Annotated in this window: 49 protein-coding genes (1 of these 49 running past the window's edge); 15 read left to right on the top strand and 34 right to left on the bottom strand. The window is 54.5% G+C overall.

Going from position 1 to position 57,671, the window contains the following annotated elements:
• On the bottom strand, positions 1–609 hold the 5' portion of the coding sequence (locus F3H12_RS02215; protein WP_149677718.1) for a nucleoside recognition domain-containing protein. The gene continues 30 nt to the left of window position 1, outside the view; the window shows 609 of its 639 coding nt (coding positions 1–609); the start codon lies at positions 607–609; the stop codon falls past the left edge of the window.
• A 233-nt stretch (positions 610–842) separates the two neighbouring features.
• Here F3H12_RS02215 and F3H12_RS02210 point away from each other — a divergent pair, with 233 nt between their 5' ends.
• Positions 843–1,085, top strand: coding sequence for an AbrB/MazE/SpoVT family DNA-binding domain-containing protein (locus tag F3H12_RS02210; RefSeq protein ID WP_149677717.1), 243 nt, complete (start codon positions 843–845; stop codon positions 1,083–1,085).
• A gap of 188 nt (positions 1,086–1,273) precedes the next feature.
• Here the strand turns inward: F3H12_RS02210 and F3H12_RS02205 are convergent, their stop codons facing one another.
• On the bottom strand, positions 1,274–2,446 hold the full coding sequence (locus F3H12_RS02205; protein ID WP_149677716.1) for an aminotransferase class I/II-fold pyridoxal phosphate-dependent enzyme: 1,173 nt from the start codon (positions 2,444–2,446) through the stop codon (positions 1,274–1,276).
• Between the two features lie 272 nt (positions 2,447–2,718).
• Between F3H12_RS02205 and F3H12_RS02200 the strand changes: the two genes are divergently transcribed.
• The 4 genes from F3H12_RS02200 (at position 2,719) to F3H12_RS02185 (ending at position 6,070) form a co-directional block, all read left to right on the top strand.
• Complete coding sequence (locus F3H12_RS02200; protein ID WP_207706784.1) at positions 2,719–3,570, top strand: SDR family oxidoreductase; 852 nt, start codon at positions 2,719–2,721, stop codon at positions 3,568–3,570.
• Between the two features lie 2 nt (positions 3,571–3,572).
• Positions 3,573–4,094, top strand: coding sequence for a hypothetical protein (locus F3H12_RS02195; RefSeq protein ID WP_149677715.1), 522 nt, complete (start codon positions 3,573–3,575; stop codon positions 4,092–4,094).
• Between the two features lie 81 nt (positions 4,095–4,175).
• Entirely contained in the window at positions 4,176–4,982 is an 807-nt protein-coding gene (locus tag F3H12_RS02190; protein WP_243133162.1) for a GNAT family N-acetyltransferase, read from the top strand.
• On the top strand, positions 4,979–6,070 hold the full coding sequence (locus F3H12_RS02185; protein WP_149677714.1) for an N-acetylmuramoyl-L-alanine amidase family protein: 1,092 nt from the start codon (positions 4,979–4,981) through the stop codon (positions 6,068–6,070). The genes F3H12_RS02190 and F3H12_RS02185 overlap by 4 nt, the downstream gene beginning before the upstream one ends.
• A gap of 116 nt (positions 6,071–6,186) precedes the next feature.
• On the opposite strand, the gene F3H12_RS02180 is transcribed toward F3H12_RS02185, so the two are convergent.
• The 3 genes from F3H12_RS02180 to F3H12_RS02170 all read right to left on the bottom strand — a co-directional run bounded on the left by F3H12_RS02180 (position 6,187) and on the right by F3H12_RS02170 (position 10,306).
• On the bottom strand, positions 6,187–7,719 hold the full coding sequence (locus F3H12_RS02180) for a D-alanyl-D-alanine carboxypeptidase family protein (protein ID WP_149677713.1): 1,533 nt from the start codon (positions 7,717–7,719) through the stop codon (positions 6,187–6,189).
• Positions 7,720–7,793: 74 nt separating this feature from the next.
• Entirely contained in the window at positions 7,794–9,095 is a 1,302-nt protein-coding gene (locus tag F3H12_RS02175) for a pyrimidine-nucleoside phosphorylase (RefSeq protein WP_149677769.1), read from the bottom strand.
• Between the two features lie 32 nt (positions 9,096–9,127).
• Complete coding sequence (locus F3H12_RS02170) at positions 9,128–10,306, bottom strand: phosphopentomutase (RefSeq protein ID WP_149677712.1); 1,179 nt, start codon at positions 10,304–10,306, stop codon at positions 9,128–9,130.
• A 171-nt stretch (positions 10,307–10,477) separates the two neighbouring features.
• Between F3H12_RS02170 and F3H12_RS02165 the strand changes: the two genes are divergently transcribed.
• Entirely contained in the window at positions 10,478–11,269 is a 792-nt protein-coding gene (locus F3H12_RS02165) for a metallophosphoesterase (protein WP_149677711.1), read from the top strand.
• 125 nt (positions 11,270–11,394) lie between these two features.
• Here F3H12_RS02165 and F3H12_RS02160 read toward each other — a convergent pair whose 3' ends face one another.
• Both F3H12_RS02160 and F3H12_RS02155 read right to left on the bottom strand, forming a co-directional pair.
• Positions 11,395–12,540 carry an aminotransferase class V-fold PLP-dependent enzyme gene (locus F3H12_RS02160; protein WP_149677710.1) on the bottom strand — a complete coding sequence of 382 codons (1,146 nt, stop codon included), beginning with the start codon at positions 12,538–12,540 and terminating at the stop codon, positions 11,395–11,397.
• Positions 12,541–12,617: 77 nt separating this feature from the next.
• The gene (locus F3H12_RS02155; protein ID WP_149677709.1) at positions 12,618–13,184 is read right to left on the bottom strand and encodes a uracil-DNA glycosylase; all 567 of its coding nucleotides are present in this window, start codon (positions 13,182–13,184) and stop codon (positions 12,618–12,620) included.
• A 162-nt stretch (positions 13,185–13,346) separates the two neighbouring features.
• Here F3H12_RS02155 and F3H12_RS02150 point away from each other — a divergent pair, with 162 nt between their 5' ends.
• Complete coding sequence (locus F3H12_RS02150) at positions 13,347–14,396, top strand: hypothetical protein (RefSeq protein WP_149677708.1); 1,050 nt, start codon at positions 13,347–13,349, stop codon at positions 14,394–14,396.
• Positions 14,397–14,574: 178 nt separating this feature from the next.
• On the opposite strand, the gene F3H12_RS02145 is transcribed toward F3H12_RS02150, so the two are convergent.
• Entirely contained in the window at positions 14,575–15,336 is a 762-nt protein-coding gene (locus tag F3H12_RS02145) for an alpha/beta hydrolase family protein (protein ID WP_149677707.1), read from the bottom strand.
• A 70-nt stretch (positions 15,337–15,406) separates the two neighbouring features.
• Here F3H12_RS02145 and F3H12_RS02140 point away from each other — a divergent pair, with 70 nt between their 5' ends.
• A complete protein-coding gene (locus F3H12_RS02140) occupies positions 15,407–15,736 on the top strand; it encodes a hypothetical protein (RefSeq protein WP_149677706.1) in 330 nt (109 codons plus the stop codon).
• A gap of 240 nt (positions 15,737–15,976) precedes the next feature.
• Here the strand turns inward: F3H12_RS02140 and glgP are convergent, their stop codons facing one another.
• From glgP to ispF, 11 genes are all read right to left on the bottom strand, one after another.
• Positions 15,977–17,626 carry an alpha-glucan family phosphorylase gene (glgP, locus tag F3H12_RS02135; RefSeq protein WP_149677705.1) on the bottom strand — a complete coding sequence of 550 codons (1,650 nt, stop codon included), beginning with the start codon at positions 17,624–17,626 and terminating at the stop codon, positions 15,977–15,979.
• Positions 17,627–17,881: 255 nt separating this feature from the next.
• Positions 17,882–19,156, bottom strand: coding sequence for an adenylosuccinate synthase (locus F3H12_RS02130; RefSeq protein ID WP_149677704.1), 1,275 nt, complete (start codon positions 19,154–19,156; stop codon positions 17,882–17,884).
• 146 nt (positions 19,157–19,302) lie between these two features.
• Positions 19,303–19,986, bottom strand: a complete 684-nt coding sequence (gene deoC, locus F3H12_RS02125; protein ID WP_243133161.1) for a deoxyribose-phosphate aldolase — start codon at positions 19,984–19,986, stop codon at positions 19,303–19,305.
• 199 nt (positions 19,987–20,185) lie between these two features.
• Positions 20,186–21,160: a hypothetical protein gene (locus F3H12_RS02120; protein WP_149677703.1), complete on the bottom strand. Its 975-nt coding sequence runs from the start codon at positions 21,158–21,160 to the stop codon at positions 20,186–20,188.
• A 171-nt stretch (positions 21,161–21,331) separates the two neighbouring features.
• Positions 21,332–21,475: a hypothetical protein gene (locus F3H12_RS13200; protein WP_188118324.1), complete on the bottom strand. Its 144-nt coding sequence runs from the start codon at positions 21,473–21,475 to the stop codon at positions 21,332–21,334.
• Positions 21,476–21,560: 85 nt separating this feature from the next.
• Positions 21,561–22,409, bottom strand: coding sequence for a 16S rRNA (adenine(1518)-N(6)/adenine(1519)-N(6))-dimethyltransferase RsmA (gene rsmA / locus F3H12_RS02115; protein WP_149677702.1), 849 nt, complete (start codon positions 22,407–22,409; stop codon positions 21,561–21,563).
• A 341-nt stretch (positions 22,410–22,750) separates the two neighbouring features.
• A complete protein-coding gene (locus F3H12_RS02110; protein WP_149677701.1) occupies positions 22,751–23,854 on the bottom strand; it encodes a 3D domain-containing protein in 1,104 nt (367 codons plus the stop codon).
• A 208-nt stretch (positions 23,855–24,062) separates the two neighbouring features.
• Positions 24,063–24,812, bottom strand: coding sequence for a hypothetical protein (locus F3H12_RS02105; RefSeq protein WP_149677700.1), 750 nt, complete (start codon positions 24,810–24,812; stop codon positions 24,063–24,065).
• 107 nt (positions 24,813–24,919) lie between these two features.
• Positions 24,920–25,702 carry a TatD family hydrolase gene (locus F3H12_RS02100; protein WP_149677699.1) on the bottom strand — a complete coding sequence of 261 codons (783 nt, stop codon included), beginning with the start codon at positions 25,700–25,702 and terminating at the stop codon, positions 24,920–24,922.
• A 5-nt stretch (positions 25,703–25,707) separates the two neighbouring features.
• Entirely contained in the window at positions 25,708–27,690 is a 1,983-nt protein-coding gene (gene metG / locus F3H12_RS02095) for a methionine--tRNA ligase (protein ID WP_149677698.1), read from the bottom strand.
• Positions 27,691–27,880: 190 nt separating this feature from the next.
• Positions 27,881–28,366, bottom strand: a complete 486-nt coding sequence (gene ispF / locus F3H12_RS02090; RefSeq protein ID WP_479694062.1) for a 2-C-methyl-D-erythritol 2,4-cyclodiphosphate synthase — start codon at positions 28,364–28,366, stop codon at positions 27,881–27,883.
• Positions 28,367–28,583: 217 nt separating this feature from the next.
• Here ispF and F3H12_RS02085 point away from each other — a divergent pair, with 217 nt between their 5' ends.
• Together F3H12_RS02085 and F3H12_RS02080 are read left to right on the top strand one after the other, a co-directional pair.
• Positions 28,584–29,909, top strand: coding sequence for an MATE family efflux transporter (locus F3H12_RS02085; RefSeq protein WP_149677697.1), 1,326 nt, complete (start codon positions 28,584–28,586; stop codon positions 29,907–29,909).
• Positions 29,910–30,286: 377 nt separating this feature from the next.
• On the top strand, positions 30,287–32,086 hold the full coding sequence (locus F3H12_RS02080; RefSeq protein ID WP_149677696.1) for a phosphoenolpyruvate carboxykinase (GTP): 1,800 nt from the start codon (positions 30,287–30,289) through the stop codon (positions 32,084–32,086).
• A gap of 177 nt (positions 32,087–32,263) precedes the next feature.
• Here F3H12_RS02080 and F3H12_RS02075 read toward each other — a convergent pair whose 3' ends face one another.
• From F3H12_RS02075 to hisZ, 10 genes are all read right to left on the bottom strand, one after another.
• On the bottom strand, positions 32,264–32,899 hold the full coding sequence (locus tag F3H12_RS02075) for a redox-sensing transcriptional repressor Rex (RefSeq protein ID WP_149677695.1): 636 nt from the start codon (positions 32,897–32,899) through the stop codon (positions 32,264–32,266).
• A 136-nt stretch (positions 32,900–33,035) separates the two neighbouring features.
• A complete protein-coding gene (gene hisF, locus F3H12_RS02070) occupies positions 33,036–33,797 on the bottom strand; it encodes an imidazole glycerol phosphate synthase subunit HisF (RefSeq protein WP_149677694.1) in 762 nt (253 codons plus the stop codon).
• 95 nt (positions 33,798–33,892) lie between these two features.
• A complete protein-coding gene (gene hisA / locus F3H12_RS02065) occupies positions 33,893–34,603 on the bottom strand; it encodes a 1-(5-phosphoribosyl)-5-[(5-phosphoribosylamino)methylideneamino]imidazole-4-carboxamide isomerase (RefSeq protein WP_149677693.1) in 711 nt (236 codons plus the stop codon).
• A complete protein-coding gene (gene hisH / locus F3H12_RS02060) occupies positions 34,600–35,229 on the bottom strand; it encodes an imidazole glycerol phosphate synthase subunit HisH (RefSeq protein ID WP_149677692.1) in 630 nt (209 codons plus the stop codon). The genes hisA and hisH overlap by 4 nt, the downstream gene beginning before the upstream one ends.
• Positions 35,226–36,116 carry a phosphoribosylaminoimidazolesuccinocarboxamide synthase gene (locus F3H12_RS02055; protein WP_149677691.1) on the bottom strand — a complete coding sequence of 297 codons (891 nt, stop codon included), beginning with the start codon at positions 36,114–36,116 and terminating at the stop codon, positions 35,226–35,228. The genes hisH and F3H12_RS02055 overlap by 4 nt, the downstream gene beginning before the upstream one ends.
• Positions 36,117–36,184: 68 nt before the next feature.
• Positions 36,185–36,769 carry an imidazoleglycerol-phosphate dehydratase HisB gene (gene hisB, locus F3H12_RS02050; protein WP_149677690.1) on the bottom strand — a complete coding sequence of 195 codons (585 nt, stop codon included), beginning with the start codon at positions 36,767–36,769 and terminating at the stop codon, positions 36,185–36,187.
• Between the two features lie 51 nt (positions 36,770–36,820).
• Positions 36,821–37,885: a histidinol-phosphate transaminase gene (hisC, locus tag F3H12_RS02045; RefSeq protein ID WP_149677689.1), complete on the bottom strand. Its 1,065-nt coding sequence runs from the start codon at positions 37,883–37,885 to the stop codon at positions 36,821–36,823.
• A 76-nt stretch (positions 37,886–37,961) separates the two neighbouring features.
• Positions 37,962–39,251 carry a histidinol dehydrogenase gene (gene hisD / locus F3H12_RS02040; RefSeq protein ID WP_149677688.1) on the bottom strand — a complete coding sequence of 430 codons (1,290 nt, stop codon included), beginning with the start codon at positions 39,249–39,251 and terminating at the stop codon, positions 37,962–37,964.
• Between the two features lie 189 nt (positions 39,252–39,440).
• Positions 39,441–40,079 (bottom strand): ATP phosphoribosyltransferase, encoded by a 639-nt coding sequence (hisG, locus tag F3H12_RS02035; RefSeq protein ID WP_149677687.1) that lies wholly within the window; start codon positions 40,077–40,079, stop codon positions 39,441–39,443.
• The gene (hisZ, locus tag F3H12_RS02030; protein WP_149677686.1) at positions 40,076–41,296 is read right to left on the bottom strand and encodes an ATP phosphoribosyltransferase regulatory subunit; all 1,221 of its coding nucleotides are present in this window, start codon (positions 41,294–41,296) and stop codon (positions 40,076–40,078) included. Before hisZ ends, hisG begins: the two co-directional genes overlap by 4 nt.
• 245 nt (positions 41,297–41,541) lie before the next feature.
• Here hisZ and pulA point away from each other — a divergent pair, with 245 nt between their 5' ends.
• The 3 genes from pulA to F3H12_RS02015 all read left to right on the top strand — a co-directional run bounded on the left by pulA (position 41,542) and on the right by F3H12_RS02015 (position 46,804).
• Positions 41,542–44,079: a type I pullulanase gene (gene pulA, locus F3H12_RS02025; RefSeq protein ID WP_188118323.1), complete on the top strand. Its 2,538-nt coding sequence runs from the start codon at positions 41,542–41,544 to the stop codon at positions 44,077–44,079.
• Positions 44,080–44,218: 139 nt separating this feature from the next.
• Entirely contained in the window at positions 44,219–45,829 is a 1,611-nt protein-coding gene (locus F3H12_RS02020) for a spermidine synthase (RefSeq protein ID WP_149677684.1), read from the top strand.
• A gap of 24 nt (positions 45,830–45,853) precedes the next feature.
• On the top strand, positions 45,854–46,804 hold the full coding sequence (locus F3H12_RS02015) for an aldo/keto reductase (RefSeq protein WP_149677683.1): 951 nt from the start codon (positions 45,854–45,856) through the stop codon (positions 46,802–46,804).
• A 9-nt stretch (positions 46,805–46,813) separates the two neighbouring features.
• Here the strand turns inward: F3H12_RS02015 and F3H12_RS02010 are convergent, their stop codons facing one another.
• Both F3H12_RS02010 and F3H12_RS02005 read right to left on the bottom strand, forming a co-directional pair.
• Entirely contained in the window at positions 46,814–46,993 is a 180-nt protein-coding gene (locus F3H12_RS02010; RefSeq protein WP_149677682.1) for a hypothetical protein, read from the bottom strand.
• A gap of 209 nt (positions 46,994–47,202) precedes the next feature.
• The gene (locus F3H12_RS02005; protein WP_149677681.1) at positions 47,203–51,633 is read right to left on the bottom strand and encodes a phosphodiester glycosidase family protein; all 4,431 of its coding nucleotides are present in this window, start codon (positions 51,631–51,633) and stop codon (positions 47,203–47,205) included.
• Between the two features lie 362 nt (positions 51,634–51,995).
• Here F3H12_RS02005 and F3H12_RS02000 point away from each other — a divergent pair, with 362 nt between their 5' ends.
• The gene (locus F3H12_RS02000) at positions 51,996–53,846 is read left to right on the top strand and encodes a zinc ribbon domain-containing protein (RefSeq protein ID WP_188118322.1); all 1,851 of its coding nucleotides are present in this window, start codon (positions 51,996–51,998) and stop codon (positions 53,844–53,846) included.
• Between the two features lie 91 nt (positions 53,847–53,937).
• Here the strand turns inward: F3H12_RS02000 and F3H12_RS01995 are convergent, their stop codons facing one another.
• From F3H12_RS01995 to F3H12_RS01985, 3 genes are read right to left on the bottom strand one after another with little or no spacing between them, the layout of a single operon-like run.
• Positions 53,938–55,149, bottom strand: coding sequence for an ABC transporter permease (locus F3H12_RS01995; RefSeq protein WP_149677679.1), 1,212 nt, complete (start codon positions 55,147–55,149; stop codon positions 53,938–53,940).
• Complete coding sequence (locus F3H12_RS01990; RefSeq protein ID WP_149677678.1) at positions 55,146–56,357, bottom strand: ABC transporter permease; 1,212 nt, start codon at positions 56,355–56,357, stop codon at positions 55,146–55,148. Before F3H12_RS01990 ends, F3H12_RS01995 begins: the two co-directional genes overlap by 4 nt.
• Positions 56,354–57,088 (bottom strand): ABC transporter ATP-binding protein, encoded by a 735-nt coding sequence (locus tag F3H12_RS01985; protein WP_149677677.1) that lies wholly within the window; start codon positions 57,086–57,088, stop codon positions 56,354–56,356. The genes F3H12_RS01990 and F3H12_RS01985 overlap by 4 nt, the downstream gene beginning before the upstream one ends.
• 296 nt (positions 57,089–57,384) lie before the next feature.
• Between F3H12_RS01985 and F3H12_RS01980 the strand changes: the two genes are divergently transcribed.
• Positions 57,385–57,671 (top strand): transposase family protein (locus F3H12_RS01980; RefSeq protein WP_149677676.1); only part of this gene is annotated, 287 nt, incomplete at its 3' end.

Below are 57,671 nucleotides of genomic sequence, written 5' to 3'. Positions count from 1 at the left end.
CTTCCCATTCCCGGCGCCGTATTTCGGCGGAATCCTGCCGACGCGTGCAAGCGCCTTTGCCACAATAATCCCCGTAACGGTTGAGACGAATGATGCCACCCATACACAGGGGATAATGCCGCTGGGATCAGTTGAACCCGCCTGTTGGCGGATGATCAGAATGGTGGCCGGGATGAGCTGGATGCATGCCGCGTTGATAACGCCGAACATCACCATGTCATTGCTGGCGATGGGCGAGTTGCCGTTGATATTGGAGAGTTCCTTCATGGCGAGAATCCCCAAAGGTGTTGCCGCATTACCCAGACCAAGCAGATCGGCGCTGAAGCTCATGGCAATAGCCCCGTTGGCCGGATGCCCCTTGGGAACTCCGGGGAACAGGAACCGGAAAACCCCCTTCAGGAGCCTTGCCAGCGCATCCACGATACCCGCCTTTTCCGCAACCCGCATGAGTCCCGACCAGAGGCACATGGCCCCAACCATGACCAGGGCCAGTTCTACCGCCTGGCTGCAGCTTGACAGGAAGGCGTCGGATACTTCCTTCTCCCTTCCCGTGACAAGGCCAAGCACAATTCCTGAAAACAGCATGACGACCCAGATGACATTCAGCATGGATCTGCTCCGGCATTACTCGTCCCATATATCTTATTTGAAGGGTCATCATTTATTCTTGATTTTTATTGGACGAAGGATTAAAATGTCTCTTGTTATCAATCGCCGATCAATTCCATTATATAGCAGTTATATGAATTTTTAGGGCAGAAATATATTGACCATAAATGTAATTAATGGTATGATATGATTGGTACAGATTAAAATTTAATATAGACGGGGGGGAAATTTCTGTGAAATCAACCGGCATTGTCAGAAAAGTGGATGAGCTCGGAAGGGTTGTACTACCGATCGAGCTCAGGCGAACGCTTGATATCGCGGAAAAGGATGCGTTGGAGATCTATGTCGACGGCGCAACCATCATTCTGAAAAAGTATGAACCGGCATGTATCTTCTGCGATAATGCGAAAGATATCAAGGTTTATAAGGGAAAGAATATATGTTCAGAATGCCTTGAAAGCTTAAAGAGCGAGTAAACCGGGATATTCACTGGGCTGCTGTCTGCGAAGGCAACAGCCCTTTTTCATGCCTGCAAGATTCCCGGAAAACCGCAGCATGTCCGGCAGCATCGTATACGAGCATAAAACACAGGGCTTCCCGTAGCCATTTTCGGCCAGGAAGCCCTTATTTATTGACATGGATATCCGATGGCTGAACAGCCGGCTTAGAAGTTTGAAAAGACCTTGACGAATTTCTCGGCAGCCTCTTCCATCTGTTCCTTGGTATGGGTTGCCGTGTAGCTGGTCCGGATCATGCTCTGACCCTGCGGCACGGCAGGTGAAATGACCGGGTTGACGTAAACGCCCTCTTTCAGAAGTTCCCTGCATATGACGAATGTCCGGATATCCTCATAGGTCATAATGGGGATGATGGGCGTCTCCGTTTCCTTCAGCGGGATGTTGTTTTCCCGCAGCAGCTTTCTCATGTAATCGGAAATCTCATGGAGCTTCTTCACCCTTTCGGGCTCTTCCTTCAATATGTTCAGGGCGCAAAGCGCGGCAGCTGCGTTGGCCGGCGGAATGGACGCGCTGAAAATGAAGGGCCTCGAGGTATGCTTAACATATGTAACAACTTCTTCAGAGGCAGCCATATAGCCGCCCAGGCTGGCCAGGGATTTACTGAAGGTACCCATGATGATATCCACTTCGTCCTCCAGACCGAAATACTCGGCCGTACCTCTTCCCTTCTCGCCCAGAACTCCCAGGGCATGGGCGTCATCCACCATGACCCGTGCGCCGTATTTCTTGGCCAGCTCAACGATCCTGGGCAGATTGCAGATCTCGCCGCCCATACTGAATACGCCGTCGGTTACGATGAGCTTGCCCTTGTTGTCCGGAACCTCACTGAGCACCCGCTCCAGATCGGCCATGTCGTTATGCTTGTAGCGGACCATGGTGGCATAGCTGAGGCGGCAGGCATCATAAATGCTGGCATGGTTTTCCTTATCGCAGATGATATAGTCATTGCGCCCGGCAATGGCTGAAATGATTCCCAGGTTGGTCTGGAAGCCCGTGCTGAACGTCATGCAGGCTTCTTTATGCAGAAACTCGGCAAGTTGATTTTCCAATTCCAGATGCAAATCCAGCGTGCCATTAAGGAACCTTGAGCCCGAACAACCCGATCCGTATTTTTCAAGCGCCTTCCTTGCCGCCTCAATCACCCTGGGATCCGATGTGAGTCCCAGGTAGTTATTGGAGCCAATCATGATGGTCCGACGCCCTTCCATGACCACTTCGGTATCCTGACCGGTCTCCAGGGCATGGAAGTAAGGATAGATGCCGGCAGCTTTGGCTTCCTTTACCGCCGTGTAGTCAAAGCATTTTTGAAACAAGTCCATCGTAACATCTCCTTGTCGATGATTCTGTGCAATATATGACCAAGTACTATTACCAGATAGATATGCCAATCCCATTGTATCATAAAACCGTAAAATATCCACTAGATTTTTCAAGCCGACACCTTGCAAGAAATACAGCGCCTTGTGAAAGCACCGGCTAAGGTTATGGATATTGCCGGGCCAATTCCCCTTCGGGACAGATGGCACGTGTTATTGTATAATATTCTTCAACGGATAATCAACAGAAAAAGCCCTATGGCAGGAAGAAAGGAATGGGAATTATGCGGGAAAGCAGCAACCAGGTAATCCTTTTGACAGGCGCTTCCTCCGGAATTGGCAAAGCCACAGCCCAATGGCTTATGAAAAGAGGTTTCCGCGTTTACGGCACATCCAGGAAGGTCTCCGGCGTCAATGGCGGTCAGCCCGAGCAGACAGACGCCTCGGGCGGTTTCATCGCCATGATACCGCTTGACGTCACCTCGGATGAATCGGCCGAAAGCGCCGTTAAGGCGGTACTGGAAAAGGAAGGGCGGATTGATGTCCTCATCTGCAACGCCGGCATGGGCATCGCGGGATCCATCGAGGACACTGCCATGGAAGAGGCGGAAAAACAGTTTGACACCAATTTCTTCGGCGCCCTGCGCATGATAAGGCTGGTATTGCCCGTCATGCGGAAGCAGGGAAACGGAAGGATCATCGTCGTCAGCTCGGTGGCCGGTATCATCTCCATTCCCTACCAGTCCATGTACAGCGCCAGCAAATTTGCACTGGAAGCCCTGGTGGAAGCCCTCCGGCATGAGGTGGCCCCCTTCGGGATCAAGGCTTGCCTGGTGGAACCGGGGGATACCCGGACCGGGTTTACTTCCAGCCGTATCATTGCTGAGGCCGCCGGAGAGGATTCCCCCTACAGCAGCCGGTTCAGAAAGTCCCTGGCCAGGATGGAGCATGACGAGCAGAACGGCGCATCGCCCGAAGCCGTAGCCAGGGTCATCCACCGCATGATCCTCCGAAAGAATCCGCCCATCCGGAGCGCCGTGGGTTTTGGATATAAAGCCATACTCCTGTTGAAGAGAATTTTGCCTTCCCGGCTGGTTGAGAAGCTGGTGGGCATGCTTTACGCATAGCCATGAAAACAATGTTTATCTATAAGAAAGCATGGAAACATCTTGAGAGCATCACGCCCCTCAGGACTGACTGCGGGACGCTTTGCGACCGTGCCTGCTGCAAGGGTTCCGACCAGGACGGGATGCTTCTCTTCCCGGGCGAAGAGGCCATGTACCAGGCGGTTGAAAAGGATTTCAGCATCAGGGACAGCCACATCCGTTTGTCCGACGGAACCCCCGTTAAGCTTCTGGTCTGTAGGGGCAGCTGTGACAGGAAAAAACGTCCCCTGTCCTGCCGGATATTTCCCGTTATTCCCCAAATTGACGGGCAGGGGTGCCTTGCCTTTGCGCCCGACCTGCGGGCTGCTGCGGTATGCCCGCTCCTGTATCGGGCGGACCGGCATGTCATCTCCCCGGTCTTCATCGATGCGCTTTACTCGGCCTTTGAAGTTTTGGTGGAAGATGCGCGCGTGGTAGAATTCATTGAAATACTGACAAGGCAGAACCAGGATATCGCGGCCGACCTGGAGCGGTTTTACGAGTGACGCCCCGTATCCGGACGGGCGCCAGGGATAACTGCCGGTCCCAGCAAAACAGGCGGCCGCCTGCAAGGAGGCAGCTCAGAAATGATCATCGAGATGCACAGGGATAAACGTGCCGTACTGGCGCCGGTATTCTCCAAAATGGAGCATGCCATGATCCAGGCCTGCCTGCAGGGGCACATGGGACATGCCTGGGCGGATGACGCCCAAAATCCCACCTGCGGTAAAATCATGGTGGGCGATATCGCCTTCCTGGCCGGCCGTCCCATCAATCCGGCGGCCCGGGAACTGGTTCTGGTTGTGCCTTCCCGGTACCGGTCCGGGGAGATGTATCTTGTCCCCGAAACACCGGAATGGGACCACCTGATAGAAAACCTTTTCAAGGGGCGCTGCTACAGATTCCAGCGCTATGCCTTTCACCATGAAGCGGACGGTTTTGACAGGGAGAAACTGGCAGGCCTTATGGCCTCCCTTCCCGAAGGGTATGCCATTGAGCCCATTGATGCGCGATGGTATGGGGAGATCATCAAGCATGCCTGGTCCAGGGATCTCTGTTCCCAGTTTGCATCGTCCGAAGATTACGCAAAGAGAGGCTTAGGCTTCTGTGTCATCCATAACGGCCAGGTGGTGGCAGGTGCCTCCTCCTATGCCCTGTACGACGACGGTATCGAGATCCAGATCGACACCCGGGAGGACCATCAGCGCAAGGGCCTTGCGGCAGCCTGCGCCGCAGCCCTCATCCTGGAATGCCTTAAAAGGGGCCTTTTCCCGCATTGGGACGCAGCCAACATGGCATCGGTCAAACTGGCCGAAAAACTGGGCTACCGCCTGAAAGGCCCTTATGACACCTGGGGTATCCGGATGGAACCTTCAGAAGGAGCAGCGCCATGAGGTTAAATACCATAAAAAAACTGATCCTGTGTATCTGCGCCATTGTATTGCTGTTAAGCGCCTGCGGTTTCCGGGGAACCGGCACGGGCTCAGGCACCTCCCCTGAAGAAACCGCCGAAAGCCAGGCTCCCGGTCCGTCCCCTGTCCTGACGCCGGCCCATGAAGGCAAATGGGATGAATCGGTTTCCCCGGAACCCAATGGTGACGAACCCACGGGGCAGCCGGACGGCAGCGCTACCCCGGAACCCGGCCGGGATGACGGTGAAAACCATTCGGATAAGGCCGACAAGGTCTTGAAACCTTTGCCGCCCGACGGGCCGGAAAATGCAGGAGGCAACCAGCAGAAAGAGCCCGCAGGTGAGAACGGCGCCGAGCAGGCTTCCGGCGAAGAAAGCCGTCCGGATACCGGTGCGGCCGATCCGTTTTCAGACCCGGAGAGCGCATTGAAAGGCAAAATCATATGCATCGATCCCGGGCACGGCAAACCTGGCGTTTCCATCCCCTATGAAAAAATCGCGCCCGGCAGCAACGAGACCAAGCCCGGTTACGCCTACGGAACCACCGGAGTATCCACCAAAATCCCTGAGTACATGCTCAATATGGAGGTTGCATCAAGGCTCAGGACAGCCCTGGAAGCCCGGGGATGCATCGTGGTGATGACCAGGGAAAGCAACGAGGAAAACCTGGGCAACATCGAGCGGGCCCGGATAGGCAACGAGGCCGGTTCGGACCTGGTCATACGCATCCATGCCGACGGCTCCGACAATCCCAACGTGCACGGCGTATCGGTCCTCTATCCCGGAAGCCGCTATATCAGCGACGAGACGCTTCTTGCAAAAAGCAAATCCGCCGCTCAATACATCCATGACGCCGTGGTTCAGGCCACCGGCGCAAAGCCCAGGGGCATCGTCAGGCGGGATGACCTGACCGGCTTCAACTGGACCACCAGACCCGTCATCCTCATCGAGATGGGATTCATGACAAACCCTGAAGAAGACAGGCTGCTCAACAGCCCCGAATACCAGGACAGGATGGTATCGGGCATTGTCCAGGGGCTTATCGACTACTTTTCGGCTTCCCGGCAATAGGCGCATTTCCGGCAGCCCGGCCATACAGGTAAAACGAAACAACCCGGGGATATGGGTGTTGAATCCCCGGGTTGCTGATTTGTGAAAACAGGTTCGGTTTCCATCCATCCGCCATTTTATTCCAGCGGATCCTCGGCCAGGCCGGAGCTTTCCTCCAAAAGCGGGCTTTCCTCTATAACCGGCTCCTCGAATATGGAGCTCTCCCCGGCCTCAAACCCATCCTGGCCCACCACGCCTTCACCGTAGCCGTGGTCATCTTCCAGAGAGGAGATGTCTTCAGGTGTCCCGTGTTCCTCAAAAACATCCTCATCCCCGGTCATGGATTTCTTTCCGGGAGCAGAGGTGTTGTCCGGAGGCGATGTGTTCTCGGGAGCCGGCGGATTGGCGGACGGCTGGACGTTTTCAGGGATGATGGCCTCTTCCGGACAGGAGCAGAACAAGCCCGCCCAACGTTTTGCCAGCATGCTGATCATCAGGCCGAAGCTGCAGCGCCTTGAGTCCCCGGCCGCCACGATGGGGATGGATGCCATCCGGTTCCCGTCCAGTTCCACGTTGAGAACCCCCACCACCTGGCCGCGGGTTACGGGAGCGGTGATATGCTCCGGTATCACGGCATTTTCAACCAGTTGGGACTTCTTCCCCTTTTTCACCAGGATCACCGCGTTGTCTCCGTATTCAAGCGGAACCTGCGAGATCTCTCCTTTTTTGACCGGGATGCTTCCGGCAGGCAGGCCCTTCTTCTCTATTTTAGCCGCTTCCCAGTTGGCAAAGCCAAAGTCCAGGAGTTTTGCCGATTCCGAAAACCGCATCTCGTTGCTCTCGGAACCCAGCACCACCGAGATGAACTGGGTGCCGTCCCTTTCCGCCGAGGCTGCCAGGCAGAATCCGGCCTTGCTGGTAAAGCCCGTCTTCAGGCCGGTGATACCGCTGTAGCGTTTCACCAGCTTGTTGGTGTTGTCCAGGTCAAACTTGCCGTCCCGGAAGGTGTCGTGCCAGATGGTCGTATAATTGATGATCTTCGGATGCTTTGTCAAAAGCTCCCTGGACATGATGGCCACGTCATAGGCGGTGCTGTAATGCCCTTCGTCGGTCAGGCCCGTAGCGTCCAGGAAATTGGTATTGTTCATCTTCAGTTCCTTGGCTTTTTCGTTCATCAGGTGGACAAAGGCTTCCTCGCTTCCCGATACCTTTTCGGCAAGAGCCACCGAGGCATCGTTGGCCGAATGCACTGCAACAGCCTTTAAAAGTTCCTCCACCGTAAATACCTCGCCTTCCTCCAGGTAGACCTGTGATCCGCCCATCCTGCAGGCATTGGCCGAGATGGTCACCATATCTTTCAGGCTCAGTTTGCCGCTGTCCACTGCCTCCATCACCAGAAGCATGGTCATGATCTTGGTAATGCTGGCAATGGGAAGTTTTTCATGCTCATTCATGGCAAATACCGTTTGCCCCGTCTGAGCCTCGATGAGTATGGCTGATTTGGCATTGACCTGGAATTGAGGCTTGGGATTCGGGTTGACATCGGCTGCCGAGGTTTCTTCCATTTCCGTCCCAGTGGCTTCAGCAGTGTTGCTGTCTGCCGCCGTCACAGTGGTCAGCATACAGAATATCAACAGCAGAGCAACAAAAAACCTGCATTTAGCTTTCATGGAACCATCACTCCATAGACTTTTCCATAAAAACTATATGCAGGCTTATTCGCGTTATTCGAAGAAAGCTGGGCTTACGGAACAAAATCGATGACGAGCGGGGCGGGCTCGGGCACGTTATCGCCGATGGCAACCGCAATGTCCAGCTCGGCAAGGGCGGATTCAAAGAGGGTCTCGTCATTGGCATGCAGTTCCATGAGCGCATCTCCCTCCTTGACGCTGTCCCCGGGCTTTTTCAGGAGGACGATCCCCGCGGCCGGATCGATGGTGCTCTCCTTGGTAGCCCGTCCGGCTCCCAGCATCATGGCGGCGATTCCCAGGCGTTCGGACTGGATGCCGGTGATATAACCACCGCGTTTGGCCCGGTATGCCTTCACATGAGCCGCCTTGGGCAGAAGGGCAGGATCCCTGACCACATCCGCCAGCCCGCCCTGGGCCCTTATCATCTGTTCCAGTTTGCGAAGGGCCGCGCCACTTGCGATGGCCTGGGCCGCCAGTTCCCTGCAATGCCCGAAGCTCCCCTTCCCGGCCAGTTCCAGCATCTTGGCAGCCAGCGTCAGACAAACCTCCCGCACATCTTCCGGGCCTTTGCCCTTCAGGACGTCAATGGCCTCCCTGACCTCCAGGGCATTGCCAACCGCATAGCCGAGGGGGCGATCCATGTCGGTGATGACGGCCGCCACCTTTTTTCCGGCCCGGGTACCAATGCTCACCATGGCCTCCGCCAGTTCCCGCGCTTCTTCAACAGTCTTCATGAAGGCGCCGCTTCCGGTTTTCACATCCAGCACGATGACATCCGAACCGGCGGCCAGCTTCTTACTCATGATGCTGGAGGATATGAGGGCAAGGCTCCTGACGGTGCCGGTCACATCCCGGAGGGCATACAGCTTTTTATCGGCCGGCACAAGATTTCCGGTCTGTCCGGCAACCGCGATCCCGGTCTCCTTCACCGCCCGGATAAACTCTTCTCGGGTCAGCTGCGTATTGAAACCCGGTATGGATTCCAGCTTGTCTATGGTGCCTCCCGTATGGCCCAGTCCGCGGCCGCTCATCTTGGCCACCTTGACGCCGCAGGCAGCCACAATGGGGCCCAAGACCAGCGTCGTTTTATCCCCCACACCGCCTGTGCTGTGTTTGTCCACCTTGATCCCTTCGATGGCGGAAAGATCGATTTGATCGCCCGATGCTACCATGGCCATGGTGAGGTGGGTAGCCTCCTCCATGTCCATGCCTTTCAGGCAGATGGCCATCAGCAGGGCCGAGGCCTGATAATCGGGGATGCTGCCTTCGGTATAGCCCTTGATGAAGAACTCGATTTCCTCCCTGGAAAGCTTTCCGCCATCCCGCTTTTTGGCAATGATATCCACCATTCTCATCATAACGACCCTCGATTCCTTTTATCTTGCCATTATTTCAGGATCTCTCCCAGAAAGCTCTCTCCGGCAATGTCCGTGGAAAGGCCCAGGTAATCGGCAATGGTCGCCGCGATATTTGAAAAACCTTTACGGGTACCCAGGTTGACCCCTGCCCTGACCTTCCTGCCGTACACAAGAACGGGCGTGTATTCCCTGGAGTGGTCGGTACTTTCGGTTTCCGGATCGCAGCCGTGGTCTGCCGTGATAAACAGGATATCGTCGTCTTTCATGGCGTTGATTATCTCAGGAAGCCTTGCGTCAAACTCCACCAGGGCCCTGCCATAGCCTTCCACATTGTTCCGGTGGCCGTACAGCATGTCGAAGTCCACCAGGTTCGTAAACAGGATCCCTTCAAAGTCTTCCTTCAGCCATTCAAGGGTACGGTCTACGCCGTCCATGTTGCTGTGGGTGTGGACCGCATGGGTGATGCCCCGGCCGTTGAAGATGTCCTCAATCTTGCCCACGGCCCGAACCTGGTAACCCTTTTCCGCCGCATAGTCCAGAACGGTTTTCCGGATGGGATCCAGCGAGAAATCCTTGCGGTTTGCGGTACGCCTGAAGGTTCCCGGCTCTCCCACGAAGGGCCTTGCGATAACCCGGCCTACCGCGTGATCCCCTGTCAGGATCCGCCTGGCTTTCTCACACATCTCGTAGAGCAGTTCCAACGGGATGACCTCTTCATGGGCCGCTATCTGGAAGACGCTGTCCGCCGAGGTGTAGACGATGGGATACCCGGTCCTCATGTGCTCTTCGCCCAGCTCATCAATGATTTGGGTGCCCGATGCAGGGTAATTGCCCAGCGTCTTGCGTCCGATGGCCTCTTCAAAGGCCTGAATGATCTCGGGCGGAAACCCGTTGGGGTACACCGGAAAGGCCTTGTCCATGACGATGCCGGCAATCTCCCAATGCCCCGTGGTGGTATCCTTGCCCTTGGACAGTTCCAGAAGTCTGCCAAAGGCGCCTATGGGTTCCCGGGTTTTGTCCAGGTAATCCACCCCGTCAATATGTCCCAGTCCCAGCCGTTCCATGTTGGCCAGACTGAACCAGGGCTGGTCTTTCAGCTGCAGGCAGATATGCCCCAGGGTATTGCTTCCTTCATCCCCGTACAGTCCGGCGTCCGGCTGTTCGCCTATGCCAACACTGTCCAATACAATAATAATCGCGCGTTTCATCTTAACCTCCAATTCATCTCCGAAACGGAGCAAAACATCGGGCGCCGGCATAGAACCGCAGCCGCCCGGTTATCCGACATATCATATATTGTATATGCTACTCATTTATTATATACCCAACTTGTTGGGCGGGCCTAACTGTGTTAAGCTTGTTAGCATAGGGTGAATGCGATGCTGGTTTATGTTTTTGCTGTTTTGCTCTTTTTTTTGCTGATGTTCATCGAAGCGGGCCGGCTGAAACCGGAATACCTGAAAATTGACGATTCCCGATTGGGGCTGCGCGTTGCGCTGCTGTCCGATATTCATATCCGCCTATTACGGGTCTCCCCGAAGCGTTTGAAAAGCGTTATCCGAAGCGCCCATCCTGACCTGCTGATCATTGCCGGAGACCTGATGGACAAGCCTTCTCACCTGGACAGGTTCCTGGAATGGCTGAAGAGCCTGGAACTGGACATCCCTGTGTATCTGATCCTGGGCAACCACGATTATAAATGCTTTTTCAAGGACCCCACGGCAAGGGAGCGCCTCCTGTTCAATCTCAGGAACCTGGGCGTCCATGTGCTGATCAACCAGTGCGCGGTCTTTGAAAAGGACGGCATCTCGGTTGCCATATCGGGACTGGACGATTTCAGACATGGTTCAAGGGATTATGACGCGGCCTTCAGTTGCCGGGAAACGGCAGACTTCCGGTTGACAGTATCCCACAACCCGGAGGCAGCTCTCTACATATCGGAGGAAAAAACCGATCTGATGCTTTGCGGCCATTTCCATGGCGGCCAGATATGGATGCCCTTCCACCTGGAATACCGCATTCTCAGAAAAGAAACCACCTGCCGGATGGGCCACCGGAAAGGGTTTTGCACCATAAACAACATAAGGGTTTATATCAGCAGAGGGCTGGGCAACGTGCTCATTCCGTTCCGCCTGGGTTCCAGGCCCGAGATCACGTTCATCGACATCTGAAATCCCCGCCTGCGGATATGCCGACCGAAGCACCCGTACCGCAAAGAGATTCTGGCATACAGGATGTCCGACGAGGCCGCTCCGCATGAAACGGAACGGCCTCATCAGCGTAGCGGCTATGCCTGTTACCCCCTGGCGATGGCGCGTATGGCCCTGGCAGCATACTCCATTTCCTCGACGGTGTTGAAAAACCCCGGGCTGATGCGCACCAGACCGGTCTTCATGGTACCAAGGGCTTCATGGGCCAGGGGCGCGCAGTGGAACCCTGACCGGACGGCTATTCCGTATTTGGTATCCAGCTGCTTGCCGATGTCGGAGGAATCCATCCCTTCGATGATGAAGGAAACGATCCCGCTGTTCATGGCCGCGTCCCTTTCGGAATAGATTCTGACGGAGGGCACCCGGCCGATGGCGTCAAAGAAAGCTTCCAGCAGGAGCTTTTTCTTTTTTCGGATATTCTCCGGGCCGACCTTTGAAAGCCACTGGAGTCCGGCGCCCAGGCCGGCGATTCCCGGGGCGTTTACCGTGCCTGCCTCCAGCATATCGGGCATGAAATCGGGATGTATGGTTTCAAAGGATCGGCTTCCTGTGCCGCCAAAGAGGATGGGGCGAATTTCCACGCCGGGAGCCACATACAGGCCGCCCGTCCCCTGCGGTCCCATCAGCCCCTTATGGCCGGGGAACGCCAAAAGCGAGATATGCATGGCCTGAACGTCAAAATCCAGAACACCCGCACCCTGGGCCGCGTCAACCAGGAACAGGATGCCTTTTTCACTGGCGAACCGCCCCACCTCTTCATAAGGCAGGATGGTGCCGGTCACGTTGGAGGCCGAGGACATGACGATCAGCCTGGTATTGGATCGGATGGCATCCGCAATGGCGCTCGGGCTGATATGCCCGCAGCTGTCATAGGGCATGACGACGGTATAATCGATGAGGCCGCTCCGCTTGAGGTGGCAGAGGGGCCTGAGCACCGAGTTATGCTCCATGGCTGTGGTAACCACATGGTCCCCTTCCCGCAGGACCCCCTGAATCGCCATATTGAGCGCCTGAGTGGCGTTGCCTGTGAAGGCGATATCCAGCGGGTTCTGGATATTGAACAGGGCAGCCAGGGCTTCGCGGGTTTTCATGACGGTGCTTGAAGACACGCGCGCCATTTTATGGGCTGAGCGCCCGGGATTGGCACAGCTGCTTTGCATGAACCGGTAGACGGCGCTATAGACCGATTCCGGCTTAGGCCAGGTTGTTGCGGCATTGTCCAGATATACCACGGAGGACCACCCCTCAATTGTCCATATCCTAGCATATGCCGCAGCATCAGAAGGGTTGATTGTCTGCGTCGGAAGGCTTACCAGATACCGTTGTCCTGCATGCGGGACCGGACCTGCCTTAAGTCCATGAAGAAATCCATCTTCTTTCCCGGATCCCGGAGAACGGCCGATGGATGATAGGTTGGAAGGATGGAGAAAAATCCTGGCTTTTCGATCCAGATTCCCCTCTCCTGCGTGATCCTGAAATTCCTGTCGATGATGTATTTTGCGGCGGTGGAACCGAGGCATACGATGATGGACGGCCTGATGTATTTCACCTGGAAACGCAGCCAGGGCAGGCAGGCCTGGGCTTCGTCCTCCGTCGGGATGCGGTTGCCGGGCGGTCTGCATTTGACAATATTGGCTATGTAATACTGGTCGGGCCTGAACATCAGGGCCTCCAGGGCCAGATCCAGCAGCTTTCCCGCGCGCCCTACAAAGGCGCTTCCCTCAATATCCTCCTGTTCGCCGGGACCTTCCCCGATGAACATAAGGGGCGCCTTCAGATTGGTTCCCCTGCCGATCACCACATTCTTCCGGGTTTCGCACAGGGGGCATTTTCTGCATTGCAGGCACGCTGCCACAAAATTCTCCCAGGCATCCATACCATCACCTCATCCTTTATCCATTTTACATGAAGCCGGCTCCAATGTGAAACCCGTCTTTTTGAAGCAGATCAGGCCATGCCTAATGCCTGAGAGCGGCCGTGCCGATAGGATCTGTATAACCCATCACGGATGATTTTCTTATGCAGGGAGGCATGTACCATGAAAATCACAGACGCCAATGTCCAAATGGCATCCCAAAGCACTTACAGCCGGAGGGTTTCCGAGACTGAAAGTTTAAGGATTTGGGATAACCGCCGCCAATCCCCGGTTCCTACTGAAGAAAACATCCGCGTGGATATCTCGGACAGGGGCAGGGCCTTGTTGGCCAATGCGGCCGCCTGTCAACCCGAAAGCACTGAAGAGAATGCCCTGGAACTACCCGATATCGAGAAGGAAAAGATCAGGCTCATCGAGGACTTCATCTATGTCCTGACCGGCAAACGGATTAAACTTATCGTTCCCAGGTTACTTACAGATGAGCAGTTGAAGAAGCTCAAGCAGCTGCAAGGCCAGGCGGCTGTACCCGCATCGCCCCAACCGTTGGGCTGGGGGCTGGACTATACCTGGCAAAGGCAGGAGGCCGAGCATGAAAGGATGTCTTTTGCCTCCTCAGGTTCAGTGACCACCGCAGACGGCCGGGTCATCAGTTTCAGCCTGAGCTTTACGGTCAGCCGCGATTTTTTCAGTACCACACAGGTGCGCATCCGGGCCGGGGACGCCCTGCTTGATCCCCTGGTGATCAATTTCCGCAACAGCTCGGCTCAGCTTGGCGATCGCAACTACGCCTTTGACATCGATATGGACGGCAGCCCGGAGAACATTGCCTTTACGGCCGAGGGCAGCGGGTTCCTTGTTTGGGACAGGAATGAAAACGGCCTTGTCGATGACGGTAGCGAGCTTTTCGGTCCAAGAACGGGAAACAGTTTTGAAGAGCTGGCCGAACTTGATCTGGACGGCAACGGCTGGATCGATGAGAATGACCCCATCTATGAGAAGCTGCGCATCTGGACCGTGGATGAAAACGGAAGCAAACAGCTCATCACGCTGGGTCAGGCCGGTGTGGGTGCCATTTATCTGGGCCATATCACCTCGCCCTTCTCTCTGAAGGATACGGGCAACAACACCCTTGGCCAGATCTCCCGGACGGGCATATTCCTCCGGGAGGACGGCTCCGCAGGCACCATCCAGCATGTAGACCTGGCCATTTAGGCAGGATATCTTCGATCATTCCTGAAGCACAACAGAAGAAGCCTGAACACATGCCCGTCGGTTAAAACCGGCATGCTGTTCAGGCTTATTGATTGCCGCTGTGTCTCACCGCTTACGGCTATCCGGGCAGATTCTTTCTATACGGGCCCTTAAGCCATCCCCTTGCCTGTTCGGCCCTTTATTCATCTCCGAATGCTGTGGTATGCGCCTTGATCTTCACAATTCTATCGCCATTATTGGCCTGGAAGAAAGTCAGAATATCCTTGAATATATTGTCCGCATACCCATGTCCCACGCCCTTGTACACGTTGAACTGGATGGACTTGTCATAACCGAGCTGCCTGACAAAATTCCACTTCCGTTCCCACTTGGGGACCCCGTAGTCGTATCCGAACAGGTCATTGACAGCCCTGGTTTCTTCCTCGCTGATCCCGTAGTCCACATTGTAGGGCTTGTCGTTCTGATCCTCATCCCCAATGTAGCAGAATTTGGCTATTTTATCATATTCGGCCTTGTTGAACTCCTTGCCGGTATAATTCCTGATATCCGCAATGCCCCAGGGATAATTGAGCGTTACACCGTTGAGCTTTGCCGTCGGATACATGGTGAAGTTGCCGACAGCAATGGCTTTGACCATTTCAGGATGCAGGGTTGCAAAACGGTTGACAAACTGACCCGATGCGGAGAATCCGGTCATGAAGACCTTGCTTTCAAGTTTATAGCCCATTCCGGCCAGCAACTCCTGCGCATCCTTGATCATGGCGATCAATTGCAGGTCAAGCCTTTTTGCATCCCCTTCAAGCATCATGGCCCCCTTGTCCAGCGCGTGGGTGTAGGACTGCCACCAGTTGGTCAGAAAACGGGGAAAGACGGGAACCAGGAACGGATATTTCATATGGTAAGCGGCATAATGCCCGGGGTTGCCGTTGGCAGAAACCAAAAATTGAGCCCATTCATCGTTTGGTTATACGAAACGGGAAATTGAAGTTACACAGGTATATAAGGGTGATGTGAACATAGGCGACAAGCTGGTTTTAGCTGAAGGGTATTATATATGGACATACCCGGATGGGCAGAAGCAACTGGTCTGCTCTACTTTGGTTAAGCCGGCCGTTAAAGGTGAGGAATACCTCTTATTCCTGAGGTATCAAAAAGATCTGGGAGCCTATTATGCGGTTGGCGACTACCAAGGAGTATTTGACATACCTGAGAACAATATTAACGCAAAAGGGAAAATAGCTTCAGTAGGACAACCCAATATGGATCGTTATTATGATGGTGAACCCCTTCATTTCCTGAATGAAATTTACAATGAAGTCGTGGAGAAGTATTTCAAGTAAGACAGCAATACGGAGCCATCTTTATTACCTGCTTGAAGAGCGCAGTATTCTTTCAATTGTTTTGAGCACGGCTGAGTTTCCTCGCCGTGCTCACTTTGTCGTTAATGATGCAAAATAAAGCAAATACATACATGACGGATTAGGCAAGTGCAAAATTGCTCAAAAACAAAGGGATACCCTTTGTTTTGAGCACGGATCACCATTGTCATAAGCTGAAAATCAGGGTGCTCGGCAGTAGAATTATCCTTCGCTTACAGCATTGTACATCCTCTTATAGTACTCATCCATCACGCGCTTCATGCTAAAGGCTTCCCTGGTGGTTTTTATGGAAGCCGCCATCATTTCCACCCATTTGCTCCGTTTCTCGTAGTAGGTGGGGAGCACCTCTTCAAGCAGGCAGGTCTTGAGCGCCTTCAGATCGTGCCTGTCGGCTTTGGCGGGATTGTCTGACTGGAAGCCGTCACCAAACTGCCAGCCGTTGACGCCATGGATGCAGGCTTCCGGCCACCACCCGTCCAGCACAGACACATTGAGCACACCGTTCATGGCCGCCTTCATACCCGATGTTCCCGACGCCTCCTGGGGCCGCCTGGGGTTGTTGAGCCAGATGTCGGCACCTCTGGTCAGCATGCGGCCGATCTCCATGTCGTAATTCTCCAAAAAGACTATGCTGTCCGGGTACTCACGGGCCTTGGCTGTAATTTCGGTGATAATGCGCTTGCCCGTATCATCCAGGGGATGGGCCTTGCCGGAAAAGACGATCTGCAGCTTCCGCTCATCAAGCAAAGGCTCCAGGAATTCCATATCCGACAGTAGCAGTCCGGAACGCTTGTAGGGCGCGGCACGGCGCGCAAATCCCACCAGCAGCACATCCCTGTCCAGTTTGACGCCGGTCCGTTCCCGGATAAACGCGATAAGGGCATCCTTGTTATGCATATGCCTGTTCCAAAGCTCTTCCCCGGATGCCTTGGATCCGTTGTACGCCTCCGCAAGCTCCAGCATCTTCCGGTCCACCCAGGTGGGGATATGGATACCGTTGGTGATGCCGATGATCTCGCTTCTGCCCTTTACCTTCTTCCACATCTTCTGGGCGGTTATCCGGTGCAGATCGGAAACGGCGTTTGAAATGCGGGACAGGCGCAGGGCAGCGGCCGTCATGTTGAAGGGTTCGCCGCCTATGGCTTTTAGCTGCCTTTTGGTCAGGTTCAGGTTGGCGCCCATGTAGAGCAGCCTGTCGATGGGATGGGTTTCGTTGCCCTCCGGAACAGGCGTGTGGGTGGTAAAGACCACCTCTTTCCGGGTTTCCTCCCAGGCCTCGCGGAAACGCATACCGCGGTCCATCTTCTCGCGGATGAGCTCCAGCCCGGCAAACAGCGCATGCCCTTCATTGAAATGGTAGACCGCAGGATTGAGCCCCAAAGCCCTGATAGCCCGCACGCCTCCGATGCCGAGGACCATTTCCTGCGCCACCCTTTCTTCGCCAAACCATCCGTAAAGCTGTCCCGTGATCCACCGGGCCTCGCCGTCGTTGCCGTCCACGTCGGTATCCAGAAGATACAGGTTGTGTACGCCGTGAGCCTTGTATTGCCACACCTTTATTTTGACATCCCGCCTTCTGATGGGCACCGTAACGGTCACCCCCGTATCCTCCAGGAAGGGATAAACTCTGTTCTTGTATGCATCATAGGGCTCTCCGGTTTTTGGATCTATCAGCTGTTCGCCATAACCCTGTTTCCACAGGATGCCGATACCGATTACGGGATAGTCCTGATCGCATGCTTCCTTCATATAATCGCCCGCAAGGATGCCAAGCCCGCCGGCATAAAGCCTGACGTCGCTCTCAATGCCGTATTCCATGCAGAAATAGGCCACGCTCTTGAGATTTTCCATATTCCGCGCTCCTCTCAATCATGGTATCGCCGTGAAAAGCGTCCATGATGGTATTGTACGCAGATGGCCGGCATCTATAACACAAACTGCCGGCCAATCCCACCAATATTAATTTACCCCATAACGGCAGCCCGAAAAACGCGTCTCCGGCTCGTAAGAACATGTTTATATCATAACACGTTGTCGTCATGGGGATATCCTGTAAATATATCTAATTTTTGTCCATTTTGTCTGCCGCTCCGGTGTTCGAACCGGTTACAGGGCGATGGTCTGCTCCCTGTCGGGACCAACCCCGATATATTTGAAGGGAACGCCCACCAGTTCCTCAATGCGCCGGACATAGCGTCTGGCCGGTTCGGGCAGGGCATTGAAGCTGCGAACACCCGAAATATCAACCGAAGGCCACCCGCTGAACTCCTCATAAACCGGCTCGCACTCGGAAAGTTCCCGCAGGCTGGACGGATAATAGTCTATGAGGGTTCCGTTCAGGCGGTAACCGGTGCAAAGCCTGATATAATCCAGTTTCCCGATGGTATCCAGGTGGTTCATGCACAGGCCGGTAAACCCGTTGATGCGGACCGCATGCCTGATCATGAACGCGTCCAGCCACCCGCAGCGGCGGGGACGCCCGGTCGTGGTGCCGTATTCATGCCCGTATTCCCGTATCCTGTCACCGATTTCATTTTTTTGCTCAGTTACGAAAGGACCTGCGCCCACCCGGGTGGTATAGGCCTTCATCACGCCCAGGACCTCCGTGATCATCCTCGGCCCGACACCGGCGCCGGTGCACACACCGCCCGCTATGGGGTTGGAGGACGTCACAAAGGGATAGGTTCCGAAATCCAGGTCCAGGAAGGTGGCCTGGGCGCCTTCAAACAGCACATGCTTCCCCTGCTCCAGCGCCTGGTGGATTAATGAATTGACATCCCGGACATAGGGCTTTAAGCGCTTGCCATACTCCAGGTATTCCTCGATGATGGCATCGGCGTCAAGGGGCTTTCCGCCGTAGACCTTCTCAATGATGGCATTCTTGATGGGCAGGTTTCTGCGCACCAGTTCGGCGAACCGATCAGGCTCCATCAGATCCCCAATCCGGATACCGCTCCTTTCGGCCTTGTCGCTGTAGGCCGGTCCGATCCCGCGCTTGGTGGTTCCCAGGCCGTGTTCTCCGCGGGAGGCTTCCTGGAGCGCGTCCAGTTCCCTGTGCCAGGGCATGATCAGATGGGCCCTCGGACAGATATAAAGGGTGGCTAGCCTGGCATTGCGCCTCATCAGGCCGTCCAGTTCCCCAAGAATAACCTTTGGATCGATCACCACGCCGTTGGCTATGAGGCAGGTCTTGTTCTCCCGGAGTATCCCTGAAGGAATCAAATGCAGGGCATACTTCTCTCCCTGATGCACAATGGTGTGCCCGGCGTTGTTGCCGCCGGAAAACCTCACGATCAAATCGGCGTCATTGGCCAAAATGTCAATATATTTACCTTTTCCTTCATCGCCCCACTGGGCGCCGATTACCACTGTTGCCGGCATACCGTATTACCTCCTGAATTCAAACAATAACCATTATATAATCCGCAGGGGCAGGCTGTAAACTTTTTTTATTCGTAAAACCATAAAGTGTAAAACCCCTGCTTCCGGCCATGAAAAAAGGCGGGATGCTTCCCGCCCATATCCAATCAATAGTTTTCCGAGGACCGGCCCTCTCCCTTAAGCAGGACAGGGGTCGTGCTGTAGCCCACGCCCAGGCGCTCACAGCCCATCTCAATGAACCGGCGCGCGGTTTCAATGTCCCTGATACCCCCGGAAGCCTTCACCTTGATACGGCCCTTGGCCGCTTCTACCATGGCTTTGACGGCTTCCTCTGTAGCACCTGCGGAATGGAATCCTGTGGAAGTCTTGACAAAATCAGCGCCCGCATTGGCAGCGATTTCGGTTGCCCGGATGATTTCCTCCCTTGAAAGGGTGCAGGTTTCAAGGATGACCTTCAGGAGGACGCCGGCCTTGCGCGTTTTATCCGACACGGCGCGGATATCCCTTTCAACCTCTTCCCACATCCCTGAGCGGATGAACCCGTAATTGACAACCATATCGATCTCCTTTACGCCGAGATCGATATAGGTGGACGCTTCAAAGGCCTTGACCTCCGGCAGCACGCATCCATGGGGAAAACCCAGCACAACACAGGGATCGGTTTCGGTACCCCTGCAGAGTTCCACCGCCAGTTCCACATCACAGGGTCTGACGCATACGGTTCTGACCTTATGCTCTATGCCGTATTTGATGGCCTCAATGGCCTCGATCCGGGTCATTTCAGGCTTGAGGATCGCGTGATCCAGGTATCTTGCAATGCTGTTCTCCAAAGCTTATTCCCTCCTGTTTCCATGGAATGGTTCGTCCATGGTGTTTTGCCCTGTTTCAGGGTCCATTACTATAGTATCTGTTAAAAAAACGCTCGTCAAACATGGACATAAAAAGAGGCAGCAAAAAGCCGGCTTCTTTGCCGGCGTTGCCATTTTACGCAATCATAGGGACAGTTGGCGCCCAGGTCTATTTGCTATTCTAGACCACGATCTCGCCGGAGCGCATGCTCACATAAACCAGCCAGTATCCGCCCAAATCGCGGAAGTCGCTGCCGGTGACGGGCACCCACCTGCAGGCGGTTTCAAAAGGCCGGTTATCATTCTCATCCCTGGCAGGAATCCCGATGACAAAGTAATTGGACCGGTTTTCCCCCTTATACAGGCCGGCGAGGATATGCTTATACCGGAAAAGCCCCACCAGGATCTTGGGATTGGCAAACACGGGCACATTGATACCCGACATGTACATGATGTTGCTCAGCTTAGCCAGGTCATTGACCAGGTACCAGGTATAGTCCGGATTGCCCCGCTTAAAGGGTTGGGTAGCCTCAAAATTGTTTTTGAGCAGGGTTTCCAGCTTGCTGATATCACATTTGGCCAGACCAACTCCATCCGAAAGCAAGTCCTTTTGCTCAGCCTTTTGCTCGGGCTGACTGCGGACTTGTTCAGCCGGTTTCGGTTCAGGTTTAGGTTCCGGTTTCGCTTCCTCTTTCTTTTCCGGTTCGGCCTCTTCTTCCGCCTGTTCCTTTTTGGCTTCGGACACCTTTTCAGCCTGCTGAGCAGGCGCTTTTCTGTAAAGGACCTGTCGCAGGCTCTCATCCCATTTCAGGTTCTTTTCAAAGCTTGAGAACAGCGGAATCCACATCTTGTCCCTGCTCTCGGCGGTAATAGCCGCATATTTGACCCACTCAGGCTTGACCCCATGCGCCTCGAGCGTATTCGCTCCGATTTCCAGGCTTGCCTGCATGCCGGGGAAGGAAGTGCCGATGCTTCCCGCAGGTATGGCGACCAGCTTGTCACCCTGTGAAAAAATAAGATAGAGCATATACCTGAAAGGCCCCTGTTTCAGGCCTTTTACGTGGACCGAAGCCACAATGCGCCCATCCCAGGAATCCAGCCTGACAAACGCCTCCGGAGAGCTGCCGATGCCAAAGCCTCCGTCAAGTTCTTCCATGATCGCATATTTCCTTGCAAAGCCGGTCAACGTCTGCATATAATCACCACGAATACCATTTTGGTATGATTATACGCATGCCTTACGGCGGATAGTACATGAACCTGCGCGGACGGGCATAATAAAAGGAGGTATTGTCCTTCCCGTCTGGGCAATACCTCCCGGCAGATTCTACCGGAGATTGTTTTTTACCGCTTTTTCAGCCTTTTCTCCGGCCGGACGGAATGCTTCATACTGATTCTCGCCCAATTGATCGTTGTCAACCGATACGTCCTTGTTCTTCAGCCTACCGGCTCTTTTATTGTCGTGTGCCATCTTGCTCACCTTTTCCTTGCAGCATCGTACCGGTACGTGGGATAATTTCGTCGACGCACTTATTATCCGCCGATTTGCGCGTTTTTTATGTTGGCGTTTTTTTGCATAATTGGCGCGCAAGATGGACAAATTGCTCTACCGACAAGGCCTCCGCCCGGATGTCCCCGGAAAGCCCCATTTCTTGCAGAACCTCCCTGAGCCGTTCCTTTCCTCCATCCAGCCAGGGCTGATTCCCCAGCGCGTTCAGCAAGGTTTTCCGACGCTGGCCGAAGGAGGCACGGACTACCCGAAACAGGAACTCCCTGTCCACATCTTCAGCCAGGTCCTGGCTGCGTTTCTTGAGCTTTACCACCGCCGAATCCACTTCGGGCTTGGGGATGAAACAGTTCCTGGATACATGGAAAGCCAGCCTGGGCTCGGAATAATAGCGGACGGCCACCGAGAGGGCGCTGTAGTCCTTGGTGCCCGGCATGGCCACCATCCTGGCAACCACCTCTTTCTGAACCATGAACACCAGGAGCTCCCAGGGAATGTCCGACTCCAGCAGGTTCATGATGATGGGCGTGGTAATATAGTATGGCAGATTGGAAACCACCTTCAATGGGCCGTCCCACCCCGCCGTAAGCGCTGTGAGATCGGTCTCCATGATATCGGCGTTTATCACCTGCACATTCCCGAATCCGCCGAGGGTTTCCGCCAGGGGCTCCATCAGATGCCTGTCGATCTCAACCGCCACCACTTTGCCCGCCTTTTCGGCCAGCCGGGCGGTGAGGGCACCTATCCCCGGACCGATTTCCAGGACGAAATCGTTCTCATTGACTTCCGCTGTTTCCACTATCTTTCTGATGATGTTGGCATCGGTCAGGAAATTCTGACCCAGGGTCTTGGTCAGCCGAAGGCCGTATTTTTTCAGGATTTCGTTCGTGTTGATCATGGTTCAGCTTCCTTTTATTAGAGATTGCCACGCACCGCTTATGCGGTGCTCGCAATGACACTACAGGCATGCCTTTCGTGATTAGTAAATGGCCGCTTTTCGGAAAGGGAGTCCGTAAAGGTCAAGGCCGCATTGCGATAAGGCGCCAAAACAGCCTGTGAGAATGGGAAAAGGCAGCCGTGCAGCACAGCGGCCGGGCTTTACGGGCTCCCGGGAGATTGCCGCGCTCCACTTCGTTCCGCTCGCAATGACACCTATACAGGGAGGGAGCTCCTCCCATACATAGACAAACAGGGTTTACAGATTGTAAACCCTGAGTCCTTTCCTTGTACCCTTTCACCCTACTTGCAGGGGTTATAGTTCTGCTTCCAGCGGTCGTCATCCTGTTCATTCAGGATATAGACCACCACGTTCCGCACACCCCAGCGCCTGACCTCTTCGGTGGTGTTGAAGAAGAGGTCTATCTTGTTTCCCTTAATGGCGCTTCCTATGTCGGCGGCAATGGCAAACCCATAATCCGGCGCCGAACCGGGCACCTCGATGTAGAGCTTCGAACCCAGAGGTATCACCTTCGGATCGACAGCTACGACACCGGTGCGGGCCGTCATCCCCGTGTAGGTGATGCCATAACCCGGATCCCCGGGATTCTTGCCCGTATCCTCAAAGGAATTGGTATAGGCTGTGGCTTTCATCTTCAGAACCTTCGAATAGCGAACCCTCTCCCCTCGCGAGGTCACAAAGTTGGGTACGGTGCCGTACTCAACAATCCTGCTCACAGGCTCCTTGACTACGGTTTCACCGATAAATTCCCGGTTGACAGGTTTTCCGTCCTCATAGGTAATTTTATATTGCTTTTCTCTTATGCCGTTTTCTCCTTCGTTAACAGTCCTGGTTTCACCTTCGTTCATGGTTTTGTTGGGTCGCTCCAGAACGTGATAGGGGATTTGCTCCTCCTCGGTCACAATCTTTTCTTCGACCCGGATCACCCGTATCTCCATGCCTTCGGTCAACGGGTCGGTGGGCGACACGCCCGCGTACCTGTCCAACGGCCCCATGATAATGCCATTGTCCCTGAGCAATTCCTCCACCGTGTCCCGATAGGACATCACCGTGGTGGTTTGTCCGTCAACTGTCAGATTCACCGGAACAGCCCGCTTGATGGTCACTTCGTTGGGAGCGTCCAGTCTTAATGGCGTATCCATGGCAACACTGATATAATCATGCTGCTCTACCGTTATCCCCACCTGGTCAAGGGCCTGACCCACATCAGCGCCCATGGTCCTGACAGATATCTTACGGCCATTATCAATGATTGTGACTTCCTTGCTTAAACTGCTATATAAAACAATGCCTGCAGCCACAGCCACTGCCGCTGCAAGTAGCAGCAAGGCTATCTGCTTGAGGGGAAGGGTACGCCTGACGTATTGCAGATATAAACCGCTCATTCATCGCATCCTTTCCTATTTCTTATTAACCGCTTTGCAGCAGGACAACCCTCTTCCAAACCCTCTTCTTGTGTATTTTTCCGTATTTCCGGTAAATTTATGCCAATGGCTTATTGCAACTGCAAAGCCCAATCATTGTATAACGCCATATTTTTTTTGTCAAGGTCTGCCAGTCTTATACGGGCTTAACCAGCAGCCGTAAAGCGTTTTAGTTGCTTGCTTTCAGAACCCCCGATATTGCCCATTTCTGGGCGCTCGGGTCAAACCGGAAATTCATCTGCAGCCGGTTGGTTCCCTGGACCCAATCGGCCATGTCCCCGGCCTGTTTCAGATCGACGACCACCTCGGCCTGCACCACTGCGATGACCTCGTAATCGGCACCATACTCCTTCAGGATTTCAAAGGCATAGCCTCCGTCGTTCTGTCCGCCCGCTTTCTCTCCGGCATCAGCCGCACGGACAAGGGCAATGCTATGTATTGCTCCGAGATACCGGAAGAAATCATCCCGGGTATAGCGGCTGCCAAAAGCCATAAAATTGGCATCCATAAGCGCCCACGCAGCTTCATAGTCCCGCTTGCTGATGGATTCAAACCAGTCCATTGCCAGCCCGCATAGTTCATCCTGCATCAGCCGCTTGTAATTGCCAATCACCTGATCCTTGCCTGCGATTTGATTTCTGTATCCCTCCGCCTGGGAATTGGCCAGTCTGAGGGCCTGCTCCAGGTTGCTGATCCTGTTCAGCAAATCGTCTTTTTCCTTTTCCAGAGCTTTGATGGTTTGCTCCTGCTCGTTGACCGTGCTCTGGAGCGTCCTGTTCTGACCCCTTAGCCAGTCCTGCTCAAGCTTGTCCGATTCGCTCTGTTTCAGAAGGTTTTCCTTGTCCCACAGCAGATAGTTGAGCATCAGGAAAACAAACAAGACCAGGATGGTTATCATGACTACGACAAATTTCTTCATGCTATCGTACCTGCCTTCGGAATGATTTGCCGGTTAAGGTCTGCCCAGTCATGACAAGGCCACCGTCCAGGTGAGCCTAAAAAAGCACAACCTACCTGCCGGGTGTCTCAGGCTGTCACCGCAAACCTGTCCAAACCAAAGAGCGCCCTGGCATTGTCCGATGTTTGCCATTCAACCGCGTCATATGCCATCCCCTTGATGGCAGCAATCCTTTCAATGACATGCTTCAGGTATCCCGACCAGTTCCGCCGTCCCCTGTAGGGTTCGGGCGCCAGATACGGGCAATCGGTCTCAATGAGCAGCCTGTCCAGGGGCGCATATTGCACCACTTCCACAGGTTTTCTTGCCTTTTTGAAGGTCAGGGAACCACCGATGCCGATATAGAAGCCCATATCCAGCACCTCTCTGGCCATTTCCACACTGCCGGAAAAGCAATGGAAAACACCTGTGGTCAGCTCGGAGCGGAATGCCTTGACAATATCCAGCACATCCTGATGGGATTCGCGGTCATGGACGATGATGGGCAGCCCGAGCTTTCCCGCAAGGGCCACCTGCTTTGAAAACCACTCCTTCTGGACCTCCCGGGGAGAAAAATCGTAATGGTAGTCGAGCCCGATCTCGCCAATGGCCACCACCTTTTCCTCCCGGGCCAGCGCTTCTATCCCGGAAAGCGTTTTTTCATCGCAGGATGCGGCTTGATGGGGATGTACACCCACCGCGGCGAACACCTCGGGATGCTTCCTTGCCAGCAAAATGGCCTGCCTGGAACTCTCCACATCGCAACCCGGGTTGATGATATGCGTTACGCCGGCCTCAACAGCCTTCCTGATGATATCATCCCTGTCCGCATCAAATTGCTCGTCGTCGTAATGGGCATGGGAATCGATCATTTTCTTCAGCTCACTTTTGTTCCGTCGGAAATATCCTTGTCCACGGTGATAAGGGATAACAGGCTGTCATCCTCACTTGCGGCCGCCAGAATCATGCCCTGGGATTCAATGCCCCTCAGGCGGGCGGGCTTTAAGTTGGCCACCAGGACGACGGTCTTACCCACAAGTTCCTCCGGGCTGTAATGCCTGGCGATACCGGAGACCACCTGTCTCTCCTCGGCGCCCACCCGGAGCCTGAGTTTCAGGAGTTTGTCCGACTTTTCCACTTTCTCGGCGGCCAAAACCTTTGCCACCCTCAGATCCAGCTTTGCAAAATCGTCTATGGTAATCTGGGCCTTTTCGTCGGAAACGGTAGTCTTGGCGTCCTGCGCTTCCTTCTGTTCCTGTTCCTTCTTCGCAGGCTTACCCGTGGCGGCATCGGGTGTGATGGCCGCAAGGCTTTCCAGTTCCTTCTCCACGTCAATCCTCGGGAAGATGATCTCGCCGGGCTGAACCGGTCTTGTGGGTTTGTAAACGCCCCACTGACCCGCTGACTCCCATCCGGTCTCATCCGAATCTATGGCAAGCTGATTCCAGATCTTGGCCGGGGTCTCGGGCATGAAAGGCTGGAGCAGGATGGACACGATACGGATGCTTTCCGCCAGGTTATACAGTACGGCGGCCAGGCGGCCTTTCCTGCTCTCATCCTTGGCCAGCACCCAGGGCATGGTTTCATCAATATATTTGTTGGTGCGCGAGATGGCCTTCCAGATCTCTGTCAGGGCCAGGCTGAACTGGAGGTTGTCCAGAAGCTCCTCGGTCTTGGGCTTCAAGGCAAGCAGCTCCTTCTTCAGGTCGGCATCGAACTCGCCTTCCTCGCCCTGTCCGGGCAGCTGGCCGTCAAAGTATTTCTTGATCATGGCCACCGTCCTGCTGACCAGGTTGCCCAGGTCGTTGGCCAGGTCGGAGTTGATTCGGTTGATAAGCGCCTCATTGGAGAAAACGCCGTCGGCGCCGAAGGGGACTTCCCTGAGCAGGAAGTAGCGGATGGCATCCAGACCGTATTTCTCGATGAGCACCACCGGATCCACTACATTCCCCTTGGATTTCGACATCTTCCCGCCTTCCAGGACCAGCCAGCCGTGGCCGAATACCTGCTTGGGCAGCGGCAAATCGAGAGCCATCAGCATAGCGGGCCAGATGATGGTATGGAACCGGACGATTTCCTTGCCCACCAGGTGCACATCGGCAGGCCAATACTTCTTAAAGGCCGCATCATTATCGGAGAGGTAGCCCAGCGCCGTGATATAGTTCGACAACGCGTCAATCCATACATAAACCACATGTTTTTCGTCGAAGGTGACCGGAATACCCCAGTTGAAGGATGTTCTGGACACGCAGAGATCTTCCAGGCCCGGCCTCAGGAAGTTGTTGAGCATTTCGTTGCGGCGGGAAACAGGCTGGATGAAGTCGGGATTCTCCTCGATATGCTTAATCAGCCTGTCCTGGTACTTGGAAAGCCTGAAGAAATAGCTTTCCTCCCTGGTCCTTTCAACAGGTCTTCCGCAATCGGGGCACTTGCCGTCCACCAGCTGGGTCTCGGTCCAGAAGGATTCGCAGGGGGTGCAATACCAGCCTTCGTATTCACTCTTATAGATGTCCCCCTTGTCATAAAGCATCCTGAATATCTTCTGGACAGTGGCGACATGCTCCTCGTCGGTGGTCCGGATGAACTTGTCGTAGGTGATCTTCATCATCTTCCAGAGGTCCTTGATGCCGCTGACGATATTATCCACATACTCCTTGGGCGTCACGCCGTTCTCGGCCGCCACCCGCTGGATCTTCTGTCCGTGCTCGTCGGTACCGGTGAGGAACATGACGTCATAGCCCTGGAGCCTCTTGTACCGTGCCATGGCATCGGCTGCCACCGTTGTATAGGAATGCCCTATGTGGAGCTTTCCGCTTGGATAATAGATTGGCGTTGTGATATAGAATGTTTTCCTGCTCACCTTGAGACTACCTCCTATGATATATCCTGATCCTTTGATTGCTCATAAATATGCTTTATAGATTCCGCCATGAGGGGCAAACGGCAAAGCAGCCATGCCCTTCCATGATCATTTTTCCAATAAGTGCATTATATCATACCGGCCACGGTTTTGCATAACCGCGCAGAAAGCGTTACGTACGGCAGACCGGCTATTCGGCGGGCACATCGGCCGTCAGGATCACGGTACAGAAGATGCCGTTCCCTTTTCCGAATTCGGTGAGGCCTTCCCCGGTGGTGGCCGTAATGCCGATGCTCCCCGGCTCAATGCCCAGGAGTCCGGCCAGGCTTGTCCGCATCCTTTCGATGTGTGGAGACAGCTTGGGGCGGAGCGCCTCAATGGATATGGAGACATGAAGGATCCTGGCCTCCTTCTTCATATGGCGCAAAGCCTCCCGAAGATAGGCCCGGCTGTCGGTTATGCCTTCGCGGCACATCCTGTCCGCCACTTCCCCCAGGATATTGACGCAGGTGATGCCCGATACCGCATTGGTCAGGGCATGGAGAACCACGTCCGCATCGCTGTTCCCTTCAAGACCTGGACAGCCATCAATGGTGATGCCCCCCAGAACCAGCTTTTTGCCGGAGCCTTCCGGTTCAAACCGGTGGCTGTCCTGCCCGATGGCAACCTTGATCATGCAATCATCTCCATTTTCTTGTTGCCATTATCTTACCGCTTCGGAAGAACTGTGTCCATATGCAGTTTGAGTCCCTGGGTTTTACTCCTTTGTGAATTTTTTCGCAGCTACTTTTTAAGGTCGGTTGATTATTATATAATGATTATTATATAATAAAGTTTACGCTTTGATGTTTGGCATACCGTGTTTATATTAACGACGGGAGAGAAATAAAGCGATGGTAAGAAAAGTGACCCTGCTCAGCCTGGCCGTCCCCCTGTTTATTGAGATGCTGTTTTTCTCCATGCTGGGCATTATCGACACGTACATATTGAGCCGCGTATCCGATGAAGTTGCGGGCGGTGTCGGCGCCTGCAATCAGATCATCAGTTTCACCAATATCGTTTTCAACATCATCAGCATCGGTGCCAATGTTCTGGTATCCCAGTACATCGGTGCAAAAAACAGGGAATCTGCGCAAAAGGCCATGGTTTCCTCCTATGTCCTTGTTACCGTCGTGGGTTTGGCAGGCTCCTTCATCCTGTTTTTCCTCGGGAAGGCCATTCTGCAGCTCATGGGGGTTACGGCAAACCTTTTAAGCCATGCTGAGACCTATATCCGCATAGTGGGCGGCATGATGTTCATGCAGGCTATTCTGAACCTCTCAACGGTGCTCATGCGCACTCATGGCTATTCAAGGGAGACGCTGGGCATCACCATTTCCATGAACCTCATCAACGTTGCCGGCGATGTCTTCCTCATCTTCGGCTTCAATATGGGGGCCGCCGGAGCAGCCTACGCCACCTGCCTGGGCCGGGCCGCTGCCATGCTTATGGCTTTCGGGTTCGTGCGCAAAAACATCCTTGAAAGAAACGCATTTCGCCACCTGCGGGAATTTCCCGTGCCCATTATCAGGGATCTGATCAAAATCGGGCTGCCATCAGCCCTTGAGAACATCTGCTACAATGTTAGCCAGATCGTTATTTCCGGCATGATCCTGTACAACCTTGGCGAAACAGCCTATATCACCAGAACCTATACGCAGCAGATCATCATTATTTTCATCACCCTGTCCATATCCATCGGGCAGGCCAACCAGATCCTCATCGGGCGCCTTGTGGGAGCGGGCAGCTTCGACGAGGCCTACCACACCTGCCTGAAGAACTTCAGGAAGGCCTTCCTTCTGGCCATCGGCTACGGTCTTATTTTCTTCTTTTTCGGAGGCACCTTCATCCGGATCTTCACGGATGATCCGGAAATCATCAAATGGAGCGCCATGGTGTTGATGGTGGATGCTTTCCTGGAGCCGGGCCGCACCTTCAACCTGGTGATCATCAACGGACTCAAAGGTTCGGGCGATGCGGTCTTCCCTGTCATCATCGGCATTATCTCCATGTGGCTCGTTGCCACCCTTGGGGCCTGGATCCTTGGCATCGCGCTGGGATTGGGGCTTGCGGGCATATGGGCAGCCATGGCCTTTGACGAATGGCTCAGGGGGTTCATCATGTTGCACCGGTGGCGCAGCCGCAAATGGACATCGAAAGCCCTGGCTGTCAGAGAATAGACAGCCGGGCTTTTTAAATCTGTCCGGAAAGTTTTTCGGCATATTCGATCCTGTTGGTTATTTTTGAATAAAGATACAAAAATACTTGCAAGCCATGTTAATTTTTTGTTCATCCGATCCTTAAAAAAGCGACTACAAGCCCTGAACAGACAGCACAGGAATGTACTTTGTATGCATTTAACCAAATGAATAGAAAACAGATTATGAATTTTTTCACAATCTGTCTTTCAAAACCCGTCAGTGTGGGATATAATAGAGTTGTTTGAGATAATGCAGGCAATGCCGAACGCACTGCGCAAATAACTGGTGCAGGTTTAATAAGGTATAAACCCTTATTTACGCAATACAAGTCATATTAACAGAAGGGAGTATCTGATATGGAGGTTAAGAATCAAAAACTGTTGGCATGGGTTAAAGAGGTTCAGGAACTCTGCCAACCCGACAAAGTTTATTGGTGCGACGGTTCTGAGGAAGAGTACCAGAGATTGATTCAGGAACTAGTGGACTCAGGCATGGCCACACCGCTGAACCCTGAAAAGCGTCCGGGATGCTATCTTTTCCGCAGCCATCCCTCCGACGTAGCCAGGGTTGAGCAAAGGACATTCATCGCATCCAAGACCAAGGAGGATGCCGGTCCTACAAACAACTGGATCGACCCTGTTGAACTTAAAAAGACCATGACCGATCTGTATCGCGGCTGCATGAAGGGCAGAACCATGTACGTCATTCCGTTCTGCATGGGTCCTCTGGGTTCGCCTATTTCCAAGATCGGCGTCGAGATCACCGACAGCGCCTATGTTGTTATCAACATGCGCATCATGACCCGCATGGGCAAGCAGGTTCTGGATCTGCTCGGCGAAAACGGCGAGTTTGTTCCCTGTCTGCATTCTGTGGGCGCTCCCCTTGCCGAAGGCCAGAAGGACGAAGGATGGCCCTGCGCACCCATGGAAAAGAAATACATTTCCCACTTCCCCGAGGAAAGGACCATTTGGTCATACGGTTCCGGCTACGGCGGAAACGCTCTGCTGGGCAAGAAGTGCTTTGCTCTCCGCATCGCTTCCGTGCTGGCACGCGATGAAGGCTGGCTGGCTGAGCACATGCTCATCCTGAAGATCACCAGCCCCGAGGGCGAAGTGAAATACATCACCGGCGCATTCCCGAGCGCTTGCGGTAAGACCAACCTGGCCATGATGGTACCCACCCTGCCCGGTTGGAAGGTTGAGACCATTGGTGACGATATTGCATGGATGAGGTTCGGCGAAGACGGCAGACTCTACGCCATCAACCCTGAAGCCGGCTTCTTCGGCGTGGCTCCCGGTACATCCATGGATTCCAACCCCAGCGCCATGAAAACCATCGAAAAGAACACCATCTTCACCAACGTTGCCCTCACCGATGACGGCGATGTTTGGTGGGAAGGCATCGGCAAGCCCGCTCCGGATCACCTGATCGACTGGCAGGGCAAGGATTGGACACCCGGTTCCAAGGATCCTGCTGCTCATCCCAACGCCCGTTTCACCGCTCCGGCTAGCCAGTGCCCGGTTATCGCTCCTGAGTGGGAGGATCCCAGAGGCGTGCCGATTTCCGCTATCCTGGTTGGCGGACGCAGGCCGACCACCATTCCGCTGGTTCATGAGAGCTTCGACTGGAACCATGGCGTATTCCTGGGCTCCATCATGGGTTCGGAAATCACGGCCGCCGCTATCTCCAACAAGATCGGCCAGGTACGCCGCGATCCGTTCGCTATGCTGCCTTTCCTTGGCTACCATGTATGCGACTACTTCCAGCACTGGATCAACCTGGGTAAGAAAGCCGATCCCAGTAAGCTGCCGAAGATCTTCTATGTCAACTGGTTCCGCAAGGATGAAAACGGCAAGTTCATCTGGCCCGGCTACGGCGACAACAGCCGCGTGCTGAAGTGGATCTTCGAGCGCGTGTCCGGTAAGGCCAATGCCGTGAAGACCGCTATCGGTTACATGCCTTCAGTGGACGACCTGGATCTCAGCGGCCTTGACGTCAGCCGTGACCGCATGGAAGAGATCCTCAGCGTCAACAAGGAACAGTGGCTTGCTGAAGTTGAATCCATCAAGGAACACTACGCTTCCTTCGGCGATCGTCTCCCCGAAGAACTGAAGAACCAGCTTGCTGCTCTGGAAGAGAGACTGAAGAACGCTTAATGCACTAAATGAAATGGAAATGGGCTGTCGCAGGACAGCCCGTTTTTTGCGTTTTGGCCGTGCGAAAAGGGAGAATACTCTCCCTTGCCGCACGATCTTTTTTAGGAGGGTTAACTCCTGCCAGAACAGTCGTGGGACTGCTCTGGCAGGAGGAAATGGCTTGAAAGATGTCTTGCATCAATAGCCCTTGCTCCGGAGCCGGTACCCCAGCACCATCAGGCTATCGCTCAGGTGGACGTTTTCCACCACCACATCCTCCCCGAGCCGCAGCTCATGAGGCGAGAAGTTCCAGATTCCCTTGATACCCACGCTTGTGACCTTTTCGGCCACCTCGGTGATGGTCCGGTTGGGAACGGTGAGCATGGCGATATCCACCTTGTGCTGTTTTACGAAATCCTCCAGCGTGTCCATGGAATAGATATCGATACCGTTAATCTTGCCGCCAATCTTGGCCGGATCGACATCAAAGATGGCAACGATATCGAAACCCCGCTTCTTGAAGTTCTCATAATTGGCGAGGGCGGTACCCATGTTACCTGCGCCGACGATGATGCAGGTAAAGCGTTTGTCCACGCCCAGAATTCTGCTGATCTCATTGTACAGGGACTCCACATTGTAGCCATATCCCTGCTGGCCAAAGCCGCCGAAGCAGTTCAAATCCTGGCGAATCTGAGAGGCGGTGATGCACATGCGTTCGCTGAGTTCCCTGGAAGATATACGCTTGATGTCTAGTTTCAGGAGATCGTGGAGATAGCGAAAATACCGTGGCAGCCTTCTAATGACGGCCATGGATATCTTCTTTTCTTCAGGCATCCGGAAATCAACCCCTTGCTGACGAAAATGGACTGCACAGGAAGTCCCTTTTCTCTATTTTTATCTTTTGGCGAAGCGATATGTTAATATTATAACATGCTTGTTATTTTTTTGTCAAACCATTTTTATGGGGTTGCTACAGCCTGACATCTATGCCTTCGTTTTTAAGCCATTTTTTGAGATCCATAATGTTCAGTTCGCCGAAATGAAAGAGTGACGCAGCCAGTACCGCATCGGCATGACCATCGACGATGGCTTCCTTGAAGTGGGCCATGGAACCTGCTCCGCCCGAAGCAATAACCGGGATTTTAACAGCGTCTGAAATGGTCCTGGTCAGTTCGATATCATAACCTTCCTTGGTCCCGTCCCGATCCATGCTGGTGAGCAGAATTTCCCCTGCTCCGAGTTTCTCGGCTTCCAATGCCCATTCCAGCGCATCCCTGCCCGTATTGATGCGGCCGCCGTTTATGTAGACATCCCAACCCGAACCATCGGTTCTTCTTTTGGCATCGATGGCGACCACCACGCATTGGCTGCCGAAGCGCATGGCCGCTTCCGAGATGAGCTCAGGCCTTTTCAGCGCAGCCGAGTTGATCCCCACCTTGTCGGCCCCGGCCAGCAGGATCCGGCGGATATCCTCGACGGTGCGGATGCCGCCGCCCACGGTAAAGGGAATGAAAACCTGCTCCGCCACCCTGGCCACCACATCCACCATGGTATCCCTGGATTCGTGGGAAGCGGTGATATCCAGGAAAACGAGCTCATCGGCGCCGGCCTTGTTGTAGGCGGCCGCACAGCTCACTGGGTCACCGGCGTCCACCAGATCAACGAATTTGACGCCCTTAACGACGCGCCCGTTATGCACATCCAGGCACGGGATGATTCTTTTGGTCAACATACACATACCACCTTTACCCATTCATTCTGCAAGGACTGCAAAAGAAGGAGGCCTTTATGGGCCGATGTATCTCCGGCCGGCATGCCTCCTGCCTGTCATACCCGTTTCAGCGCTTCCTCAAGGTCAATGGCGCCGGTGTATATGGCCTTGCCGACAATGGCACCGGCCACACCGGTCTGCTTGAGCCGGATGAGATCATCGATGCTGCTGACGCCGCCCGAGGCGATAACCGCCATGGAAACGGAACGCTGCATCTCACCCATGGCCTCAAGATTTGGACCGGTCAGCATGCCGTCCCTGGCGATATCGGTGTAGATGATGGTTTCAACGCCCAGTCGCTCCATTCTCCTGGCAAACGCGACGGCTGTGAGCTGGCTGGTCTGTTCCCAGCCCTCAATGGCCACCAGGCCGTTCCTGGCATCTATGCCTACGGCAATCCTGCCTCCATATTTGGCAACAGCCTGCTCCACCAGCTCGGGATCCCTGACTGCCGAGGTGCCCAGGATGACTCGGGCCGCCCCCAGCGACAGGACCTCGTCGATATCCGCCATGGTCCGGATGCCGCCTCCGGTCTGAACAGGGATATCCAGGGCCTTGATGATTCTCCCGATAAGCTCCCGGTTGATGCTTCCCCGACCCCTGGCGCCGTCCAGATCCACCACATGAAGGAAACGCGCGCCCGCTTTCTGCCAGCGCAGGGCCATTTCGAGCGGATCATCCCCGAACACCGTCATATCGCTGTAGCTGCCCTGCCTTAAGCGCACGCATCTGCCGTCCTTTATGTCCACAGCCGGATAAATCGTCATACGCCATATACCACCTTCATGAAATTTCTGATGATGACAAGCCCTACATCGCCGCTCTTTTCGGGATGGAACTGCACGGCAAAGATATTCCCCCGGGCGATGGCCGAGTCATACAGAATGCCGTACCGGGAACGGGCCGCCACCAGCGATTTGTCTTCAGCATCCACATAATAGGAATGAACGTAATAGACATAGGGCGTGGGGGGCAGTCCCTCAAACAGGACGCAATCCCTGGCCATCTCAAGGCTGTTCCACCCTATCTGGGGCACCTTTAGTCCCATATCCAGCGGAAATTGCCTGACCGAACCCTTGAAGATGCCCATGCCCTCTGCCCGGCCGCCCTCGGTTCCGCTTTCCTCGCTGTACTCAAACAGCATCTGCAGGCCGAGGCATATCCCGAGGAAGGGCATCCCCTTTTCCAGGCACTGGCGGACCACCCGGTCCAGGCCCCTCTCCTTCAAATTCCCGAAGCAGTCCGCGAAGGCTCCGACCCCCGGGAGGATCACCCCATCGGCGGACAGGATCTCGTCCGGTGACGAGGTGACCAGGCAGGAGGCACCTGCGTATTCAAAAGCCTTCTGGACGCTCCTTATGTTTCCTGCGTTATAGTCCACAATGGCGATCATGGTTCAAACTTCTTCCCCGTAATGCGTTCGTATGCTTCTATGTATTTCTTTTCGGTTTTTTCGATAACATCCTGGGGCAGTTTGGGAGCCGGCGGCTGCTTGTTCCAGTCCAGGGTCTCCAGGTACTCCCTGAGGTACTGCTTGTCAAAGCTCTTCTGAGGCTGCCCGGGTTTGTAGTCGGCCAGTTCCCAGAACCTGGAGGAATCGGGGGTGAACAGTTCGTCAGCCACCACGAGCTTTCCGTCCAGGATGCCGAACTCGAACTTGGAATCGGCGAGGATGATGCCCCGGCTCAGGGCATATTCGGATGCCTTGCGGTAGAGGGCCAGCGATTTTTCCTTGAGCTCCGCCGCAAGCTCCTTGCCGATCTTCTTTTCCACGTACTCATAGGAAACGTTCATGTCATGGCCTTCGGTGGCCTTGGTGGAAGGGGTGAATATGGGCTCGGGAAGCTTATCGGCCTGGCGAAGCCCCTCCGGCAGTTTGATGCCGCTGATCTCGCCGGTGGCCTTGTAGTCTTTGAGCCCGGAACCTTCCAGGTAGCCCCGGACGATGCATTCGGCCTCCACCATCTTCAGCTTCCTGACCAGCATGGAGCGCCCCTGGAGCTCTTCCTTGAATTTGGAAAGCCCCATGGGATATTCGGAAACATCGGTGGTTACCAGGTGATTCCCGATGATATCGCTTAAGTACTCAAACCAGAACGCGGACAGGCTGTTGAGCACCTTGCCCTTATTGGGTATCAGATCGTCGAACACCACATCAAAAGCGGATATCCTGTCGGTTGCGATCATGAGGAGCATATCGTCCCCGACCTCATACACATCCCTGACCTTGCCCTTGATGAACACGGGCAACTGAATGAAACTTGTGTCTCGTATCAGCATCTTGTCAGCCTCCATCTTGAAGTATGGTTATTTATGCAGAGCGGACATTTTGTCCATGTCATTCTTCCTTAAAGCACACCCTTGGTGGAACAGACGCCCTTTATGGACGGATCCGGGGTTACCGCTTCCCTGAGGGCTCTTGCAAAGGCCTTGAACACGGCTTCTATCATATGGTGATTGTTTTTGCCGTGCAGAAGGCTGATGTGCAGGGTCATGCCGGCATTGACGGCCAGCGCGCGGAAGAATTCCTCAAACATCTCGGTATCCATTTCGCCAACCCGGGGACAGCTGAAAGGCACATTGAAGACCAGGAAGGGCCGGTTGGACAGGTCCAGGGCCACCTGGGCCAGGGACTCATCCATGGGGATCAGCGCGCTGCCGTACCTTCTGATGGACTCACGGCTGCCCAGGGCTTCGGAAATGGCCTTTCCCAGGACAATGCCGATATCTTCAACGGTGTGATGGGAATCCACATTCAAATCCCCTGTGCAGCTCAGTTCCAGGTCGAAGCGCCCATGCCCCGCCAGCAGGCACAGCATGTGATCCAGAAAACCAATTCCCGATGCGACGTTGCTCCTTCCCTCGCCGTCCAGGTTCAACACAAGCCTGATATCGGTTTCCTTCGTTTTTCTGGCAACTTCCGCTCTTCTCATCAGACTCACCCCGAAATTCGTCAAGTTTTTATCATTATACCATTGGCGCCATTACCGTTCCATGATCTTTTTGACGGCTTCAACCACCCTGTCCATATCTTCCTTTGTGCCAATGGTTATCCTGAGCCAATCCGCGATCCTAGGGTTACCCGCAAAATTTCTCACCAGGATGCCCTGCTCCCTGAGAAGCCTCAGGGCGTCGGGCCCCTTGAGGCCGGGAAGGCTTGCGAACACAAAATTGGACTTGGAGTCGGTACACGGGATCCCCATGCCGCGAAGGGTTTCCTTGAACCTTTCCCGCTCCCGGATGATCCTGCCGTTGATCTCCCGGTAGTACGCATCGTCCCGGAAAGCGCAAATGGCGGCAGCCTGGGCCAGCCGGTCCATGGTGTAGGAATTGAAGGAGTTCTTGATTCGGTTCAGGCCCTCGATCAGCTCCGGATGGCCCATAGCAAGGCCGATCCGCATCCCCGCAAGGGCCCTGGATTTGGACAGGGTCTGTACCACCAGCAGGTTGTCGTATTTTTTGACCAACGGAACCACCGACTGGTTGCCGAAATCCACATAGGCCTCGTCCACCACGATGAGGGTGTCCGGCCTTGCCCTGAGAAGTGCCTCAATCTCCGCAGGCGGGATATAAAGGCCGGTGGGCGCATTGGGGTTGGCAAACAGGATGCCCTTGGCTTCTCCGGGATAGCCGGAAAAATCGATGGAGAAGTCCTCCCTCACCGGGATCTCCCGGTAGGGGATGCCATAGAGCCTGGCATAAACCGGGTAAAAGCTGTAGGTCACGTCCGGAAAGGCGATCAGGTCATCGGGACCGAAGAAGGTCTGGAACAAAAAGGCCAGCACCTCGTCGGAGCCGTTTCCGGGGAATACCTGTTCGGCGGATAAGCCGTAATAATCCGCTACGGTTTCACAGAGTTCCCGGGAGTCCGGATCGGGGTAGAGCCTGAGGTCCTCGTTGGCCAGTTCCCTTAAACACGCAAGCACTCCCGGTGACGGCGGGTAAGGGTTTTCATTGGTATTGAGCTTTATCCGGATCTTGTCCCGGGGCTGTTCACCGGGAACATAGGGGGTTATGTTTCTCGTTGTTTCACTCCAAAATCTGCTCATGCGGATTCCCTTCCTTTATATGGAACCGCCCCCGCAGGACGGTCGGTCCTTTTTGCACAATCATTGGGTCGGCGCATCAGGCATTCCGGCATCTGATCCGCACCGATTCGGCATGGGCCTGAAGACCTTCGGCATCCGCAAAGGAAGCCACCCAGGGCGCTGCTTCCATGAAGGCCTTCCGGCTGAAGCTGATGACGCTGGACCTTTTGACAAAATCGTAAACGCCCAGGGGCGAGAAGAACCTGGCAGTCCCCGCGGTGGGAAGCGTATGGTTGGGACCGGCATAATAGTCACCCACCGGCTCGGGCGTATACTCACCAAGGAAGATGGCTCCGGCGTTCCGGATGCCCGACAGCAGGGAGAACGGATCCCGCGTGTTGATCTCCAGGTGCTCGGGCGCAATGCGGTTGGATATCTCCACGGCTTCCTCCAGGCCGGGCACCACCACAATGGCTCCATAAGTTTCCAGGGATTTTTCGATGATCGTATTGCGTCCCAGCTTTTCGGTCTGGTCTTTTATGGCCTTCAGCACGGCCTCTGCCTGGGCTTTCGAGGTGGTCACCAGGATGGCGGAGGCCAGTACGTCATGCTCGGCCTGGGACAGGAGATCTGCCGCCACAAAATCCGGGTTGGCCGTCTCGTCGGCGATCACCAGCACCTCGCTGGGCCCGGCGATCATGTCAATGCCGCAGATTCCATAAACCTGCTTCTTGGCCGTTGCCACATAGATGTTGCCCGGTCCTACGATCTTATCCACCCTGGGAATGGTTTGGGTACCAAAGGCCATGGCGCCGACGGCCTGGGCCCCGCCCACCGCAAACACCCTGTCAACTCCGGCAACCACCGCGCAGGCCAGGATGATGGGGTTGACCTTTCCGTCCTTCTGCGGCGGTGAGCAAAGGATGATTTCATCCACACCGGCCACTTTTGCCGGAATGCTATCCATGAGCACGGACGACGGCAGGGGGGCGGTTCCGGCCGGCGCATAGACGCCCACACGGCTTAAGGGGGTCACCTTCTGACCCAGAATGGTTCCGTCCTCCCAGGTGGTAAACCAGGAGTTTTCCCTCTGCCTTTCATGGAAAGCCCGGATATTGGCAGCCGAGCGCTCAATGACCTCCAAAAGACCCTTGTCTATTGCGGCCTTCGCTTTCTCCATTTCCTCCCTGGAGACCTCCAGGCTTCCAACCGATACCCCGTCAAATTTCAGCGTATATTCATGAAGCGCCTCGTCGCCCCGTTCCTTGACGTTGCGAAGGATTTCCGACACCTTTTCCTCAACATCCTTCCGCCCCTCCGGGCTGCGCCGGTTGAGGGCTTCAAACAAGGGCTCCAGGCTATCCTTTCCGTATTCGTACAGTTTCATGGTGAAACCTCCTTTATAAAGGGCACACATCATGTCTCCCGTTCAATTATCTTGTCATTGCGAGGAGGCAGAGCCGACGAAGCAATCTCACTTACTTCCATGGCCTTTTGTAAAGTATTGAGAGATTGCCGCGCTCCACTTCGTTCCGCTCGCAATGACAGCCAACCTCACACCGCCTGCCTCTCTCCTCTATTCCTTCAACTGCGCGCGGATGGCGTCGATGAGCCTTCGGATGCGCTCATTCTCCATCTTCATGCTCACCCGGTTGACGACCATCCTGGCACTGATATCGGCAATGGTGTCCAGGACCACAAGACCATTTTCCTTCAGGGTCCTTCCGGTCTCCACCAGGTCCACGATAACCTCCGAAAGGCCCACCAGCGGGGCCAGCTCCACCGAACCGCTGAGCTTGATGATTTCAACAGACTCCCTGCGCTTATGCCGGAAATAGTTCCGGGCGATTTCAGGATACTTGGTCGCCACGCGGGTGATGGTGATGCTGTCCATCTTTCCTTCCAGTTCCCTGGGTCCGGCAACACACATCCTGCATTTGGCAAAGCCCAGGTTGAGCACCTCATACAGGTCACGCCCCTCTTCCAGCAGGGTATCCTTGCCCACAATGCCGATATCCGCCGCCCCGTATTCCACATAGACCGGGACATCGGCCGGCTTTGCCAGGAAGAAGCGCACCTTGTTCTTCTCATCGGAAAGGATCAGCTTCCTGGAGTTCTCCTTCAGCTCGGAGCAATCCAGTCCGGCACCTTCCAGCAGATCGATGGACAATTCGGTCAGCCGTCCCTTGGACAGCGCGATGGTGATATATCTCATAGATCCGTGCTCCTTTCAAACGTTTCAAAATTGCCATCGGCACGGAACAGGAGAACCTTTTCAAGCCCCTTGGCCCTGGCATATTTCAGGCAGGCTTCGAGGCCGCCCATACCGATGTCCAGCTCGGCGATCCCGCCTTCCGCAACAACCTTTTCGCAATAGGCATCGGCATATTTGCGGGCACCCTCCTCGTAAGTAATCAGGATACCCTGACAATCGCCGTTTTCTATGCGGCCCTGTCGTTCCAGTGCCATCATGATCATGTTGATCCCCATGGAAAAACCGGTGGCAGGACAATCCTTGCCAAACTTTGAAACCAGGCCGTCATACCGGCCTCCGCTCAGGATGGGGAATCCCACCCCATAGGTATAGCCTCTGAATACGATGCCTGTGTAGTAGTTCAGGCTCTGGACCATGCCCAGGTCGATGGACACATACCGGCCCATGCCCCTGTCCTCGAGGATGTCCAGCACTTTCTGCAGGTAGTCAAGGGCCGCCGAAGCCTTTTCACCAATCGGGTCCCTGCTGATCCCCGCCAGGATATCCTTGTTGCCGAACAAGCGGGGGAGATCCAGGATGAGCGCTTTCAGGTCGTCGCTGACTTCATGCCGGTTCATGACCTGTTCCACCGCCACAAAGTCCTTCCTGTCGATGAGTTCCCGTACCTCTTCCACCTCGTCGGGGGACAGTCCGGATTTTTCCATGATGCCCTTGAAGAAATCCACCTGGCCGATATCGATCTGGAAATCTTCCAGGCCGCAGGCCTTAACGGCCTTGACCGCCATGGAGATAACCTCCGCATCGGCCTCCGGCGAATGGATGCCCAGGATCTCAACGCCGGCCTGGGTAAACTCGTTCTGTTTTCCCCCTCCCAGCTCGTCAAAGCAGAAAGTATTGCCTATGTAGCAGCATTTGAGCGGGAGGGATTCCTCCCTGACCCTGGTTGCCACAACCCTGGCAATGGGAATGGTCAAATCGGGACGCAGGACCAGGAGCCGGCCTTTCCCGTCGCAGAACTTATACATGCTTTCCTGCCGGATAAGCCCGATCTCCCCGCCAAAGGCATCATAGAACTCAATGGTGGGCGTTTCCATTTCAATAAAGCCATAGCTGGTGAAAAGCCTTCTCAATCCGGCTTCCAGCTTTCTTTTGATCCGGCACTGTTCAAACAGGATATCCTGTACGCCTTCCGGCGTATAGATGCTCCACCGCTTCATGGCGCATAACCCCTTTAATACTTCATCTCTTTAAAGTGATACATCATTGATGTATTCATTATACTGACCTGCAGGACCTGCGTCAAGTTTTTTCTCAAAATGAATTTGTGCATAGGATGAAATGTCAGGTTATAATAGGAATGACGACCGGGCCGTATGGGCGCAGGGCGATCGGGCCGGCAGCCAAAGGTTCGGTTTTCAAAAGGCTCATGCGGCTAAACAGGCGACAGACAGGTAAGAATACCATGCTGAGGATACATTATTACAGATATGATCAGGATTATACAGGCTGGGACATATGGCTGTGGGAAATGGGTCATGAAGGCTCTCTTTACAGCTTCAAGTACCAGGAAAGGCTGAATCAGGAGCCCGGCAAGATTGCGATGGTGGCCGAGATCGACGTTTCTTCCTTCAAAAGCGATCGGGCCGGTATCATTCTGCGCCGTGGCGGCTGGCATGAGAGGGATCTCCATATCGACCGGTACTTCCATATCAGCGAGGAGGCCCGGACGGGCACGGCGGATATCTATGTGGTGCAGGACACCATCGAAATCATGTATTCCGAGGAAGATCTCTGCCTGACACCGGGCTTTGAAACAGCCGTGTTCCAGAACTTCAGGGAGATCTATGTGAAGCTTCAGGCCCCGGCCACGGCCCCGTTAAGCCAGGAACCCTTCAAGGTGCTTGAGAACGGCCTTGAGGTGCCCATCCGGCATGTGACCCAAATCCGGGGTGCCCGCGAGTTTGTCATTTCCCTTGAGGAGGACATGGTCCTGGGCAGCTCCTACATGGTGGTCAAGCCGGGGTTCCGCATCGGTGCGGTAGCCTACGGGATGCTCTACGACACCCAGGAATTCGAGGAGAAGTTCACCTATACCGGGGACGATCTGGGGGCAACCTGGACGCCTGAGGCCACCATCTTCCGGGTCTGGTCTCCCATCGCAACGGCCGTTTATGTCAACATCTTCGAGAAGGGTTCGGGCCCGAACCTGCAGACCGTGGAGCCCATGGTGCGCGACCTGCAGGGCACCTGGGTCGCCAGGATCCCCGGGGATCTTTCCGGTAAATACTATACATATACGGTAATCGTCATGGGCATGACCCTCGAAGCGGCAGACCCCTATGCCCGTTCATCGGGCGTCAACGGGCGTCGCAGCATGATCCTGGACCTGAGCAAAACCAATCCGCCGGGCTGGGATAAGGTGAAGCATGTCACGCTGAAAAACCCAACCGACGCGGTGCTCTACGAGGTGCATATCCGCGATGCTACCATCCATGAGAGCTCGGGCATAAAGATGCGGGGCAAGTTCCTGGGCCTTGCCGAAACCGGAACCAAATCGCCGGAGGGTGAACTGACCGGTCTCTCCCATTTTGCGGAGCTTGGGATCACCCATGTCCATCTCATGCCCATCTTTGATTTCTTCACCGTTGACGAGACCAGGCTGGATGAGCCCCAGTACAACTGGGGTTACGATCCGGTCAATTACAATGTCCCCGACGGTTCTTATTCCACGAACCCGGAGGACGGCGCCGTCAGGGTCCGGGAACTGAAGCAGATGATCCTGGCCCTGAAGAACGCCGGCATCGGCGTGGTCATGGACGTGGTCTACAACCATACCTACAAGACTGCCGAGTCGGATTTCAACAAGATCATGCCGGGCTATTACTATCGCACCGACCGGCACAACCGGTATTCCAATGGCTCGGGGTGCGGCAACGAGACCGCTTCCGAAAGGTCCATGGTCAGAAAATTCATTGTGGATTCGGTGAAATACTGGGCCCGGGAATACAAGATAGACGGGTTCCGCTTCGATCTGATGGGGCTGCACGATGTTGAAACCATGAACCTGGTTCGCAGGGAACTGGATACCATCAACCCGTCCATTCTCATATACGGCGAGGGCTGGACCGGCGGCCCGTCCCTGCTGGAAGGTTCCCTGGCCGCCACCAAAACCAACGCCCCCAAACTGGAACGGATCGGCTTTTTCAATGATAACACCCGGGACGGCATCAGGGGGGACAATTTCCACCATCATCAGACCGGGTTCATCACGGGAAATTATTACATGAAGGAAAGCGTCAAGTTCGGCATCGCCGGGGCGGTATTCCATCACGGCATCGATTATTCCCGCATCATTTACAACAGCTTTGCCTGGGCGGGCCATGCCTGGCACTGTGTTAACTATGCGGCTTCCCACGACAACCTGACCCTGTACGACAAGCTGCGCGCCAGCAGGCCGGATCTGGACGACAATGAGTACATGAAGCTGGTCAACCTGGTAGGCGCCATTGTGCTCACGGCCCAGGGCATCCCGTTCCTCATGCTGGGCATCGACATGATGCGCTCCAAAAACGGGGAACACAATTCATACAATCTGCCCGATGCCATCAACCAGATCGACTGGAGCAACAAATCAAAATATCGCCCGGTTTTCGCATACTACCAGGGACTGATTCGCCTGCGCAGGAGCCATCCCGCTTTCAGGATGGTCCTGGCGGATGACATCAGAAGGCACCTGCATTTTCTGCCGTCCAGGGAGAGCAGCATCGTCTTCATCCTGAACCACCACGCCAACGGGGATCCCTGGGAAACCATCCTGGTGGCCATCAACGCGGGAACCGAACCTGAAACCATCGTCCTTCCCCTTCCGGGGCCCTGGCACGTGGTGGCCGATGCAAACCGGGCCGGCACGGACATCCTGTATACGGTCCGGGATCCTTCCGTCACAGTGCCGCCCAGAGCCGCCATGATCCTTTTCCATGACGATGCCGGCGCTGTCTGACAACATCTATTGCCCGATGCCGACACGCATTCATACCGGCAGCGGTGGGGCTGTCCAAATTTGATGTGGCATGGCCCATTCCGACGTGTTAAGATAGAATCAAACGCGAAAAGACACCATTGGGAAAGGTATGATGCACATGAGCAAACCAAATAACCTGATCCTCTATATTACATCTTTTCTGTCCGGCATGACGGTCATGGCCGTCGAGCTGGCCTGCTCCAGGCTGCTTGCGCCCTATTTCAGTTCCTCGCAGATCGTCTGGACAGTCATCATCGGTCTCATCATGATCTCCATGAGCATAGGCAACATGCTGGGAGGAAGGCTTGCGGACAAGCATAAAAGCCTTGGACGGCTGTATTTCTACATCTGGATAGCCTCCCTCTGGATTGCCGCCATTCCTTTTGTGGGCAAATACCTGATATCGGGGATCATAGGACTTCTGTTGCTCTTTGTTCCCGGCGGCCAGTTTGTGGTAGCAGGTTCCGCCCTTTCCTGCCTGGTCATTTTCGCTTTTCCCATGGCCCTGTTGGGCATGGTGTCCCCCTACCTTGTCAGGCTGGGCATACACGATATGGAAAGCAGCGGCAAGACCGCCGGCAAGATCTATGCCATGGGCACCATCGGAAGCATTATTGGCACCTTCATCCCCACCTTTGTCACCATTCCCACCATCGGAACCGGCAAAACCTTCTTCCTGTTCGCTTTCCTTTTGAACGTGGTCTGCGTTCTCTACTTCATATTCCGCAGGGAGCGCCGGATTAAAAACATTGTGACAACCATCCTGCTTCTGGCTTTTCTCCTGATGCCCTTCCAGGATTCCTTCGCCTATTGGAAGACCAATATCATCTATGAGGGCGAATCCCTCTACAATTACCTCCAGGTTTCCGAAACCGAGGATTCGGTCATCCTTTCCACCAACGTGGCTTTCGGCGTCCAGTCCATCTACAAGAAGGACGGCTCCCTGTCCGGCTATTACTATGAATACGCCCTGATGGCTCCCTTCTTTATGGAGGAGGCCTCTTTTAACAAGGACCTGGACGTGCTGGTGCTGGGCCTGGGAACCGGCACCTACTCCAAGCAGCTCAAGAAGTATTTCCCCAATTCATCCTGCGATGCGGTGGAGATCGATGAAAAAATCGCCCGGCTCGCCGGCGAATATTTTGAACTTAAACCGGATGAGGCCACCATCTATATCAACGATGGCAGAAGCTTTCTGGACACCGGGAATGCCGGGCTTTACGATATCATCCTGGCGGATGCCTACCAGGACATCACCGTACCCTTTCATATGTCCACGGAGGAGTTTTTCCGGAAAGTGAAGGAGCACCTGAAACCCGGCGGTATCCTCATCGTCAACATCAACATGAAATCCGGCGATTTTACGGGTGTGCCCGAATACCTGGCCGGAACGGTAAAGAACTGCTTTAAAAGCGTTTACCGCGTGGATCTCATCAATGTGACCAACTCGGTACTTTTTGTCAGCGATCTTGACAACATGCCGGAAAACTATGCGCGGAACACCCAGACCGCTATCGCGGAGGATCACGATCTCTATGCCATCTCCAGGTATGTGGGCAACAATATCAGGGAAGTTGAGGCATCCGACCTGATCCTCACCGATGATCTGGCGCCGGTGGAAGTCCTGGGACAGAAATCCCTCAACCGGCTTGTTGAGCAGGAACTGGAATACTACCGTTCCTATATGAAAGGCAAGGGTCTGAAAGATATCCTGGAAATGCTTGAATGATATGAAGAGGGGGTCTGACGGATTATGAAAAAAAATCGGCTTGGCCATACCGATCTCCATGTGACGGAGCTCTGTTTCGGCGCGCTTCCTTTTGGCCCGCTCCAGAAGAACATCCCGGTGGAAGAATGCACCGAAATCCTTTCAGAGGCATTGAGGGCAGGCATCAACTTCATTGATACCGCCCAGATGTACCAGACCTACGAACCCATCCGCCGGGCCATGAAGGCAACCGGCGTCCGGCCGATCATCGCCACCAAGTCCACAGCGGCCAGTTACGAAGCGATGCAGAAGGCCGTAGAGGAAGCCCGCACACAGCTCGATGTGGACACCATTGACATCTTTCTGGTCCACGCCGCCAGAATCGACGAATCGGTCTTCACCCAGCGGGCAGATGCGATCAGATGCCTGCTGGACATGAAGGAAAAAGGCGTCATCCGGGCGGTGGGCATCAGCACCCATTCGGTCAGGGCCGTCCGTGCAGCTGCCGTAAACAGGGATATGGACGTGATCTTTCCCATCCTCAACCTCAATGGCATCGGCATCCTGCACGGGACCAGGGAAGAGATGGAGGACGCCATCTCTGCCTGCATAGCCAACGGCAAGGGCGTGTACCTCATGAAGGCCCTGGGCGGCGGAACGCTCATAGACCAATATGATCAGGCCATGTCCTACGTGCGGAGCATCCCGGGGATCGCCTCGGTGGCCATGGGCATGGTGAGCCGTGAGGAGCTTACATACAATATCCGGTATTTCAATGGTGAACTGAACGACACGGATGTTCGTCCCGCGGCACAGAACAAAAAGCGATTCATCGTGGTGAAAGTCCTGTGCAACAACTGCGGAAATTGCCGGACAACCTGTCCCAACGAGGTCATAGAGGAGGAAGGCGGGGTTTCGGTCATCCGGGAAGACAAGTGCCTGACCTGCGGTTATTGCGTCAGCTCGTGCAACCAGTTTGCCATACGGATGGTCTAGGCAGACTCGTCAGCCGATAATCAGGGGAACTCCGGCCCCGGCCACTTCAGCGCTTTCTGGAACCCGGGCATTTCTGCTGTTACGGTAGCTGATGATGGAGGCCGCCAGGGTAATGAGCGACCCTATGGCAAATATCAGGGAGGCATACACTCCCAGAAGTTCCGGACTGATTTCTCTATCCCTTGTCATGATGGCATACCCACATCCACTGGACCTGGTTCATTCTATTCATCCGCTCATCATTCCGTTCATGGTTGGCCCAGGTGCGGGCATATCATCTGTGAATGCGTCCAAAGGGAGTCCAGGCCGGATTTCTTCCGAAAATCCGGCCTGCTCTCATCATGGATCCCTTGAGAAGCTATTCTATATGACGGCAGAGATTTCTGCAGCCCTATAGACTATTTGGTAATATCGAACCTGTCATGGACCACGTTTTTCCCGTTATCCACATGGTATGAAGTGACCGAAATCTTGTCCTTCTGCACCTTCAGCACGGTGAATACAGGCTTGTTGTCGTCAAACAGCACCTGCGTCCAGGGTCGGTTTTCAGCATCGTAGTATTTGCTTGCCGAGCTTCCCCCGGTGATATAGGTGGTACCTTTGCCGGGAGTGGTTTTTACGCCATTCTTCATGGTGGTGCGCAGATACAGGTGATCGTGACCGTTGAGCACCAGATCGATGCCCAGTTTATCCATGACCGGCGCAATGGCATTCCTGAGCTCGGACTCGTTATAGAATCCCGCATACAATCCTCTGTGCATCACGACGATCTTCCACTTCTTATTGGATGAAGCCGCCTTTTTCTGCATCCACTCCAGCTGGGGCTGGATGCTGGCCTGCGTGTTCAGAACCATGAACAGGGCATCGTCGGTCTCAAAGGAATAAGCGGTTTCCGCATATCCCGAAGGTCCGTTCTCCGGTAAGGCCAGGTAGGCACGGTAATTGATCAGATCGGTATCGTCATAGGTCTCATGGTTGCCCGGAACCGCCATCATGGGCAGCCTGGACAACACGTTGAATGAATAACCGAAGAACATATCCCATTGGGACTTGTTCCCGCCCCTGTCCACCATGTCACCGCCCAGGATGACAAAGGCAGGATTCTCGGCAACCGCGTAGGCCCGCTGCAGGACATTGCCGAAGAGCGAATAGCCTGCCGCGTTATAGGCCTGCGGATCGGTCAGGAACAGGAAGGAATAGGTTTTACCGGTATTGGGCCAAACCAGTTCATAGGTTTCGCTGGCCCGTCCGACGCTGTCCCTGAAGCGGTATACATAAGCCACGCCGGGCTTCAGGCCCTTTACGCTCACCGTATGGGAACGGACCGTAACCAGCCGCCCGCCGTCAAGGATATAGCCTTCGCTGTCTTGCCCATTGAATGCGGACGCGTTCTGGAAGGTTCCGGTAAACTTGCTCTTCTCAACAATCTGAATGACGGTGCCTGTCTGATCAGGCGGCGTCAGGTAATGGAACTTCAGGGCCGACGGGCTGTCGTCAAAGGCGATGCTCAGCTTCTGGATCTCCAGACCGGAAGCCGGCTCGCTGACCGTGAAGCGATAGATGTTGCTCAACAGACCGTCCTTGACAGCCTGGAGGGAAACCACGCTGCCCGGCGCCATATCGGTAAACACATCGGAACGGGCAAGGCCGTTCTTATCGGTCGTCAGGATATGGAATTCCATCATCCCGTTATAGTAGATGCGGGCATTCTCCACCGGGTTGCCCTCTTTGTCGGTGACCCGGATCTCGGTCATGCTCCCCCTGGAGAAGCCGTCCACCTTCAGAATCAGGTCGTAATCCTGCTGTTGGACTGCAGGGGAAAGGCTGAAGGTGGAACCGCCCTTGTTCTGGCCCACAATCATGGCGCCAAGCACCAGGGTGAGATCGGGGTCCGCAGCGGTATATTCCTTGGGCCTCATGCGGATGGTAACCGCCTTAAGCTCAGGTTCCCTGGTGGCCGCATTCAGGTTCTCGACTTCGATGATGATCCTGCCGTTCTCCGTATCCACAACGTTGTGGACAACCTTGCCGTTCTTCATCCAGTCTTCAAGCTCGGCCTGGATTCCCGGCGTTTTGGTGTCGGCATCCACTATCTCCACACTATCCTTGTCATAGGCAAAACTGAGGTACAGCTTCTTCAGGGTGTTGGGATTTTTGATGCTGACGGTGTAATCATAAGCTCCCACAACCGTATCGCTTTCGCCGACTGTCGCAACAGCCTCGGGAGCGCCGGTGCTGACCCTGAAGGTAACCGCCTTGGATCCGTTGTTGCCAAACTTGTCGGTAAACCTCAGCTTAGCCACATGGAGTCCGTCGGCAAGCGGAACGTTTGCGCCAAGCTGGGCCTCCACCTGGTATCCCTGCGGGATCTCAGTTATTTTCACATCATTCACCCTTCCGTTGTCCAGGAAGAGCTGAATGCTGTTCTTGTCAATGGCGTTGTTATCGGTAATCTGGGCCTTGAACTCCACTTTTCCGGCCTGGAAAACAGCCTGGTCCGCAGGAGCCTGAATGGTTCCGGAGGGCGGCACCAGATCGTCGCTCTTGGCTCCGTAGATGGCACGGATCTGATCGATATAGATGGTGCCTTTGGTGCGCATATCATCGCGGGAACACATGAGTCGGACAGGCAGTTCCAGGGTAAACGGGCCTTCCCTGCCTGCGGGGATGGCAGCCTCGACATACTTCCAACCCGTCCAGTCAATACCTCCGGTTCCGGTGTCCGGCCTGTATTCGGAGGTCAGGTTGATGTCAAAGGTCTCTCCCTTGCCGTCCCTGAGCCTTGCACGAAGCCAGTTCTTGCTGTTGTCGCCATATACCCACATGCCGATGGCCGTCGGGGTCTTGTCAAGCACGATGGTGGCACTGGTACCGTCGGGTCCAAGCGGATAGGCATAGACACCCGCCGTACCTTTTTCCACTCCGGCAGCCAGGGTCATGTCATAGTCGAGCCGCAGCACCTTGCTGCCAAATGCCGCCAGGTCGGGATCTTCCACGATCCGGGCCCTGTGGGAGGCAACGCGCACGCCTGTTGTACCCCACGCCGTTCCGTTCTCGAAGCCTTCCAGCACCACGGGAGGCTGGGCGATGTATACGGTAATGCTTGCCGTCTGCTTGCCCAGGGTCACTTGAATGGTTCCCTGACCCTCTGCATTGCTGGCGGCCGTGAATACGCCATCCTTCGTAATGGAGCCCACATTGCCCTCAACCTTCCACTGGGCCAGCCGGCTGTTGGCTGCCACCGGGACAGTATCCAGCTGGGCCATCAGGGTGATTTTCTGGGACGTGCCGGGCAGGATGTTAAAACTGTAGGCGCTGGGCCTGATGCCCGTTATCTGGCTGGGCGACAGCACCACAATGGTAGCACTGCCCACGGCATCCCCGTATCGTGCCGTTATCTGATAGGTTCCGGGGGTATCGGGCGCCGTATACTCCCCGTTCTGGATTTTTCCGCCTTTAGCCTGCCATTCGACTTCTCCGGGAATGGCTGCAGGGAAGAAGTACTCGTCCGTTCCCTTAACCGAGAGGTTAAGTGTTGAACCCGGCAGCATGAATGTCTTGCCCGGGTAGATATGTAAGCGTTTGAGCTGCTGCGACGGGCTGGCCTCTCCGTTGCCTATCCGGATCGCCTGTTTGGATACCAGAAGGAGGGCATTGGAATTGGCCCGCTCGCTGCCGTCGGATGGACTGTTGAGGACCTTGGGGGAAGTATCACCGGGCATGCGCGCGGCAATGGTGGAAGAACCGCCGCCGTCAAGGGAAATGGCGTTTATGCAGCCCTGATCCTGCAGGAATTTGGCCGCATCCATGCTGGAGATACCGAAGCTGTGCCCGTTCTTCCTGCCGTCCACCTGCAGGAGGACGACCTCGCCGTTGGCCTTCACACCGATAGCCGTGTAGGGGTTCACATCGCTGGTGGGAATACCGTCCGGGATCTGGCCGTCCTTCAGAAGGATTTTCTCGCCACCGATGGCCTGCTGGACATCGGTCCATTGATCCTCGGGATCCCTGAAAGAAAAAGCGATGGCATCGCCCACATTAAGCTGGCTCAGCGCATACTCGCCATTCTTGCCGTGCCGGGCGGACAGGACCACCTGGTCTTTTCCGATGGGCGTGGCCATGGCGTTGGCATTGACCGCTGAAACCGTACCGATCAGCATGTTGCCCAGGGCCGGTGTACCCGTGCTGATATCGACAACGACCTCCAGGCTGGGCACGCTGCTTCCGGTTGTCTGCCCGAAATCCGAAGTATACATGTAAGGCCCCCAGTCGCCCTGGGCCTTGTTGAAATTGGCAATGGCAAATTCCTGGCCGTCACTCAGTACGGCCTTGATCTCAAGGGAAGGAAAACCGATGACGACAGAGCCGTCCTTTTTAAAGCCAATAGCGCCCCATTTGGAGGCGTTGTTGCTTATCAGCCTGCCGTCCTTAATCATCAGCCCTATGGGCACGCCGTTGCTCAGGTTATAGAAATCGCCGTTGATGCCGCCGATCACGGTATAACCCTGCGCCTCGGCCTCCGCAATCATTCTGGACAGGGTTGCCCGACCGCCGACCGTATTCCCGAAAAAGGTCAGCGCCTGGGCATCAGAGGTTTTGGGGTTGAATGAGATGGTGTATCCCCGTTTAGGCGTTCCTGAAGGCGTCTTGCCCACCCAGGTATCCAGAAACACGCCCTGGGCGATTTCCCTTCTCTCATTGAACACCATCGTGCCCATACCGTTACCGTTGGTATAGGCATACAGACTTTCGGTAAACGGGAAAACCAGGCAAATGCAGATCAGAAAGGATAATACAGCCTTTGTAACCCTCTGCTTGCTTTTTCTCATGTACTAACCCCCCGATAAACAGGTAAGATGATAATGTTGGTAACCGGTTATGAAAAGTTTAGCACATTCTCCCCCCAGAGGATAGGTTATTTATGTTAACAGTCTGTTTCCTTTCTGTTACAGGCGCACCGGCCCCGGTATTCCGGATGAGCCCATAAAGACCGGCCTGCCGCCGGACGCTTCTTCCCAGGGGGGCTGTCCCCTCCCCCGCATAGGCCGGCAGCATTACCGTAAAGAGAAGAATTCTGCCATTATCAACTTGTGAGTAGCCGGAATGAATTCCAGGGTGATAAAATATAGGTAGTCGTGTCGGGAATCTGTAACACGGGCTAGAGAGAATAAGATTTGAAAGGATGATGATAGTGTATTGTCCAAATTGCGGCAAAGAGCTGGTGCAGAATGCCAGGTTCTGTGATGCCTGCGGTTCCCCGGTGGCATCAGACCAGGCTGCTCCGGCAACCGGCAGCACCAGTGAGCAGGCAGCTCCGGTAACGCCCAACATTTACGCAGATTATCCTCAAACCGTTTCCGAACCTCCAAAGCCACGCAAGAAAGGACTTTTCCTCAAGATTACGGCTATCGTTCTGGCCGCAGTGGTTTTGCTTGCAGGCGTGACGGTTCTTGGCTACCATACCTTCCTGCCAGCCAAAATGACTTTGCAGTATGCCCAGTCCAATACCCTGAAAAAGACCTGGAATTATATTGAACAGTCACTGGACCGAAGCGAGAAAGAAACGGATTATTTGCTGAATACACCCGTCAAAGCCGACACGAAGATCAACTTCAAACTGGATCCTGGTCTTCTGACAGCACTCGGGCTGGATGAGAAAATGGCAGACCTTGTGGGCGGATACATCAGCAATGTTACCATTCAGGCCATATCGGAAGCCGATATCCCCAACAAGAAACAGAACTTCACCCTCAGCCTGAACTATCTGAACAACCCCCTCATCTCCCTGAACGGCTTTTTCGACAACGACAGGATGGGTGTTGCCCTGCCCGAACTCAGCCAGAAAGGTATTGTCGGCAGGTTACAGGATCTTTCCAGGCTGGCGGAACTCTATCCTTATTCGTTTGACACCTCAACACTGGAGCCCCTGGCAGGCATCAATCCCTGGCTTGCTTATGATCTGCGCCAGGAACTGAAGATCGACCGCAAGGATCTCAAGAAGCTGCTGGATACATACGGCATGTTCCTTGTCAACGCCACAAGCGGCGGCGATATGTCCATCAGGAGGGGTAAAACCACCGAGCTCTTCGGAGAAGAGATCCGCTGCCAGGAAGTCACCATCACCCTGGATCAGAAGGCACAACTGGAATTGGTAAAATCCCTGCTGGACACCATGGCGGAAGACGAAGCCCTGTATAATGCCGTTTTTGGCAAGGTTTCAAAGCTCCTTGAAATCCTATCCGCCGGCAACCCGGCACTGGCAGAAAATCTGCCGGGTATGGATATGAAAATGATCCTGGGCAAATCCCAGATACGCACGCTCCTGAATACCGCCAAGCGTTCTCTCAGCAAGGACATGTTCCCCGAGGAAGCCATCATCAGGATTTATATCCGGGGATACGATGTGGTGAAGTATGAGCTTGAGATCCCGCAGACCTCAACCGATGAGGAGATCCTGATCACCTTTGAAAATGTGATTGATGGTGATGATTTGAGGATGCGGCTGAGTTTTGAGGGCGATTCCGGCTATGAGCGCGTAGCCATGTATCTGGATATCGATCAGAAATATGACAAGGCAAGCGATACCTCGGATCTCGCCGTAACATTCGATGTGAAGCTGGACGACGGTGATGACGGCATCTTCAGGATAGTCTATAAATCCAACGAGGATCCCGAAGGCTCCAACAAGATCAAGCGCCTGATCGATGCTTCCGTTGATTTTGAGCTGCCTTACAATGACGGCATCAGCCTGACGATTTCGGCCGATACCACCGAGACCAGGAACAAGAACGGCTTCCCCGTCATTATTGAAGGAACCATTGATTTGTCCATGGGCGGACAGCTGTCTCCTTCATCGGAGCGCACCAACATCACCCTGGGCCTTGAAAGCTATATCCAATATGATATCAATGTAAAAACACCCGACTGGGTGGCCAATGCCATCGACCTGGGCACAGCCACCAGGGAGGACCTGGAAGCCTACATCGAGGAGATTGCCGAAACCCTCGGCAATATCATAAGCATGGCCCAGTACCTGTTCTGAAGCCAAGCGCCTTAAGCCTCTCAGGCTTATAGAAAAGCCGGCATCCAGGCACGGATGCCGGCTTTATTGCTGTCACAAGGACCTGCCCGATCTAGCTTGCACTGTCTTTCCGGCCAAGCCGGAGCAGAAGGTAGGAAACGGTCAGCAAAATCAACGACGCCGCCAGGAACACCCTGATGGCGGGCATGGCATAATTCCATTCATCGGGGTTTGCATAGAGCGCTGTAATGGCTGACAAAGCCCATCCCTGGGGGGTCAGGCGCGTGATGGGCACCAGTTCCCTGGGTATTCCCGCAAGGTTCCAGAGACATCCCCCCATCAGGCCGGTGATGATGGAAAAGACCGGGGCCACAGCCTGGAGCTGGGCAGCGGTTCTGAAAAGGGAAGCCAAAAGCATGCTGACGGAAGCGGCACAAAGGATGTATGCCATCATGACCAGCCAGGAACTGAATCCGGTCAGCATGGTGATATCAAAGACGATTTGCTGGATGACCACAAAAAGAAGGGTTTGAAAAAATCCGAGCACAAACAGGGCCAGCGTGTTTCCCAGGTAGACCGAAAGGAGCGAACCGGGCGAAGAGAAGATGCGGTTCAAGGTACCGTTGGACCGCTCCTCGCAGACCCAGCCGCTGCCGAATATCAGGGTCAGCATGACGAACAGCACCAACACGCCGGCGGATGCCGCCGCATAGGGCGGGATGGACACATCCTCCAAAGACACCGGGCTTCCCTCTATCTCCTCATAGAGGATGGTCATGGGCGGAACCGGCTTTAAATAGCTCTCCACATGGGCCCATATCTCCTCGCGGGTTACCTTGTTTCCCACCCCGTTCTCCTCATAGCGCCTGGTGATCCAGTCATAGGCATATTCTGCGGCTCTCAGCTGCAACACTTCGGCGGCCACGATCTCCTTGATGAGCTCTGTGGAAACTGTCGTGGGTGATTTGACAAGCTCCAGAATGCCCTGGGTCTTACCGCGCAGAATGGCGGCTTCAAAGCCTTCAAGGATGAACACGCCCGCTTCGGCTTCTTCGTTTTTAAGCAGGGTATCTGCCATTTTGCGGTTTTCAACCTCGATCACCTTCAGGCCTTCCTTCTGGGAGATGCCGGAGATAAGCGCCTTTGACAGGGCGCTTCCATCCTCATCCACGACGGCCAGGGGCACATAGCCCAGTTTTTCGTCCCGCTGGGCATAACCCATGATCATGGCCAGAACGATCGGGATGATCAGCATGGCGGCGATAAACATCCTGTCCGAAAGGATGATTCGCATGCGGTTTTTAAAGACAACCAGGAATCTCATGCCAGCCGCCTCCTTTTCAGCCGGTGAACCAGAACGGCACCGGCAAAGTATAATGCCGCCAGGGCGAGCAGCGCCTTGCAGCTGGCGGAGATTCCGCCGGCATCCCCGCCGGCCAGGGCAGCCAGAAAGCCTTCAGCCGACCAGCGGTTTATGGTAAGCATGCTCAAATCCCTGCACAAGGCGGGAAGGGATGTAAGCGGATAAACGCTTCCACCGATTATGGCCATCAACAGGATGGACAGGTTGGCAATCAGGTCCGTTGAGGCCAGCGATGTGGCAAAGGATGCGATCAGCATGGAAAATGCAGCAGCCGCCACAGTGGTGCAAAGAAACACGGGAATGAACGGGCCGATTTGCATGCGGCCAATGCCTTTCGCCGAAAGTTTAAGGAAAAGGCCCACCACCAGGAACTGAGCCGTGGAGATCCCCACCGAAAGGAGCAGTTTGGCGCTGATGGACTGCCACCCGCCTGCCGGCGCAGCAATAACGCGCGTCGATATACCCAGGCTTCTTTCCTGCGCCAGCAGCTTGATACAGGGGATCGATGCGAACATGATGAAAACCGCCAGGAGGGATGCGGCATAATGCTCAATCGCGCTGACCCCGTATGCATCCAGCCTGGTTTCTGTAAAGACTTCCTTTCGGGCCAGCACGGTATTGATAAACTCTTCATTGGCACTGACCAGATCCTGGTAGATCTGATCCGGATCAATGCCTGCCCTCTGTTCGTAGTCCCTGATGGCATAGAGCTCGGCAAGGCCGGCTGAAACCGCTGCTGAGCCCACCACGGCCACGTTCTTAATCAGCTGTGACTCCAGGTGCAGCAGGCTATTTCCGATAACCTTCCCCTGCTCGGGCTCCCAGCGGTCCACGCTGGCAGTGATGTTTTCAGGGATGACGATGGCCGCGGCCACCTCATTTCTTCGTATCATTTCTCTGGCTTCTTCTTCGTCTGTTTTGTAGATATTATCGAGAATCTCCAGCTTCTTCAGTTGTGCGGCCAAAACGCCGGTCCACACGGAATTCTCCTTGTCCACAACGGCAATGCTGAAGGGTTCCACAAAGACCGTTTTGTCCAACAGGGGGCCAAGTGCTTTTGCAAAAATGCTGATCACCAGGACGGGCATGAGCAAAAGCAGCAATAATGCTTTTACGTCCCGCAGGACGATTCTGACATCGTTCTTAAGTATGGACAGAAAAGCCTTCATCGCATCTCCTCCAGATTCAGCATGAGCGCTTCAAGGCTTTCTTTGCCGGTCTTCTCCAGGATGGATTCCAGATTTCCTGTATGGAGCAGAACCCCCTTGTTCAGGATGGCCAGCCGATCGCACAGAAGCTCCAGTTCGTCGATATAGTGGCTGGTAATGATAATGGTGCAGCCATTCGCTTTCAGACTCCTGATCATATCCGCAACCGTGGTTCTGGAAAGGATATCCACGCCTGCCGTCGGTTCATCCATGATCAGAATGTCGGGCTTGTGAAGCAGCGATGCGGCTATGTTCAGCCTGCGCTTCATGCCGCCTGAAAAGGTTGCCACCTTGTCCCCGGCCCTGTCCCCGAGCCTCAGGTATTCCAAAACCGCCCGGATCCGCTGGTTCTTTTGCTGCCCTTTGAGCCCGTAAATGCCGGCCCATAAATCCAGGTTTTCATATGCCGACAGCATGGGATACAGGGCTATCTCCTGGGGAACATACCCAATCCGACTGCGTATTTTCCCCGGCATCTTGACGATGCTCTTGCCCTCCACCAGGATATCTCCTGAATCAGGCCTGTTGATAGTGGCAAGAAGGGATATGAAGGTGGACTTGCCGGCCCCGTTGGGACCTATCAGGCCAAACACCTCTCCCTTGTTGATTTCAATGCTTACACGATCCAGGGCGACCCTTTTGCGGTATCTTTTTGTTACTTCCCTGACTGAGATAAAGGAATTGGTATTCATTGTTCCTCCAAAGCATCGGTTGGTTGCTACGGGCAACTATTTGCCATAATGCCATTCTACACCATATGCGCTGCCATTACCAAACAGAAATTTTCCCTCGTTCCCTGGCTTATGCGACAAAAAAAAACGGCTTTTCAGCCGTTTTACTATAAAACATGGTTCTATAATAAATGTTGGGGTGCCGAGGGACAGAACACTTCGGAACTCCAACATTTTTTTGCAAACAAAGAGAGCATGGAGTGAATTCTCTAGTAAAATGAAGTTACCCAATCCAACATTTTAAAGGAGAATCAACCATGCTCTACAAAGATTATACGCGAGAATTTATTGGATTTGAAGATGTAACCGTTACCTTCGCAGAAAGAAAGGACAATCAGTTCCACATTTATATGAGAATGAAGCGAAAAGCCCATGAGTGTCCCCGCTGTGGTCGGACTACGGACAAGATTCACGATTACAGAGAACAACAAATTAAGGATATATCTTCGTTTGGAAGCTATACTTTCATACATCTGCGGAAACGACGCTATGTATGTCCTTCATGCAATAAAAGGTTTTATGAAGAGGTACCTTTCCTGCCAAG

The organism is Thermoclostridium caenicola (assembly GCF_900142095.1).
Classification (GTDB): Bacteria; Bacillota; Clostridia; order DSM-8532; family DSM-8532; genus Thermoclostridium_A; species Thermoclostridium_A caenicola.
The sequence above is the reverse complement of the archived record's forward strand: the minus strand, read 5'-3'. Positions and strand labels throughout refer to the sequence as shown.

Bases quoted from the DNA above. Each gene is read 5' to 3' on its own strand.
- F3H12_RS02165 (WP_149677711.1), top strand. From the start codon at position 10,478: ATGCTGGTTTATGTTTTTGCTGTTTTGCTCTTTTTTTTGCTGATGTTC.
- F3H12_RS02175 (WP_149677769.1), bottom strand. From the start codon at position 9,095: ATGAGAATGGTGGATATCATTGCCAAAAAGCGGGATGGCGGAAAGCTT.
- F3H12_RS01995 (WP_149677679.1), bottom strand. From the start codon at position 55,149: ATGAGATTCCTGGTTGTCTTTAAAAACCGCATGCGAATCATCCTTTCG.
- F3H12_RS02120 (WP_149677703.1), bottom strand. From the start codon at position 21,160: ATGGAAGAACTTGACGGAGGCTTTGGCATCGGCAGCTCTCCGGAGGCG.
- hisZ (WP_149677686.1), bottom strand. From the start codon at position 41,296: ATGAAGCGGTGGAGCATCTATACGCCGGAAGGCGTACAGGATATCCTG.
- hisB (WP_149677690.1), bottom strand. From the start codon at position 36,769: ATGAGAAGAGCGGAAGTTGCCAGAAAAACGAAGGAAACCGATATCAGG.
- F3H12_RS02155 (WP_149677709.1), bottom strand. From the start codon at position 13,184: ATGGATGCCTGGGAGAATTTTGTGGCAGCGTGCCTGCAATGCAGAAAA.
- F3H12_RS13200 (WP_188118324.1), bottom strand. From the start codon at position 21,475: ATGGCACACGACAATAAAAGAGCCGGTAGGCTGAAGAACAAGGACGTA.
- F3H12_RS02055 (WP_149677691.1), bottom strand. From the start codon at position 36,116: ATGCTGATACGAGACACAAGTTTCATTCAGTTGCCCGTGTTCATCAAG.
- F3H12_RS02005 (WP_149677681.1), bottom strand. From the start codon at position 51,633: ATGAGAAAAAGCAAGCAGAGGGTTACAAAGGCTGTATTATCCTTTCTG.
- F3H12_RS02200 (WP_207706784.1), top strand. From the start codon at position 2,719: ATGGGAATTATGCGGGAAAGCAGCAACCAGGTAATCCTTTTGACAGGC.
- rsmA (WP_149677702.1), bottom strand. From the start codon at position 22,409: ATGATCAACACGAACGAAATCCTGAAAAAATACGGCCTTCGGCTGACC.
- hisD (WP_149677688.1), bottom strand. From the start codon at position 39,251: ATGAAACTGTACGAATACGGAAAGGATAGCCTGGAGCCCTTGTTTGAA.
- glgP (WP_149677705.1), bottom strand. From the start codon at position 17,626: ATGGAAAATCTCAAGAGCGTGGCCTATTTCTGCATGGAATACGGCATT.
- hisA (WP_149677693.1), bottom strand. From the start codon at position 34,603: ATGACGATTTATCCGGCTGTGGACATAAAGGACGGCAGATGCGTGCGC.
- F3H12_RS02100 (WP_149677699.1), bottom strand. From the start codon at position 25,702: ATGATCGATTCCCATGCCCATTACGACGACGAGCAATTTGATGCGGAC.
- F3H12_RS01990 (WP_149677678.1), bottom strand. From the start codon at position 56,357: ATGAAGGCTTTTCTGTCCATACTTAAGAACGATGTCAGAATCGTCCTG.
- F3H12_RS02205 (WP_149677716.1), bottom strand. From the start codon at position 2,446: ATGGACTTGTTTCAAAAATGCTTTGACTACACGGCGGTAAAGGAAGCC.
- hisC (WP_149677689.1), bottom strand. From the start codon at position 37,885: ATGAGCAGATTTTGGAGTGAAACAACGAGAAACATAACCCCCTATGTT.
- F3H12_RS02085 (WP_149677697.1), top strand. From the start codon at position 28,584: ATGGTAAGAAAAGTGACCCTGCTCAGCCTGGCCGTCCCCCTGTTTATT.
- F3H12_RS02150 (WP_149677708.1), top strand. From the start codon at position 13,347: ATGAAAATCACAGACGCCAATGTCCAAATGGCATCCCAAAGCACTTAC.
- F3H12_RS02110 (WP_149677701.1), bottom strand. From the start codon at position 23,854: ATGAGCGGTTTATATCTGCAATACGTCAGGCGTACCCTTCCCCTCAAG.
- F3H12_RS02130 (WP_149677704.1), bottom strand. From the start codon at position 19,156: ATGCCGGCAACAGTGGTAATCGGCGCCCAGTGGGGCGATGAAGGAAAA.
- hisH (WP_149677692.1), bottom strand. From the start codon at position 35,229: ATGATCGCCATTGTGGACTATAACGCAGGAAACATAAGGAGCGTCCAG.
- pulA (WP_188118323.1), top strand. From the start codon at position 41,542: ATGCTGAGGATACATTATTACAGATATGATCAGGATTATACAGGCTGG.
- F3H12_RS02010 (WP_149677682.1), bottom strand. From the start codon at position 46,993: ATGACAAGGGATAGAGAAATCAGTCCGGAACTTCTGGGAGTGTATGCC.
- hisG (WP_149677687.1), bottom strand. From the start codon at position 40,079: ATGAGATATATCACCATCGCGCTGTCCAAGGGACGGCTGACCGAATTG.
- F3H12_RS02015 (WP_149677683.1), top strand. From the start codon at position 45,854: ATGAAAAAAAATCGGCTTGGCCATACCGATCTCCATGTGACGGAGCTC.
- F3H12_RS02170 (WP_149677712.1), bottom strand. From the start codon at position 10,306: ATGAAACGCGCGATTATTATTGTATTGGACAGTGTTGGCATAGGCGAA.
- F3H12_RS02180 (WP_149677713.1), bottom strand. From the start codon at position 7,719: ATGAAAGCTAAATGCAGGTTTTTTGTTGCTCTGCTGTTGATATTCTGT.
- ispF (WP_479694062.1), bottom strand. From the start codon at position 28,366: ATGATCAAGGTTGCCATCGGGCAGGACAGCCACCGGTTTGAACCGGAA.
- F3H12_RS02080 (WP_149677696.1), top strand. From the start codon at position 30,287: ATGGAGGTTAAGAATCAAAAACTGTTGGCATGGGTTAAAGAGGTTCAG.
- F3H12_RS02105 (WP_149677700.1), bottom strand. From the start codon at position 24,812: ATGAAGAAATTTGTCGTAGTCATGATAACCATCCTGGTCTTGTTTGTT.
- hisF (WP_149677694.1), bottom strand. From the start codon at position 33,797: ATGTTGACCAAAAGAATCATCCCGTGCCTGGATGTGCATAACGGGCGC.
- F3H12_RS02185 (WP_149677714.1), top strand. From the start codon at position 4,979: ATGAGGTTAAATACCATAAAAAAACTGATCCTGTGTATCTGCGCCATT.
- F3H12_RS02195 (WP_149677715.1), top strand. From the start codon at position 3,573: ATGAAAACAATGTTTATCTATAAGAAAGCATGGAAACATCTTGAGAGC.
- F3H12_RS01985 (WP_149677677.1), bottom strand. From the start codon at position 57,088: ATGAATACCAATTCCTTTATCTCAGTCAGGGAAGTAACAAAAAGATAC.
- F3H12_RS02190 (WP_243133162.1), top strand. From the start codon at position 4,176: ATGATCATCGAGATGCACAGGGATAAACGTGCCGTACTGGCGCCGGTA.
- F3H12_RS02020 (WP_149677684.1), top strand. From the start codon at position 44,219: ATGAGCAAACCAAATAACCTGATCCTCTATATTACATCTTTTCTGTCC.
- F3H12_RS02075 (WP_149677695.1), bottom strand. From the start codon at position 32,899: ATGCCTGAAGAAAAGAAGATATCCATGGCCGTCATTAGAAGGCTGCCA.